Source organism: Sporosarcina sp. P3 (genome assembly GCF_002743415.1).
In the GTDB taxonomy this organism is placed as follows: Bacteria; Bacillota; Bacilli; order Bacillales_A; family Planococcaceae; genus Sporosarcina; species Sporosarcina ureae_A.
In genome coordinates this window covers 1-57,671 of record NZ_PDZE01000007.1, presented here as the reverse complement: position 1 = coordinate 57,671, position 57,671 = coordinate 1, and the positions used below count along the sequence as shown (strand labels likewise).

At 41.9% G+C, this 57,671-nt stretch carries 58 protein-coding genes (1 of these 58 running past the window's edge); 30 read left to right on the top strand and 28 right to left on the bottom strand.

What is annotated here, in order from left to right:
* The 3 genes from CSV61_RS10235 to CSV61_RS10225 form a co-directional block, all read right to left on the bottom strand.
* On the bottom strand, window positions 1-29 hold the 5' end (the start) of the coding sequence (locus CSV61_RS10235; RefSeq protein ID WP_009766462.1) for a cold-shock protein. Its footprint begins 172 nt before the window's first position; only the first 29 of its 201 coding nucleotides appear in the window; it begins with the start codon at window positions 27-29; its stop codon lies off the left edge, out of view.
* Between the two features lie 192 nt (window positions 30-221).
* Window positions 222-1,220 carry an inorganic phosphate transporter gene (locus CSV61_RS10230; protein WP_099639149.1) on the bottom strand — a complete coding sequence of 333 codons (999 nt, stop codon included), beginning with the start codon at window positions 1,218-1,220 and terminating at the stop codon, window positions 222-224.
* 13 nt (window positions 1,221-1,233) lie between these two features.
* Window positions 1,234-1,854 carry a DUF47 domain-containing protein gene (locus CSV61_RS10225; protein WP_083034696.1) on the bottom strand — a complete coding sequence of 207 codons (621 nt, stop codon included), beginning with the start codon at window positions 1,852-1,854 and terminating at the stop codon, window positions 1,234-1,236.
* Window positions 1,855-2,054: 200 nt separating this feature from the next.
* Between CSV61_RS10225 and chrA the strand changes: the two genes are divergently transcribed.
* The 7 genes from chrA to CSV61_RS10190 all read left to right on the top strand — a co-directional run bounded on the left by chrA (window position 2,055) and on the right by CSV61_RS10190 (window position 9,506).
* Window positions 2,055-3,245: a chromate efflux transporter gene (chrA, locus tag CSV61_RS10220; protein ID WP_099639148.1), complete on the top strand. Its 1,191-nt coding sequence runs from the start codon at window positions 2,055-2,057 to the stop codon at window positions 3,243-3,245.
* A gap of 71 nt (window positions 3,246-3,316) precedes the next feature.
* Window positions 3,317-4,534, top strand: coding sequence for a multidrug effflux MFS transporter (locus CSV61_RS10215; protein WP_099639147.1), 1,218 nt, complete (start codon window positions 3,317-3,319; stop codon window positions 4,532-4,534).
* Window positions 4,535-4,737: 203 nt separating this feature from the next.
* Complete coding sequence (fumC, locus tag CSV61_RS10210) at window positions 4,738-6,123, top strand: class II fumarate hydratase (protein WP_083034699.1); 1,386 nt, start codon at window positions 4,738-4,740, stop codon at window positions 6,121-6,123.
* A gap of 84 nt (window positions 6,124-6,207) precedes the next feature.
* The gene (locus tag CSV61_RS10205; protein WP_099639146.1) at window positions 6,208-6,732 is read left to right on the top strand and encodes a PCYCGC motif-containing (lipo)protein; all 525 of its coding nucleotides are present in this window, start codon (window positions 6,208-6,210) and stop codon (window positions 6,730-6,732) included.
* A gap of 611 nt (window positions 6,733-7,343) precedes the next feature.
* Window positions 7,344-8,336 (top strand): GNAT family N-acetyltransferase, encoded by a 993-nt coding sequence (locus tag CSV61_RS10200; RefSeq protein WP_233193575.1) that lies wholly within the window; start codon window positions 7,344-7,346, stop codon window positions 8,334-8,336.
* Entirely contained in the window at window positions 8,333-9,007 is a 675-nt protein-coding gene (locus CSV61_RS10195; protein ID WP_099639145.1) for a Dph6-related ATP pyrophosphatase, read from the top strand. The genes CSV61_RS10200 and CSV61_RS10195 overlap by 4 nt, the downstream gene beginning before the upstream one ends.
* A 61-nt stretch (window positions 9,008-9,068) precedes the next feature.
* A complete protein-coding gene (locus tag CSV61_RS10190; protein WP_099639144.1) occupies window positions 9,069-9,506 on the top strand; it encodes a GNAT family N-acetyltransferase in 438 nt (145 codons plus the stop codon).
* 116 nt (window positions 9,507-9,622) lie between these two features.
* Here the strand turns inward: CSV61_RS10190 and CSV61_RS10185 are convergent, their stop codons facing one another.
* The 9 genes from CSV61_RS10185 to CSV61_RS10145 form a co-directional block, all read right to left on the bottom strand.
* The gene (locus tag CSV61_RS10185) at window positions 9,623-10,153 is read right to left on the bottom strand and encodes a YceI family protein (RefSeq protein ID WP_099639143.1); all 531 of its coding nucleotides are present in this window, start codon (window positions 10,151-10,153) and stop codon (window positions 9,623-9,625) included.
* Between the two features lie 97 nt (window positions 10,154-10,250).
* A complete protein-coding gene (locus CSV61_RS10180) occupies window positions 10,251-10,841 on the bottom strand; it encodes an alpha/beta hydrolase (protein WP_099639142.1) in 591 nt (196 codons plus the stop codon).
* 19 nt (window positions 10,842-10,860) lie between these two features.
* Window positions 10,861-11,484 carry a flavin reductase family protein gene (locus CSV61_RS10175; protein WP_369824353.1) on the bottom strand — a complete coding sequence of 208 codons (624 nt, stop codon included), beginning with the start codon at window positions 11,482-11,484 and terminating at the stop codon, window positions 10,861-10,863.
* A gap of 3 nt (window positions 11,485-11,487) precedes the next feature.
* Window positions 11,488-12,381, bottom strand: coding sequence for a VOC family protein (locus CSV61_RS10170; protein WP_099639141.1), 894 nt, complete (start codon window positions 12,379-12,381; stop codon window positions 11,488-11,490).
* Between the two features lie 22 nt (window positions 12,382-12,403).
* Window positions 12,404-13,357 (bottom strand): ring-cleaving dioxygenase MhqE, encoded by a 954-nt coding sequence (gene mhqE / locus CSV61_RS10165; RefSeq protein ID WP_099639140.1) that lies wholly within the window; start codon window positions 13,355-13,357, stop codon window positions 12,404-12,406.
* 82 nt (window positions 13,358-13,439) lie between these two features.
* Entirely contained in the window at window positions 13,440-13,895 is a 456-nt protein-coding gene (locus CSV61_RS10160; RefSeq protein WP_083034707.1) for a MarR family winged helix-turn-helix transcriptional regulator, read from the bottom strand.
* 216 nt (window positions 13,896-14,111) lie between these two features.
* Complete coding sequence (locus tag CSV61_RS10155) at window positions 14,112-15,074, bottom strand: polysaccharide deacetylase family protein (RefSeq protein WP_335695486.1); 963 nt, start codon at window positions 15,072-15,074, stop codon at window positions 14,112-14,114.
* Window positions 15,075-15,200: 126 nt separating this feature from the next.
* The gene (rsiV, locus tag CSV61_RS10150; protein ID WP_099639139.1) at window positions 15,201-16,073 is read right to left on the bottom strand and encodes an anti-sigma-V factor RsiV; all 873 of its coding nucleotides are present in this window, start codon (window positions 16,071-16,073) and stop codon (window positions 15,201-15,203) included.
* Window positions 16,070-16,567 carry an RNA polymerase sigma factor SigV gene (locus CSV61_RS10145; RefSeq protein ID WP_167693415.1) on the bottom strand — a complete coding sequence of 166 codons (498 nt, stop codon included), beginning with the start codon at window positions 16,565-16,567 and terminating at the stop codon, window positions 16,070-16,072. The genes rsiV and CSV61_RS10145 overlap by 4 nt, the downstream gene beginning before the upstream one ends.
* Window positions 16,568-16,840: 273 nt before the next feature.
* On the opposite strand from CSV61_RS10145, the gene CSV61_RS10140 reads away from it, so the two are divergent.
* Window positions 16,841-18,094 (top strand): amidohydrolase family protein, encoded by a 1,254-nt coding sequence (locus CSV61_RS10140; protein ID WP_099639138.1) that lies wholly within the window; start codon window positions 16,841-16,843, stop codon window positions 18,092-18,094.
* A 591-nt stretch (window positions 18,095-18,685) separates the two neighbouring features.
* Here the strand turns inward: CSV61_RS10140 and CSV61_RS10130 are convergent.
* From CSV61_RS10130 to CSV61_RS16805, 5 genes are all read right to left on the bottom strand, one after another.
* Window positions 18,686-18,868, bottom strand: coding sequence for a hypothetical protein (locus CSV61_RS10130; protein ID WP_143561088.1), 183 nt, complete (start codon window positions 18,866-18,868; stop codon window positions 18,686-18,688).
* Between the two features lie 116 nt (window positions 18,869-18,984).
* Entirely contained in the window at window positions 18,985-19,137 is a 153-nt protein-coding gene (locus tag CSV61_RS16815) for a hypothetical protein (RefSeq protein ID WP_158233833.1), read from the bottom strand.
* A 6-nt stretch (window positions 19,138-19,143) separates the two neighbouring features.
* A complete protein-coding gene (locus tag CSV61_RS16810; protein WP_158233832.1) occupies window positions 19,144-19,302 on the bottom strand; it encodes a hypothetical protein in 159 nt (52 codons plus the stop codon).
* Window positions 19,303-19,387: 85 nt separating this feature from the next.
* Complete coding sequence (locus tag CSV61_RS10125; protein WP_099639135.1) at window positions 19,388-19,996, bottom strand: Type 1 glutamine amidotransferase-like domain-containing protein; 609 nt, start codon at window positions 19,994-19,996, stop codon at window positions 19,388-19,390.
* A gap of 520 nt (window positions 19,997-20,516) precedes the next feature.
* The gene (locus tag CSV61_RS16805; protein ID WP_158233831.1) at window positions 20,517-20,672 is read right to left on the bottom strand and encodes a hypothetical protein; all 156 of its coding nucleotides are present in this window, start codon (window positions 20,670-20,672) and stop codon (window positions 20,517-20,519) included.
* Window positions 20,673-21,486: 814 nt separating this feature from the next.
* On the opposite strand from CSV61_RS16805, the gene CSV61_RS10115 reads away from it, so the two are divergent.
* Window positions 21,487-22,251 carry a hypothetical protein gene (locus tag CSV61_RS10115; protein WP_099639133.1) on the top strand — a complete coding sequence of 255 codons (765 nt, stop codon included), beginning with the start codon at window positions 21,487-21,489 and terminating at the stop codon, window positions 22,249-22,251.
* A gap of 1,018 nt (window positions 22,252-23,269) precedes the next feature.
* Here CSV61_RS10115 and CSV61_RS10110 read toward each other — a convergent pair.
* Window positions 23,270-24,112 carry a tyrosine-type recombinase/integrase gene (locus CSV61_RS10110; protein ID WP_099639132.1) on the bottom strand — a complete coding sequence of 281 codons (843 nt, stop codon included), beginning with the start codon at window positions 24,110-24,112 and terminating at the stop codon, window positions 23,270-23,272.
* 228 nt (window positions 24,113-24,340) lie between these two features.
* Between CSV61_RS10110 and CSV61_RS10105 the strand changes: the two genes are divergently transcribed.
* Window positions 24,341-25,819, top strand: coding sequence for an S-layer homology domain-containing protein (locus tag CSV61_RS10105; protein WP_099639131.1), 1,479 nt, complete (start codon window positions 24,341-24,343; stop codon window positions 25,817-25,819).
* Between the two features lie 233 nt (window positions 25,820-26,052).
* A complete protein-coding gene (locus tag CSV61_RS10100) occupies window positions 26,053-26,739 on the top strand; it encodes an acetate uptake transporter (RefSeq protein ID WP_099639130.1) in 687 nt (228 codons plus the stop codon).
* 90 nt (window positions 26,740-26,829) lie between these two features.
* On the opposite strand, the gene CSV61_RS10095 is transcribed toward CSV61_RS10100, so the two are convergent.
* Window positions 26,830-27,309, bottom strand: a complete 480-nt coding sequence (locus CSV61_RS10095) for a GMC oxidoreductase (protein ID WP_099639129.1) — start codon at window positions 27,307-27,309, stop codon at window positions 26,830-26,832.
* A 627-nt stretch (window positions 27,310-27,936) separates the two neighbouring features.
* Between CSV61_RS10095 and CSV61_RS10090 the strand changes: the two genes are divergently transcribed.
* Together CSV61_RS10090 and CSV61_RS10085 are read left to right on the top strand one after the other, a co-directional pair.
* The gene (locus CSV61_RS10090) at window positions 27,937-29,175 is read left to right on the top strand and encodes an S-layer homology domain-containing protein (RefSeq protein WP_099639128.1); all 1,239 of its coding nucleotides are present in this window, start codon (window positions 27,937-27,939) and stop codon (window positions 29,173-29,175) included.
* A 201-nt stretch (window positions 29,176-29,376) separates the two neighbouring features.
* Window positions 29,377-30,615 carry an S-layer homology domain-containing protein gene (locus tag CSV61_RS10085; RefSeq protein WP_099639127.1) on the top strand — a complete coding sequence of 413 codons (1,239 nt, stop codon included), beginning with the start codon at window positions 29,377-29,379 and terminating at the stop codon, window positions 30,613-30,615.
* A gap of 643 nt (window positions 30,616-31,258) precedes the next feature.
* On the opposite strand, the gene CSV61_RS10080 is transcribed toward CSV61_RS10085, so the two are convergent.
* The 5 genes from CSV61_RS10080 to tatA form a co-directional block, all read right to left on the bottom strand.
* Window positions 31,259-32,509 (bottom strand): Nramp family divalent metal transporter, encoded by a 1,251-nt coding sequence (locus CSV61_RS10080; protein ID WP_099639126.1) that lies wholly within the window; start codon window positions 32,507-32,509, stop codon window positions 31,259-31,261.
* A gap of 51 nt (window positions 32,510-32,560) precedes the next feature.
* The gene (locus CSV61_RS10075; protein WP_099639125.1) at window positions 32,561-33,196 is read right to left on the bottom strand and encodes a helix-turn-helix transcriptional regulator; all 636 of its coding nucleotides are present in this window, start codon (window positions 33,194-33,196) and stop codon (window positions 32,561-32,563) included.
* Between the two features lie 107 nt (window positions 33,197-33,303).
* A complete protein-coding gene (locus tag CSV61_RS10070) occupies window positions 33,304-34,257 on the bottom strand; it encodes an agmatinase family protein (protein ID WP_099639124.1) in 954 nt (317 codons plus the stop codon).
* Between the two features lie 359 nt (window positions 34,258-34,616).
* Window positions 34,617-35,498 (bottom strand): twin-arginine translocase subunit TatC, encoded by an 882-nt coding sequence (tatC, locus tag CSV61_RS10065; RefSeq protein ID WP_099639123.1) that lies wholly within the window; start codon window positions 35,496-35,498, stop codon window positions 34,617-34,619.
* Between the two features lie 12 nt (window positions 35,499-35,510).
* Complete coding sequence (gene tatA, locus CSV61_RS10060; protein WP_199173613.1) at window positions 35,511-35,735, bottom strand: twin-arginine translocase TatA/TatE family subunit; 225 nt, start codon at window positions 35,733-35,735, stop codon at window positions 35,511-35,513.
* A gap of 573 nt (window positions 35,736-36,308) precedes the next feature.
* Between tatA and CSV61_RS10055 the strand changes: the two genes are divergently transcribed.
* The 7 genes from CSV61_RS10055 (at window position 36,309) to CSV61_RS10030 (ending at window position 44,001) form a co-directional block, all read left to right on the top strand.
* On the top strand, window positions 36,309-37,562 hold the full coding sequence (locus tag CSV61_RS10055; RefSeq protein ID WP_099639121.1) for an S-layer homology domain-containing protein: 1,254 nt from the start codon (window positions 36,309-36,311) through the stop codon (window positions 37,560-37,562).
* Window positions 37,563-37,934: 372 nt separating this feature from the next.
* Window positions 37,935-39,095, top strand: a complete 1,161-nt coding sequence (locus CSV61_RS10050) for a M20 family metallopeptidase (RefSeq protein WP_099639120.1) — start codon at window positions 37,935-37,937, stop codon at window positions 39,093-39,095.
* A gap of 69 nt (window positions 39,096-39,164) precedes the next feature.
* Window positions 39,165-40,664: a sodium-dependent transporter gene (locus CSV61_RS10045; protein WP_158233830.1), complete on the top strand. Its 1,500-nt coding sequence runs from the start codon at window positions 39,165-39,167 to the stop codon at window positions 40,662-40,664.
* Window positions 40,665-40,704: 40 nt separating this feature from the next.
* Window positions 40,705-40,830: a hypothetical protein gene (locus CSV61_RS17210; protein WP_255408187.1), complete on the top strand. Its 126-nt coding sequence runs from the start codon at window positions 40,705-40,707 to the stop codon at window positions 40,828-40,830.
* 25 nt (window positions 40,831-40,855) lie between these two features.
* Window positions 40,856-42,013, top strand: coding sequence for a M24 family metallopeptidase (locus CSV61_RS10040; protein WP_099639118.1), 1,158 nt, complete (start codon window positions 40,856-40,858; stop codon window positions 42,011-42,013).
* A gap of 70 nt (window positions 42,014-42,083) precedes the next feature.
* Window positions 42,084-43,298: a diaminopropionate ammonia-lyase gene (locus CSV61_RS10035; protein ID WP_099639117.1), complete on the top strand. Its 1,215-nt coding sequence runs from the start codon at window positions 42,084-42,086 to the stop codon at window positions 43,296-43,298.
* 43 nt (window positions 43,299-43,341) lie between these two features.
* Window positions 43,342-44,001, top strand: coding sequence for a GntR family transcriptional regulator (locus CSV61_RS10030; protein ID WP_083034726.1), 660 nt, complete (start codon window positions 43,342-43,344; stop codon window positions 43,999-44,001).
* A 377-nt stretch (window positions 44,002-44,378) separates the two neighbouring features.
* On the opposite strand, the gene rpoN is transcribed toward CSV61_RS10030, so the two are convergent.
* Both rpoN and CSV61_RS10020 read right to left on the bottom strand, forming a co-directional pair.
* Window positions 44,379-45,653, bottom strand: coding sequence for an RNA polymerase factor sigma-54 (rpoN, locus tag CSV61_RS10025; RefSeq protein WP_099639239.1), 1,275 nt, complete (start codon window positions 45,651-45,653; stop codon window positions 44,379-44,381).
* 117 nt (window positions 45,654-45,770) lie between these two features.
* On the bottom strand, window positions 45,771-46,196 hold the full coding sequence (locus tag CSV61_RS10020; RefSeq protein ID WP_099639116.1) for a DUF1284 domain-containing protein: 426 nt from the start codon (window positions 46,194-46,196) through the stop codon (window positions 45,771-45,773).
* A gap of 166 nt (window positions 46,197-46,362) precedes the next feature.
* Between CSV61_RS10020 and CSV61_RS10015 the strand changes: the two genes are divergently transcribed.
* From CSV61_RS10015 to CSV61_RS09990, 7 genes are all read left to right on the top strand, one after another.
* Window positions 46,363-47,289: a DMT family transporter gene (locus CSV61_RS10015; protein WP_099639115.1), complete on the top strand. Its 927-nt coding sequence runs from the start codon at window positions 46,363-46,365 to the stop codon at window positions 47,287-47,289.
* A gap of 207 nt (window positions 47,290-47,496) precedes the next feature.
* Window positions 47,497-48,303 carry a conserved phage C-terminal domain-containing protein gene (locus tag CSV61_RS10010; protein WP_158233829.1) on the top strand — a complete coding sequence of 269 codons (807 nt, stop codon included), beginning with the start codon at window positions 47,497-47,499 and terminating at the stop codon, window positions 48,301-48,303.
* Complete coding sequence (locus CSV61_RS10005; RefSeq protein ID WP_158233828.1) at window positions 48,284-49,564, top strand: replicative DNA helicase; 1,281 nt, start codon at window positions 48,284-48,286, stop codon at window positions 49,562-49,564. The genes CSV61_RS10010 and CSV61_RS10005 overlap by 20 nt, the downstream gene beginning before the upstream one ends.
* Window positions 49,561-50,031: a hypothetical protein gene (locus CSV61_RS10000; RefSeq protein WP_099639112.1), complete on the top strand. Its 471-nt coding sequence runs from the start codon at window positions 49,561-49,563 to the stop codon at window positions 50,029-50,031. Before CSV61_RS10005 ends, CSV61_RS10000 begins: the two co-directional genes overlap by 4 nt.
* Complete coding sequence (locus CSV61_RS17205; RefSeq protein ID WP_255408186.1) at window positions 50,028-50,159, top strand: hypothetical protein; 132 nt, start codon at window positions 50,028-50,030, stop codon at window positions 50,157-50,159. The genes CSV61_RS10000 and CSV61_RS17205 overlap by 4 nt, the downstream gene beginning before the upstream one ends.
* 175 nt (window positions 50,160-50,334) lie before the next feature.
* Window positions 50,335-51,804 (top strand): methyl-accepting chemotaxis protein, encoded by a 1,470-nt coding sequence (locus CSV61_RS09995; protein WP_099639111.1) that lies wholly within the window; start codon window positions 50,335-50,337, stop codon window positions 51,802-51,804.
* Window positions 51,805-52,021: 217 nt separating this feature from the next.
* Window positions 52,022-52,918, top strand: coding sequence for an AEC family transporter (locus CSV61_RS09990; protein ID WP_099639110.1), 897 nt, complete (start codon window positions 52,022-52,024; stop codon window positions 52,916-52,918).
* Window positions 52,919-53,010: 92 nt separating this feature from the next.
* Here CSV61_RS09990 and CSV61_RS09985 read toward each other — a convergent pair whose 3' ends face one another.
* A complete protein-coding gene (locus CSV61_RS09985) occupies window positions 53,011-54,315 on the bottom strand; it encodes an ATP-binding protein (protein WP_099639109.1) in 1,305 nt (434 codons plus the stop codon).
* Window positions 54,316-54,439: 124 nt separating this feature from the next.
* Here CSV61_RS09985 and CSV61_RS16605 point away from each other — a divergent pair, with 124 nt between their 5' ends.
* On the top strand, window positions 54,440-54,727 hold the full coding sequence (locus CSV61_RS16605; RefSeq protein WP_143561086.1) for a hypothetical protein: 288 nt from the start codon (window positions 54,440-54,442) through the stop codon (window positions 54,725-54,727).
* Here the strand turns inward: CSV61_RS16605 and CSV61_RS09980 are convergent.
* Window positions 54,702-56,006, bottom strand: a complete 1,305-nt coding sequence (locus tag CSV61_RS09980) for an ATP-binding protein (RefSeq protein ID WP_099639108.1) — start codon at window positions 56,004-56,006, stop codon at window positions 54,702-54,704. The two genes, CSV61_RS16605 and CSV61_RS09980, sit on opposite strands and share 26 nt — an antisense overlap.
* Before the next feature lie 347 nt (window positions 56,007-56,353).
* Here CSV61_RS09980 and sda point away from each other — a divergent pair, with 347 nt between their 5' ends.
* Together sda and CSV61_RS09970 are read left to right on the top strand one after the other, a co-directional pair.
* On the top strand, window positions 56,354-56,473 hold the full coding sequence (sda, locus tag CSV61_RS09975) for a sporulation histidine kinase inhibitor Sda (protein WP_099639107.1): 120 nt from the start codon (window positions 56,354-56,356) through the stop codon (window positions 56,471-56,473).
* A gap of 199 nt (window positions 56,474-56,672) precedes the next feature.
* The gene (locus tag CSV61_RS09970) at window positions 56,673-57,611 is read left to right on the top strand and encodes a magnesium transporter CorA family protein (RefSeq protein ID WP_099639106.1); all 939 of its coding nucleotides are present in this window, start codon (window positions 56,673-56,675) and stop codon (window positions 57,609-57,611) included.
* Window positions 57,612-57,671: the final 60 nt, after the last annotated feature.

Below are 57,671 nucleotides of genomic sequence, written 5' to 3'. Positions count from 1 at the left end.
TTAAACCATTTTACTTTACCTTGTTCCATGTTTGTTTCCTCCTCGTGCACACTCGTGTACACCTTGTATTACTATCCTTGCTCAATTTCTAATAAACGGTCGAGATAAAATCGTTGACCAACGTCGAACAAAAATAATTCTTCTTTATCATAACAAGAAAAGGCAGATATAGCAAGTGGAAAGATTAGTTCAATAGAAGTACGCCTTGGATTTTCCCGTTGTTATAGGAAAAGTGTGAATAGTTTATAGACGATTGCGGCCATTAAAGCAGAGATCGGCATCGTGATAATCCATGTCAACACAATCTTCTGTGCGACTCCCCATTTCACGCCTCTCAAGCGCTGCGCTGAACCGACTCCCATAATAGAAGAAGAGATTACGTGTGTCGTGCTGACAGGTAAATGAAGTAGGGTAGCGCCGAAAATAATGACTGCGGAGTTCAAATCTGATGCAATCCCGTGGATCGGTCGGATCTTCATAATCTTGCCGCCAACCGTTTTGATAATCTTATACCCACCGATCGACGTCCCAATTCCCATCGCAGTCGCTGCCGCAACCCGTACCCATAGCTGGATATCATCGGTTGTTTGTAATTCTGCTGCTATCAAAGCCATTGTAATAATCCCCATCGCTTTTTGCGCGTCATTCGTACCGTGCGTGAACGATTGAATCGCAGCCGTACCGATTTGCATATAGCGGATGCGACGGTTCGCTTTAAATAAATTTCGATTCTTTAATACTGTACGTAATAGGGTCATGACAATAAATCCGCCGACCAATGCAATGACAGGAGATAGCAACAGTGCCTGAATAATTTTAATGAAGCCACTGTAATTCAAAATACCAAATCCTGCCGCCGCAATAGCCGAGCCAGCAATGGAACCGATCAGTGCATGTGAAGAGCTGGATGGGATTCCGAAATACCATGTGACCAAGTTCCAAATGATCGCGGAAACGAGGGCTGCCAAAATTACGAGTGAACCATTTTCCAATAAGAACGGATCGACGATATCTTTCGTAATGGTTTTCGCTACACCTGTGAATGTTAACGCACCGACGAAATTCATCGTGGCGGCGAGCATAATCGCAGTCCGAGGCTTCAGTGCGCGTGTCGATACCGAAGTAGCAATTGCGTTGGCTGTATCGTGGAAACCATTGATGAAATCGAACGCCAAGGCAAATACCACAACGAGAATGGTTAGTATGAGAATCGTATCCATCAGTTAGGACTCCTTACGCGTTACGCATGATGATGGTTTCAATATTATTTGCCACGTCTTGACAAAAATCTGCAGTGTCTTCGAGCAGTTCATACAGGTCTTTCAATTGAATAATGCGGATCGGATCTTTTTCACGAATAAACATTTGCTTGATAGAAGTTCGTAGCACTTCGTCGCAAATTCGTTCGTACTCTTTAATTTGTACTGCATGCGTACGCATTTCAACTAACTTTTTCTTCGTCAGCAATTCCATTGCCAAAACGATTTCATCGGTACTTTTCGTAATGTTGATGATAAACTTCTGCATGTATTCATCAATTTCAATGAGAGAAAACATCTCGAGATTAGCGAGAAAATGCTCCATGCCATCCAGAATATCATCCATTGCAATCGCGATATTCAAAATATCTTCCCGTTCGATAGGTGTCATGAATGATGTATTCAGTTTCGTGATTAATTCATGAATTAACGTGTCACCAGCTGTTTCATATTCTTTCATTTGAATGCTGGCTTTTTTCAAATCTGAAACAGAATCGACTTTAAAATCATTCGCGTAATGCATAGATTCCTGCACATGCTTGGCGATGTCCAATAACGCTGTGAAAAATGGATCGGGTTTACGTGGTCCTAGCATCTTAATTCCTCCATCTATTGTTGACATCGATAGTGATTACATCATACAAAAACTGCGTTAAAAAAGATAGCGAACAATGTAGAATTTGATCGGAATTTCAATTGTTAAGTTATCGTTAAGTTCTAGTAAATCTATTGAAAATAAATTTTGGCATGAGATGATCGGCAGTAAAGTATTACATAAGCGGAAAGGAGATCAACATGAAGAATGACAAGGCTTTTTCTATAAAAAAGCTTGTGGAATTATTTATCGTATCTCTCAAACTAGGACTGACCTCATTTGGCGGCCCCACTGCCCATTTAGGTTACTTCCATGAAGAGTATGTACGAAAACGTAAGTGGATGGATGAAAAAGGGTATGCGGATTTAGTAGCGTTAGCACAATTCCTTCCAGGGCCGGCAAGCAGTCAGGTAGGGATGGGGATTGGCGTGGCGCGGGCTGGGGTAGTGGGTGGGCTCGTTTCCTTTCTAGGTTTCACGATGCCGTCCGTAGTGGCATTGATTTTGTTTGCCACGCTTCTAGTAGATTCAGATGTAAGTGAGGCAGGCTGGCTGCACGGGTTGAAGATCGTGGCGGTGGCGATTGTTGCACATGCGGTACTCGGAATGGCGAAGAATTTGACGCCGGATTTTAAGCGAAAAGCCATCGCCTTACTAGCGCTCGTCGTTACACTCTTATGGCAAACGGCTTTTACGCAAGTGGGTGTGATTATACTAGCGGGACTAGTGGGATTATGGTTATTTAACGTTCATGATTCGCCAGGTACTGATTCCTCGAGATTCCTCGTATCAAAGAAAGCTGGAATCGTTTGTTTAACAGTGTTTTTCACGTTGCTCGGTATGTTGCCGTTGCTTCGAGAACTGACAGGGTCTTACTGGGTTGCAGTATTTGATAGTTTTTATCGATCGGGCGCGCTCGTATTCGGTGGGGGCCACGTCGTTTTGCCTTTATTGGAACAGGAATTGGTACCAGTGGGGTGGATTGGAAGTGAGTCATTCTTAGCGGGTTACGGTGCGACGCAAGCAGTTCCAGGACCGTTGTTTACGTTCGCTGCCTATCTCGGTGCTGTGATGAACGGCTGGCAAGGTGGATTATTCGCGACCGTTGCGATTTTCTTGCCTGCTTTTCTGTTGATCATCGGTGCACTGCCTTTTTGGGACATCTTGCGCAATCATCCAAAAGTCAAAGGAGCAGTCATGGGTGTCAATGCCGCAGTCATCGGAATTTTACTTTCCGCGCTATACCATCCAATTTGGACAAGCTCAATTTTACGGGCAGAAGACTTCGCATTGGCAGCCATTTTATTCAGTATGCTAACCTTTTGGAAGCTGCCACCTTGGATCGTCGTGCTAGTCGGTGCGGTAGGCGGAACTTTATTGTCCATATGGTAGAAAGGTAACCCAATGCGGCTGCTTTTTTGCTATACTAAATGCATTCTATAGAAGAAAAGGGTTATGCATATATGGATACTTCATTACAAAAAAGAATTGCTATGCCAACTGTTTGGCTCGTCGTACTGCTCGGCTCGCTGTCAGCATTCGGACCGCTATCAATGGATATGTATTTGCCGGGATTGCCGATTGTGGCGGAGGACTTAAACGCTTCGACATCGCTTGTCCAATTAAGTCTGACGGCCTGTTTGATTGGCTTAGGCGCAGGCCAGCTTATTTTCGGGCCGTTAAGTGATATATACGGCAGGCGGAAACCGCTCGTCATTACGCTCAGCGTGTACGCTATTGCTTCTGTCTTATGTGCGTTTAGTCCGAACATCTGGATTTTCGTTGCATTACGTTTCGTACAAGGTATGACAGGCGCTGCGGGAATTGTCATCGCGAGAGCTTGTGCGCGTGATTTATATGTAGGAAATGAATTAACGAAATTCATGGCGATGCTGTCGATCGTCAGCGGATCAGCACCGATTCTCTCACCAATTGTAGGCGGTGTCGTGCTGAACTTTGCTTCGTGGCCAGCGGTGTTCTTATTACTCGGAGTCATCGGTTTGTTGATGTTCTTATCAACGGCATTTTTCTTGCCGGATACATTGCCGGTTGAGGCACGTTCGGAGAGTGGGATGCTCGCAGTCGTCAAGACATTCAGTGGTCTACTGAAGGATAAGTGGTTCATCGGCATCGCCTTAACGCAAGGCTTGATCATGTCGGGCATGTTCGCGTACATAGCTGGATCTCCATTCGTTTTACAGAATATTTATGGCATTACAGCGCAACAGTTTTCTTTGTTCTTTGCGATGAACGGTATCGGAATCATTACAGCAGCTCAAGTGACAGGTCGACTTTCGGGCAGAATTCATGAGTTGAAATTCCTGCGTGCAGGCGTGTTGCTTTCATTTACGGCAAGTATTTTACTTCTGTTGACAGTCTGGAATGAATGGCCGCTTGCTGTGATTGCGACGGCGTTATTCTTCATGGTATCAAGCGTTGGCTTGGTGTCGCCAGCAGCGTTTTCTCTGGCGATGCAAAGTCAGGGGAAGTCAGCAGGAAGCGCATCGGCGTTTCTTGGGCTGATGCCTTTCATTGGCGGTGCAATCGTCTCGCCACTAGTTGGACTAGCAGGAGACAGCTCGGCTTGGCCGCTTAGTATTATCGTATTGACTTGCAGTACGGCTGCATTGGTGATTTTCTTCACAGTGGTTCGGAAAGCGTTTCGTCTGCAAGGGGTTTGAGTAGAGAGGCTGTTGGGGTAGGGAGTGGTGCTTCGGAGGGGACGCTTTCCTAGAGGGCTCATGGGAAAGCGTCCGCCAGCTGGAGCTTCCGTCCCTTCGTACTCGCCAAGCAACTCCCAATCCTTTTTAATTCAAATTTGCGCGAAAATAAGGCATGATAGAGATAGAGAGTCTGATTATTACTTTGAGAGGTGGATGTAAAGATGGAATATCGTATTGAGCATGACACGTTCGGAGAAATACAAGTACCAGCAGATAAGTTGTGGGGAGCGCAGACACAGCGCAGTAAACAAAACTTTAAAATCGGCGGGGAACGTATTCCGCTTGGCGTAATCCAAGCCTTTGCTCATTTGAAAAAATCAGCAGCGATCGCAAGTCATTCATTCGGCAACCTATCCGAGGTGAAAATGAAAGCTATTACAGCAGCTGCAGATGAGGTCATTGAAGGCAAATGGGACGAGCACTTCCCGTTGGTCGTTTGGCAAACAGGAAGCGGTACGCAATCGAACATGAACATGAACGAAGTACTCGCTAACCGTGGTAATCAGTTGCTGGAGGAGTGGGGCGAGGAAGAGCGTCTGCACCCGAATGATGATGTGAATAAATCACAAAGCTCCAACGATACATTCCCAACAGCGCTACACGTAGCGGGAGTGATTGCGGTAGAACGCGAAGTATTGCCGGCAATCGATCAATTAGCAACAACACTTCAGAAAAAATCCGAAGACTTCACAGATATCATTAAAATTGGACGTACGCACTTGCAAGACGCGACGCCACTGACATTAGGCCAAGAAATCAGCGGTTGGCATAGAATGCTAGAGAAAACACGCAGCATGCTAGAAACTAGTGTCCAAACAATGAAAGAACTCGCAATCGGCGGAACAGCAGTTGGGACGGGACTTAACGCGCCGGCTGGATTCGGTGAAAAAGTTGCGGAAGAGATTTCAAAATCTGTCGGCATCGAATTTACATCTGCACAAAATAAATTCCACGCATTGACGAGCTATGATGAAGTCGTCTATACACACGGCGCACTGAAAGCATTGGCTGCGGACTTGATGAAAGTAGCGAATGACGTACGTTGGTTGGCAAGTGGTCCACGCTCTGGTATCGGTGAAATTACGATTCCAGAAAACGAACCAGGCAGTTCCATCATGCCAGGTAAAGTGAATCCGACGCAAAGTGAAGCGTTAACGATGGTTGTAGCACAAGTAATGGGTAACGACGCAACAATTGGTTTCTCTGCAAGCCAAGGGAACTTTGAATTAAACGTCTTCAAACCCGTTATTATCTACAACTTCCTACAATCAGCGAAATTACTGGCTGACGGGATGATTAGCTTTAACGACAACTGTGCGGTAGGAATTGAACCGAACCGTGAAGAAATCGACAATAAAGTAAAGAATTCATTGATGCTCGTCACAGCTTTGAATCCACATATTGGCTATGAAAATGCGGCAAAAATTGCAAAGAAAGCCCATAAGGAAGGTACAACGCTGAAAGAAGCAGCACTTTCTACTGGTTTATTGACAGAAGCGCAATTTGATGAATATGTAGATCCAAGCAAGATGACAGGCAACTCATAATTGTCATGAATTTGTACGCTTGCTTTTCCCGCAAATCTTGTATACTACTAGCATAACCTCTATATAAAGGAGTCAGGAATATACATGAAAAAGAAGTTACTTGCAGGACTGGCTGCGTTGACAGTAGCGCTTGGGGCATGCGGAAACGGTGCTACAGAGAAGCCTGCTGAAGTCGATCCGACAGATGCACGGGCCGAAGCAGGACATGATCACGCAGAACATTTGCCGAATGGTGACTTGCAGGAAGTGACCGCTTCAGCGGACATTTTGCCTTCATTCCTAGATGATAAGCCAGAAGATATGCGCATGGTCTATCAAGTGGCGGGCAACGCAACGGACATTTTGGAATACATGCCTTGCTATTGCGGCTGCGGAGATAGTGCCGGTCACAAGAGCAATATGAATTGCTTCTTGGATGAAGTACGCGAAGACGGCTCCGCTGTCTGGGACGATCACGGCACACGCTGCCTAGTTTGCCTGGAGATCGCAGTGAAATCCGTACAAATGAAGCAAGACGGCATGTCTATGAAAGATATTCGTGATGCGATTGATACAGAATACGGTAACGGAGACTATGCGAAACCTACAGATACTCCAATGCCGGTTTGATTGGTTGATTTTTTAGGCTGCAGATTCACTCTTTTAATGGGGTGGGTCTGCAGTTTTTTTGTGTTTGTGGTTTGGGGATGGGGGTTGAGTGCTTTTTGTGGTTGTGCGTGCGTATGCGCTCAATGTTGATGTGTTTTCGCTCATAGTTTGGGGTTAAGCGCTCTATGTGTGTGCGTATGCGCTCAATGCTGACGCGTGTCCGCTCATACTTCGTGGTTGAGCGCTCTATGTGGTTGCGTATGCGCTCAAAGCTGACGCGTACCCGCTCATAGTTCGATGTGGAGACGCTCTAAGTGGTTGTCCATCGGCCTCGCTCAATGCCGAATCGCTATCGCTCATAGTTTGGGGTTAAGCGCTCTATGTGTGTGCGTATGCGCTCAATGCCAACGCGTGTCCGCTCATACTTCGTGGTTAAACGCTCTATATGGTAACGTATCCGCTCAATACTAACGCACATCCGCTCATACCCCGACCCAAACCCCTAACCCCAACCGCTCAACACCTTCCCAACACCCCTCAATCCCCCTAAAATCACATCGCATCCATGCATTTCGTTGGCAACCCAACGGGATGTGGTATAATTTAGTTAAATTAGGCAGGAGGGGATTCTGATGATTCATTTTGTACAATTTGAAGAGCAGTATATACCGAAGATGGCCTCGTTATTGGCGGCGAGACATGTAGATGAACGACAGCGTTTTCCGTTTTTGCAGGAACGTTTTGAGGACATTGAACAAGCAGAGGATCGCTTGCGTGAAGAGTTGGAGAAGCCGTATACAGGGGGTCTCGTGACGTTGCGTGACGAAGAGGTCATCGGCTATTTATTATACGAATATCGTCAAGATGTTACGCGTGGGCGTACGGTGTATGTCGGGTATCCTTCGTTTGTCATTCATGAGGACGAGCATCCGAGATTGGCTCGGTTGATGTACACGGAAGTTGGCGCGGAATGGGTGCGGAATGGGTATTTTGAACATGTGATGGATATTCCGGTCGGTAATGATGAATTAATTTTGGAAATGCTGGAGCAATCGTTCCATTTTGAACAGCGTTTTGCGGCGTTGTCACTTGAACATTATCGTGCACAGCCTGGTGAGAATAGTCTCGTGAAGATGAAGGAACTAGTAGGGGACGAGCAAAGAGTTTTGCGCAAGATGGCACCGTGGAATAGTTTGCATCAGGCGAAAGCTCCAGCGTGGAAGCCGGTTACGCAAGAAGCGTTGGATGCGGAGCGCGATGTGTTTGCGGCGTATGAGGGTAAAGAAGGCACGCGCAGTTGGGTTGCCGAGCAAGATGGCGTTCCTGTAGCCTTTCATTTATTCACACCGGCGGACGCGCGTCATGCGATGACGACGCCGGATGAGTCGGCAGTGCTTGTGCAGGCCACGACGAATATTGAGATGCGGGGACAAGGGATCGGCAAGTCGATTGCGAACCATAGTTTCACTCAAATGAAAAATGCGGGCTATAAATATGTCATGACGGATTGGTTGACGGCGAATCATTTAGCGTCATATTTCTGGCCTAAACTCGGATTCCGTTCGTATATGATTCGCATGGCGCGTACGATAGATGCACGCATCTCTTGGGCGGACGGACGATGACGGGCGTGAAGTTCGTCACATCGTGGAGTGGCGGCAAGGATTCTGCGCTCGCGGCGTATCGCGCAATCCGAGAAGGAAATACGCCGGCGATGCTATGGACGATGTTTGATAAAGATGAGTCGCATTCCAAGTCACATGCATTACCACTAGAGATCATTCAAGCTCAGGCGAAGCAAATGGACGTTCCGCTGATGATCCGAAAAGCAGATTGGGCTGGCTATGAAGTTCAATTCATTGATGCGATGCGCGTTGCGAGAGCACATGGTATTCATAAAGCAGTATTTGGAGACATTGATTTAGAAGATCATTTGCTGTGGGTACAATCGATGTGCGCCAAAGTCGGTATGGAAACCTATCATCCACTCTGGGAAGAACCGCGACGTACGCTGCTCGAAGAATTCATTGCGGAAGGCTTTGAAGCGTATGTGATCGTGGTCAATACAAAGAGGATGCCTGCAGAATTTCTCGGGAGACGCTTTACGATTGAATTAATGGATGAACTCGAAGCACTCGGTATTGATAGTTGCGGGGAGTCAGGAGAATTTCATACGGTCGTCGTCGATGGACCGATTTTTAAGGAACGCATTCCTATGAAAATGAATGAAACGATCGAAAAAGATGGCTATGTATTTATGAAGTGCGAGATAGAACAGGAAACTTCCACAGACTGAGAGAATGTCTGCGGAAGTTTCTTGTTTACTGAATAAACGTAGAAAAAGGAGTCGGTGTTTGATGAACAGTAAGAGGATACGTACAGAAGCAGATCTTCAAAAGTCTTTTGACATACGAAAAGCGGTATTCGTCCACGAACAACAGGTGCCGGAAGAGGACGAGTTCGATGAATTTGATGGGTTGAACGGATTATGTGAACATATTTTAGTGGAACAAGAAGGGCAAGCAATCGCGTCAGGTAGATTGAGAGTGGTAGAGGGGGTAGGGAAGTTAGAACGTATTTGTGTATTGGCTTCTCATCGAGGTCTAGGCGTTGGAAAAATAATTGTTGAAGGCTTGGAGGATGTCGCAAAGGAAAAGGAAATCGCTTCGTTAACATTACATGGGCAGACACATGCGGAAGAGTTTTATCATAAACTTGGATACGAAACTACGTCTGATGTATTCATGGAAGATGGCATACCGCATATTGTGATGGAGAAAGAGCTGGCTCTATAGGTACAAACAGCACCTGTTTTATAAAGAAATGCCCCTGCAGGTAGAAGATGCAATATACCTGTAGGGGCATTTCTTTATGGCATTCGCTCTTTTAGAAAGTGTGAGTTTTATGCGGCTTACTTACGTAATTGAATTTCGATATTGATCTTGACTTCATCACTTACGACAACGCCGCCAGTTTCTAGTGCAGCGTTCCATGTTAAACCGAAGTCTCTACGGTTAATTTTCGTATTACCTGTAAATCCAGCAGCTTGGTCTCCGCTCATTGGATCTTTCGCCATGCCTTCATACGTAACGTTGAACGTGACAGGCTTCGTTGTATCTCTAATCGTGAAGTCGCCCGTTAAGTCGTACGTATCTTTGGATGTCTCCTCAATTTTTGTCGCTTTAAATGATAAATGCGGATATTTTTCTACATCGAAAAAGTCAGCTGAACGTAAATGGTTATCTCGGTCGGCCTTGCGTGTATCGATACTGTTGGCATCAATTGTAAAATCGATGGATGCACCTGTTAAATCTTCTGGGTCAGCTTCGATCGTTCCTTGGAATTCGTTAAATGTTCCTTTTACGTTTGAAATCATCATATGTCGTACTGAAAAACCTACTGTACTGTGTGCTGTGTCAACGTTCCATATTGCTTTTGTCATATACATCTCCTCCAATAATGGTTGTTATTTTACATGTAGTAACTTCTCTTTTACTAAAACAAAACGTGCTTATTGTTTTTTATTACATAGATCGTGTTTACTTCAACCAGTTTTTCGCTTGCATTGCGACTTCTTGTGTCAGGCTGTGTCCTTTCACCCATGCGGTTGTAACGTTTGCGCCTCTTTCTTCAAAAAGACGGATGACGCGCTTGCTTTCGGATTCAGGCACGATCGGATCCCCTTCGCCTAGTGATAGGAATACGTCCACATCGCTGAAGTCATGTTTTTCTTCTAGATCTGCAGGATATAAGGGTGCGAATAAAGCGGCTTTTTTAAGTGTTTCTGGGTGTTTGAGCATCATTTGAATCGCAATATTCGAACCGTTAGAGAATCCGACTAGCACCGTATCTTCCATTTTGAAATCATACTCTTTTGCTTTTTCTTCAATGAATGCATACAGTTCATTGCCGCGGAACTCAAGATCTTCCCAGTCGTACTGACCTTCACCGTGACGTTTGAAGAATCTATTCATGCCATTTTCCTGCACGTTTCCTCTAATGCCTAACACGTTGTATTCCGGATTGAGTAGTTCGGCAAGAGACACTAAGTCTGTTTCTGTACCACCTGTGCCGTGGAGCAATACGAATACGGGTGCACCTTTTTTGTTTTCATGGTAAATATATTTCATTACACGCCAACTCCTTTGATTAGTTAACAGGCCGTTCTACTGTGAATAGCTTACCTATTTCCGCGTAATCACTACCGGCAAGTCTGCTTACGGCTTTTAGTTTCAACGGGTCAATATAGCCGTTATGATAAATGGTTTCATCTATGTGATAATGTTTTACTTTCAGTAATAAAACATCTGTAGTGGCGATGTTTTCTTCATTGTAAACGACCAATGAATCGTACAACTCTGTTTCAAACCGTACCTTGGTTTCATTCAACCCTGGAACTTGAACCGCTTTTGAGTCTACTGTCGTAAAACTCGATACATCCAGCTCGCTTTCATCCGGTCCTAGTGGTGCGGACGTCGCATTTGCTGCTTCCACGTTATCCGTATCCACAACTTGGACTACGGCTTCTTTCGTCTCATAAATATTTCTGGCTGTATCTTTCGATTTCCCCTCTACGCGCTGCACGGCAATCGATAGCATAGGGGGATCATAGGTGACGATATTGAAATAGCTGAATGGCGCAATATTGATAAGACCCGAATCAGACATCGTAGAAACCAATGCGATCGGTCTAGGAATAACGGAACCAATCAGGAATTTCTTCTTTTCTTTTGCTGTTAATTCTCGTGGAGAGAAATTGAGCATGTTATACATCGACTAGACCTCCAATTTCGGCAGCTGGTTTTCGTATTCTTGTCTGTTGTGTTCGTATTGTTTCGGTAATTTCAGCATGGAACCGAGTGATTTTATATCTTCATCGACATCGAAACCTGGACCGTCCGTTGCGAACTCGAACACGACTCGTCCTTTTTCTTTAATGTAGATCGAGTTAAAGTAATTTCTGTCTTTCACTTCGGTGACTTTCAATTCCTCATCAGTCAGTGCAGACTGCCATTCTTGCAATGCCTCCTTATGCGGCACGGACCACGCAATGTGGTGGACCGTGCCAATACCGAATCTACCAGCAGGTTGCGCAGGGGTTGCCGTAATAATATGTTGCTTTTCCTTGCCTACTGTTTCAAAATGTAGGTTCTGATCCTCTATATCTAGTTCGTTTAATCCCATAAGGCCTGTAAGAAGTTCTTTTGTACCTTCGGGATTTCCGGACAATAAAACAGCACCGTGGAAATCAACAATGTCATAATGATCTGCAGCAATTTCGCCTTCGACTAGTGCGAGCTCAAGCCCATGAACATCGTCGAATTCGAGTGTATCTTTACCGAAAAGTTTTGTTATTTCAGTATGGATGTTTTGAGCCGTTAGATGCTCTTTCCAATAGTCCATGCTTCCTTTTGGTACTCTGAAAGCAATTCGTCCGACCTGGCCACTGCCTTTTCTGCCATGATTCTGATTGGTCCAAGGGAAGAATGTAATGACTGTACCAGGCGTCACATGTTGATCTCCGAAGTACAAATGGTAAACGCTTGGATCTTCAAAGTTTACGGTTTGCTTAATCAGACGAAGTCCCAAAACATCTCTGTAAAATTTCAGGTTTTCATTAGGGTCTCCTACAATAGCTGTAATATGGTGGATCTTTTTAATTGCTTCCATTTATAAAACTCCTTTCAAACGATTATGACCGTGTGGTATCGAACGGGCGAATTTGTGATTCAATATATTCGCGCTTCGGCTCAAGGAACGGTGGAAGTGATAAGTTTTCGCCCAATGTTTCGTATGGTTCATCCGTCATGAAACCTGGACCGTCTGTGGATAGCTCGATTAGAATATGACCGACACGTGTATAAAGTGCTTCAAAGTAGAAGCGGTCTACATGGCCGGAATGTTGCATGCCCAATTCATCGTATTTTGCTTCCCAGTTCTTGATTGCCTCATGGTCCTTTACCCTGAACGACACATGGTGAACCTGTCCATATCCTTGACGACTTTGTGTTGTATGGTCGTTTCGTAAGATGACTTGTCCTCCGTTGCCGCCTTCACCTACATCAAACAGTGTCACATTTTCTTCTTCAAGAATCGGTTTCATACCATACACATCCGTAAGCATTTTCTTAAAATCTTCGAAATAGCTCACTGTGATTTCAATTGGACCTAAACCGTAAATCGCGTGTTCTTCAGGTACGGGTCCGTTTTTCCAAGGTGTACCGGGTGCTACGCCTTCATTATTTTCATCGGAGAACAGTTGGTATTTCTGTCCGTCCGCTTCTTGGAAAGGGAGTACCTTTTTGCCGAACAACTCTTGAATGCCGTCGTTTTCTACATCAAACTCATTGAAGCGTTCTAGGTAATATTCAAGTGCTGCATCGTTAGGTACTCGTAGTCCGATTCTAGAAATCGAGTTCGTCCCCGCCGTTCCTTTCGGGTTGTTCGGGAAGTCGAAGAACGTCATGTCCGTCCCTGGTGAGCCGATATCATCCGCGAAAAATGTGTGATACGTGTGAATATCATCTTGGTTTACGGTTTTCTTAACTAACCGCATGCCGAGTACGTTCGTGAAAAATTCATAGTTTCTCATTGCGTGATCTGTCATTGCGGTAACGTGGTGGATGCCTAGTAATTCGTTTGTCATGTAATAAAACCCCTTTGTATTTTGTATTTAATTGGTATATTACCATTTCGAGATAATAGTTGTAAAAAAACTAGATTTACCATTACATATTCTGTGCATGTAAACCTAATTTTTTCAACTGTGTAATTAATTGTTCTTTTTCTTGTATATCTAGTCCACTAAAAATTTCTTTAATCGCCTTTTTGTGAGGAGGGAAGATCTCATTCATCAATTCCGTTCCATCCGTTGTAATGGACGCATGCGTTACACGTCGATCTTTTGGACAAGGCTTTCTTTTGATTAAGTTTTTCTTTTCTAGTTTATCTACAACGTAAGTGATACTACTACTGGCGATCAATACTTGCTCACCGATTTTTTGTATCGGTTGATCACCTTTACTATAGACTAATTCTAAAACGGCAAACTCTGTTGGATTTAAACCTGAGCGTTTGATATCTTCTTCCACACGTACTTTAATGGATTGTAATGCTCGAGTTAAAACAATAAATGCCTTTAGAGACAAATCTTCTTCATACATTTCATTATTTTGATTGTCCATGACGTTCTCCTTTTATCTCGAATTCAAGGTAATCATATAATATTCACTATGCCATGTCAAACCGTATGTTTGTAAAAACATCTACAATTCTTGGATTATTTGCGTGGAGAGTAGTTCAACCAGTGGAAAAGGTGAAACGAAAGGGGGGAGGCTACCCTGCTAGATCAGTAGCCTCCGCACATTAGAATCTGGTAGTAGACTTCAATGCATAGTAGTTTATAGCGCTGCATCGTTCTGGAAGTTCATGACAAAATGACTCGCATCATGGTAAACTCCGAAAACGTATCCTTGATCTTTGAAAAAGTTCAAAATTTCAGGGAGTGCTTCTAAAGTTTGCGGTTTTTCGTGCATCAATACAATTTCTTTATCCGAAGTAGTGTTTTGTTTAATGTTTTGTACGATTTGAGCTGGGTTACCTGGAAGATCCCAATCTCGTGAATCGATCGTCCAATCCCAAATTTTAATATGGGCGTCTGCCAGTTGTTTCCGTATGTACTCACCGTTCAATCCAGGTGCCGATCCATAAGGAGGGCGCACTAAACGAGGAGTGGTTCCTGTTATTTCATGGATGAGATCCAGTGATTCAAGCATCTCGGGTACAAACTGTTGATCAGCGTAAAGTGCTTGATAATTGTGCGTCATGCTATGGCCGCCAATATAGTGACCTTCTTGCGCTGCACGTTTTACACTTGCTTGGAGATGTTCTTTCTTTAAATTATTTCCTTGCATGAAAAATGTAGCTTTCGCGTCATGTGCATCCAATATATCTAAAAACTGCTCAGTCCATTTGCTCGGACCATCATCAAAAGTTACATACACTACTTTTTCAGGTTCATTCTCTTCTGGAGACTGTTCTGTACTTGTATCAGTAGGCATTTCTGTTTGCCCTTCAGTAGACGTTTCCGTTTCCTCCGGTTCTATTGTAGGGAATACTTCAGGTTCAGTACTAGGTTCTTCTGGTGGTGTACTAGGTTCTGGCTGATCGTTTGATGTCGGCGTTTCGATTGGTTCAGGTTTGGTTACAGGTTGATTCGATGTACTAGGTTGTTCGCGGAAAGAATATGACGTTCCAACAAAAAGAACAGTACCCGATAGAACAAGAAGAATAAGTAGAAGCAGGAAATATCTTTTCTTTAACTTTCGTCTTTTCTGTCCGACTTGTTGAGGTAGCGTACTCATAAAATATATAGCCTCCTATCAGTTTATGTTGAATAGACCGATTTTCATCGTATGTATGTATACAAACTCCCTTACTTCATAAGGACAACAGCAGACGAAAGCAATCATCTGCTGTTGTAACATCATTTACTGAATATATGTGTCACTAACTAGGGCATCCTGTAAAATATCTGAAGGAATCTCAAATGTGACGACGCCCATATAACCTGGTGCAACTTCGTACTGATCAAAAGAAATGACGAGTGTATGATCCGCAGTAATATAGAAGTCTTGATTTGCTTGAATGGAGTCGAATTCGATGTCCGCTCCTTCGATAGCTAAGTACGCAGTGTTTTCATCTTCTTCCATTTGTCGCGTCATCTCTTTTTTTATATAGGCAGTGATGATTTCCACATAGGAATCGTCTTTAAAGAGACTCGGTAAGGTAAGGAGAATGTGATGTTGTTTATCAATCGTATCGTATTGCATTTCAGTGGAAGAAGATCCAGCCGTAGTGGTTTCATAACGCGCAATGGACAAAATTTGTTCTGTATCGGTTTTTACTTCATAACCTGAATCCACGCCTAAATGACCGCTACCTGCCTCTTCCAGTCTGGCGATTTCCTCTTCAAATTTCGTAAAGAGCGCTTTGTTTTCTTCGATATACTTTTCATTTAAAGCAGTTTGCAATCCTTCGTTTTCTAAACCATCGATTGCTGGCGTTTCCATGTTTGCCTGATACGTTTCCTTTTCCAATGTTAAGGTCTCGATCGTGAAAACTTGCACGATGGAACCGAGAACAGGAATATTCACTAGCGAATTGGCGAAAGTCGGGCTAGCATTAATGCTACCTACGAATAAAGTAGCCGCAGCAGCAACTCCGATCGACCAGTTTCTCATAGGGGAGCGCTTCTTTTTCGTGTTTTTTGCACGTTGAATAGAATCTTTCACTACATGATCCAGCTCGGGAGGAATTTCAATATCGTCATAGTCTTTCTTCAACTTGTTCATCCGTTTCATTCCAAATCCCCCTTTTCAATTTCTATACGCAGTTTCTTTAAAGTCCGGTAAAGCCTGGTTTTTACGGTATTACTGTTTTCGTCTAAGATGGCTGCTACTTCGTCAATCTTCAAGTCCTCAAAGAAGCGTAAAATAATTAACGATTTTTCATCCGGAGAAAGTGTATCTAGGGCATCTAGTAAATCTATATCCGTTGGTTCATCTTCTGTTTGTGGTAAATAGCCATCTAGAACTTCATCATCCATCACCATCATTCGTTGATGCTTGCGAATAAAATCGATGGACGTATTCACGAGTATCCGATAAAACCACGTCTTTAAATACTTGGTTTCTTCTAGGCGATGAATGGATTTTAACGCTTTGAAAATCGAGTCTTGCACAATATCCAACGCGTTTTCTTTGTTTTTCACATAGCTATAGGCGAGCCGATAATGAGCATTTTGGTTTTCAATTAAAAATTGCTCCACCTGCTCTATTTTTTTATTTTTTGTCATGACAAAAGGGTCACCTTCTTCAATTTTAAACATGTCGCGATCACGTCTTACTCTTTTGACGGACAGCTTCCGCAAAAAGTTTGGATTTTATATAAAAAAGGAAACATGATGACAAGGATCCCGTTTAGAGAGAAGCGTTTCAATTTACTAGGGATGCGATACGACTTAGAATGGGTTAGCTGCTCACGTTGTATTGAGAGCAAGAATTATTTTTCTTGTATCGTAACTGCTATACTCATGACTATAACAACGGATAAAGGAGTAATGTATTTTATGAAGAAATTTACGAATGCGAATATATATGGGGATCCCAATTCCCATGAGTTTTTAGTGGAAAATGGTCAGTTTACAGCTATAGGGAATGACGTAGGCGACGCAGATGAAGTAATTGATCTGCAAGGTCGTTTAGTTTTGCCGCCTTATGTGGACCCTCATTTACACTTGGATTATATCTTTTCGGGGCTAGGCGAAGGAAATGCGAATGTCTCCGGGACGTTATTTGAAGGCATCCAGCGGTGGAGTGATAATAAGAAATCACTGACTGAAGAAATGGTGCGTGAACGTGCGATAAAAGGAATTCAAAAAGAAGTGAGTAAAGGAGTTCAATTCATTCGTACACACGTCGACATTACGGATCCGAATTTAACGGGGATGAAGGCGTTAGTCACACTGCGCGAAGAGTTGAAAGATCTCGTTACATTACAACTCGTTGCCTTTCCTCAAGAAGGGTTCTTTAGATATGAAGGGGCAGAGCGTTTAATGGAAGAAGCACTGGAAATGGGTGCGGACGTAGTAGGGGGGATTCCTCACTTTGAAATTTCCTATGAGCATGGCGTGGAGTCATTGCGACGTATTGTCGACATGGCCATAAAACACAATGTAATGATTGATATTCATTGTGATGAAAACGATGATCCCAATAGTCGGTTCTTAGAAGTGTTAAACGCGCTCGTTATGGAAAAAGACTATGGTAAATATACAACGGCCAGTCATACATGCAGCTTTGGTTCAGTGGATAATAGCTATGCCAATAAAATGTTAGGTTTATTTAAAGAATCACAAATCAACTTTATTTCTTGCCCAACTGAAAACGCCCATCTCCAAGGACGTGGCGACAGCTATCCAAAGCGTCGTGGCTTAACACGCGTCAAAGAGTTGTTAAATAACGGAAACAATGTGGCATTTGCACAAGATTCCATAGCGGATTACTGGTATCCTTTAGGCAACGGAAATATGATGAACATCTTAGACAATGGGATTCACTTAGCGCATTACACACATATTGACGAGATCAATAAGGCGTTGGATTTAATCACGTATTACGGTGCAAACATTATGAGAGTAAATGACGCGTATGGTTTGGAAGTGGGGAAACCGGCGAACTTTATCGTGTTGGATGCACAAGATCCTTATGAGGCTATTCGTGAGCGGGCAGAAGTGCTGATGTCCGTAAGAAACGGTGGCTATCTCTTTAAGCGTGAACCGCGGAAAAATGAAGTGGAAGTGGATTTTTTGAAGCAATCGTGAGAGTTCTTGACTATACTAAAATTCCTCCTCAATGAGGTGCACCCCGAAAGTTAGAGTAAAAATCTAACTTTCGGGGTGTTTTCTTATAGCTAAATATAGCGCTGAATTTAAAATGGTGATACTCAGAGTGTGCTTGAACAGAATCAACCAATGAGGGGGGAGTGGTTGGAACCCGTTGATCTGCGCTGCAGCCGGACGCGTGTCCTATGGGCGGGCGGTGAACCACACCTCTTCGCTTTGCTCGCTGGGTGTTTCACCTGTCAAAGCAAAGATATGCTCCTTCTCGCTGCGCTTCACTCGCAAAAGCCGTTCTTCGTTACGGCTCTCGCTGATCCTCCGGGAGTCGCCGGCTGTAGCGAAGATCAACTAACCGATTTCAGAGAAGCTTCCTCAATAAACGCGCCCGAATAAACGCAAAGTAGTCTAAAACCGTTGATCTGCGTTCCAGGCGGACGCGTTCCGCAGGGCGGGCGGTGAACCACACTGCTCGCTTCGCTCACTTAGGTGTTTCACCTGTCCCGCTGGTCCTGCAGGAATCGCCGCCTTCCACTCCGATCAACTAAGAGTGTAGTACTTCACAATCGCGCCCGTTTATGGATTTTCATTTCTGTCTTTATCCTTTATTGCCTTTATAATCTCAGGGATACCGACAAAGACTATTATTCCACCTATCATTGTTAAAAAGGTGTCTAGGCTTATTACTTTCGTTAAAAAAAGCAAAAGCATAACGGCAAGTACGAATATTCGCCAGTAAAAGAGAGATTTCTTTTTCATCAAAACACCCCCATTTCTCTGCAAAATGGCCCTTATCAGGAAAAGATCATCTTCCACAACTGCGCCCGTTTGAAGAATATTAATCAACGTAACTTTTCTTCGCTAGATAATTCAACTTATTTTTCTAAATTTAAAATTTCAACTTCGTAATTATTAATACCATTGCTGGCAAGTTCTTTTTCAAAATACAATTTCGCTTTTTCTTTATTACTTAAGCTATCTCCGTCCACTTGTACTGATAAGATCTTTTCACTCTTACTGACTCCCATACCAGTTTAGCCAAACTTCATTTCAGCATTATCATATAATTCCGTTTCAAAAAGATTATCGATTTTCTCATCTTCATTTGACGAAGCGAATGAAATATAATCATTTCCAAAATAAAATAATGAACAAGACATTACAGCAACTATGGCAATATATTTCTTTTTCATAACCAATCATTCTCCTTTTCTCTGGCCCGTTTGATGCACTGTCCTTATCACGCAAACGCGCCCGATTATGGTAGATTAAAATATACTAAACAATAATTTCCGCAATTAACTTTTCATCTCGAAAATGTAAATTTTCATTGTCGTTTAAAGTATATAACTTAATATCTCTTTGAGCAGTTGACCAATTATCAAAGGCTATACGACGTTCTTCGTCATTGTAATGAGGGCATAAACTACCTTTTAGTAATCCTAAACCCTTAAACTCTTCGTACTCTTCTTCGTTTTTTTCACTGTAACAAATTTCAAACCAACACATTGCGCCTGCACTTATTCCAGCTAAGATGACGCCATTTTGATATGCATTTTTTAACACAACATCGAAACGTGTTCTCTTCCAAATTTCTAGCATATTTTGAGTATTGCCTCCGCCTACATATACAATATCTAATGAATTTACGTTTTCTTGGATGTTTTGTGATTCAAGGTCTTTGATAGTGAGATGGCTTGTTTGTTCCGTTTTGAAAGCTTCATAAAATTTATCTATATAACCTTGCGCGTCATTACTTGCGGTTGGAATAAACGCAATCTTTAATGGTCCCTGTCTTTTTGAAATTTTTATTAGGTACTCATCAATATAGGCTTTATCTTCTGTAGAAAAACCTCCGCCGGAAATTGCAAGGATATTTCTTCCCATTTATTCATTCCCCCATTACACTTTTGTTTCGCTAAATGGCCCGATTGAGGCACTAACCTTCTGCCGTTAATGCCCCCGATTCTAGAACACTTTTCATAGCTGAAGCTACTCATATTTCTTTTTGAAAAGAACAGCTGGTCCATAGAAAAAGACTGCACAACACGCAACTGTTATAGCTACGTTTAAGATTGATGATGGATATTTAACAGTAGCTATGGTGAGGGCTATCAAGGGGTACGGACAACAAAACGGAAGTATTGTACGTTAAGAATTGAAACCTTTATATAAAAGGGATGTTCCACTACCGATCGTTTATGGTACTACCGTATTGAAACCGAATTCAGACTGATTGACCAGTGCGACAAAGTATTTTTTGAGTGGTCGATCCACGAAAAAAACAGGTAAAAACCAGCGAAGACTTGTCTTCGCTGGCATACTATCATTACAGGGAAGGAACACAATTTTGGGTAATGGAAACAATGTTCTTTTTCACCTCAATATAGTATTGTTGCTTTATCATTTAGATAGTGCCAGAGCGTGTTGCTTCGGTGCCGAGACCCTCTATCTCTTTTAACATCTCGATTTCTAGTGTTTTTCCGCAAGTTTTCATCATTCCAATGAATTGACCTTCTGTGTAAGATTTAGGAGGTGTTATAGTGCTTTCCTTTAACTTCATGACCGCTGACACCTTTTCTTCCGCTTCAAGTAGTGGAAGTGATTTTGAGCCCTCACTTTTTCTATCAACAACAATTTTCTCTATTTGTTTGAAAAGATATTTCCGACATTTGTTAATTTAGGTATTTCCAGTCGTTTCAAGTTCCAAACCGTTTACATCTTATATTACTTTTATTTCCTTGTATACATAATCTGAATGGAACGTGGCTAGAGTGGTATTCAATATCCAAAATAGATATTTCGTTCTTGTTCAAATAATCCGTCCAGTGTAGATTTAGATGGAATGTTTTTGGTCATTACAATTGCATGACGTTCAGCAACTCGAGAATTATCGACATATGTCTTTTGGGGTTGCAGTGAATCAACCTCGAATGAAGTTAATGCTATCTCTTGATAAGCCTTGACTTCATCCGACAGGAAAGAAAATTCATTGTCACCATCATAAAATTGTTGTGGCTTAATATTTTTTTATAAAAAATAAATAATAGGCTACACTTAATGGGATACTAATTAAAGCATATGGATTTATAAAAAATAGTGCTGATAAAATACCAGTAATTAATATCGAAATTAATGAGACAATATGATTCTCCCACTTCATATGTATTAAGGAAACAATACTACAACTAATAAAAGTTGTTAGTATTACGTTAGTTAAGATCATTATTAAGCCCTCCTTCGTAAACTATTATATATCAAGAAATGAAAGTACATACAAGTAACTTATTTTGTCGTGAGAAATTTAATTTGTCAATAAATGGTATGAATATACATGTTTACGTGTTATTGTATTTATTAACAAATGAAAGTGATTGATGAAATTGATGAAAAAACTTATTATTTTATGCTTCACTACTCTTTTAGTGTTCAGTTTTAATATAACTGATATTGCTAAAGCCAGTGAAGTAAGTGAGACCAGTTTATCTTTAAAAGATAAACTAGAAGTTACAAATAGAATGCATGATGAGGGTAGTTCAGATTGGGATATTCAGAATGTCCTTCGGAAAATTGAAAAGGGAGAAGTTCTCGAATCAGAGAAAGCTATGGCTGATGAGCAAGTATTTTTCTTTTCATTTGAAGAACTAGAAGAACTGGAATATTTCCAAAATAATAAGTTAGAGAAGAAAGTGGAATTTAAGGATGGCTCTTATCTAAAGAGTGAAATAATTCTAGAAGCTGAGGATATTAGTAATTTAAAGAATAGAAATATAGCACTTGCTGCAAATGGTGCATTCAAAACATTTACAGTAAAAGGTGTGGGAACTCATGCTGATGCAAGCTATAAAGTAAGTATATTTATAGATACTCATTTAGGTAATAGTTATATAAATAAAGTATATCCTCATCCTAATATAGCAGCACATCTAGGAACTCACTCTGACACAAAACAAGGTACAACTAGAAAATATGAGAATCGCGCTAAAAAAATTCCAGCCCAGGCTTATCTGTATTTCAAGTATACTAACTTTGCTAATTTATCGTCCCAAGACATGTATTTAAAAGTATTTGTTGGAGATCATTATCAGAATCAATACGGTATCAAGGTAACATACACTAATGGAAAAGGATACATTAAGTAACAAGAAAATTAATAAGAGTTTCTACTTGAGGTCATTTCAAAGTGATGATCATGTAGAAGCTTTTTTATATCCCTCGTAGTATTATAGGTTATAAACTCCCTTTAAGTGTAGAAAAATTAAACTCTTTACCAAAACGAATTATTAGCGAAGTACCTGAAATATACTAATCTGTTTCTTCCAATACAACTCTCCTTTTGTCAATTAAGGGCACAGACAGCAAAACGGAAATATTGTACGCTAAGGCTGAAAACGTTGATACAAAAAGAATGATCCAATAACGTTCATTTATGCTGCTTATTTGAATACTGTCTTAACACTGCTATCACTTTAGGAGTTAATTTGCACCTATTTTAAGTGTTATTTTGCACAGGTCAAAATAACAAAAGAGATGGCAATCGCGCCCCCGTTTATGGTGCAGTATTGAACTTGTTATAATTTTACTCTTCAACCAATCAACGAATATAAAATAAGCCAATATGAAATTCCTGCACAAATAGAAGCAATAAAAGTGTAAATCTTGAAATTATGCTTATGTTTTTCATCTGAAATGGCACGTATTGCATATATGGTGCAGAAAATCGTGAGAAATCCAAGTAACGATAATAAGAAAAGCATCTCCTAGCCCCCTTCAAAACTAACTTCAATTACATATCCTCTTCCGCTAAATGGCCCGTTTGTTGAATAGTCTTTTTATACTTAGTATGTTCTGTTGCTTGGAGTGCAGGCGCCGACTCCCGAACGCAAAGCAACGGCTTGCACAATGCGAACTTTGGTCCGTTTATGGAATACTGACAAAGCAAAGATAATCGATTAAAATCTAGACCATACCAATATATTCTCGTAACACTCTAAACAGCATTGAAATTACAATAGCTGTATAGTTAGGGACATTATAACATAATTTTGAATAATCTATTGGTCAATTTCTATATTAATAGTGTATTTAAGATAGGTAGGATTTGCTATAAAGACACAAAATAAAAACACTACCAAGTATATTCGGTAGTGTTCATCTAAATTAAAAATACTTACTATACAAATCATGTCGTAGTTTCCCGCTCAAGTGCGCGTAAATTCGTGTAGTTTCGCTTTTCTCGTGTCCGAGTAAACTTTGAATTACTTCTAGCGGAGCACCGTTGTTAATCAGATGCGTAGCATAACTATGCCGTAACTGATGAGGGTGTATGGATTTATGAATGCCTGAGCGTTTTGATACACGCTTGAGAGTGTAGCGCAGTGTATCGATGCTCATGCGTTTCTTCGGATTCCGCTCCGTGACGAATAGGCAGGGATCTTCATCATCGCGTTCTTCCAAATATCTCTTCAACCAAATAGCGCACCGTACATTGAAATACACTTCGCGTTCCTTATCACCTTTACCGAGGACGATCACCGAGTTGCCGATGAAGTCGATATCTTGCCGGTTGAGTGTAGCTACTTCACCAATACGGCAACCCGTTGAATAGAAAAACTCGAACAAGGCTTTTTCCATCGCGGTGTCACAGGCTTCGCGTACATGTTCTATTTCATTTTTGGAGAGGAACTTGGGAATTCGTTGACCCATTTTAGGCTCTTTTAATTTAGATGCTGGATTTTTTGTCATAAATCCTTCTTCATGTGTCCATTTGAATAACGATCGAATAAATCGAACGCGGTGCCCAAGACTCGAAGGTTTTAAGTGACTGCCGCATTCGATCAGATAGGTTTTTAGTTCATCGGTTGTGATATCTTCCATGGATACATCACCGACAAATCGTTTCAACATGGCACATTGATAACTGTACATTTTCAATGTCAAAGGAGAATACCCTTCAATGCGTTTATCCGCCTCATATTTCGTCCAAGCCTCGCAAATCAACATCCTGTTCACACTCCTATATTGGTAATCTATTGTTAGCAAGTGTGTCCGATTGGAAGAAATTTATTCATTGAAAGAAAGGTAGAGTGTGGATGTCTACATAGTTTAGCGACCTAATCATACATACTCTTCATTCACATAGAGGGGAATTAATTTGAAAGATTTTGAAACTATTTCTCAAATTCTTCGTCTGTACGGCACAAGACTAAACTATGGAGAGGATGAAGTCGAATGAAGAATAAAGTGATAGCGATGCTTGGGGTGATTTTGCTGATCTTCAGTATTCCCTTATCAAGCGTAGCGGCAGACAAAGCAAGATTTCCCGACGTTCCTGCTACGAAGCATTTTGCGGAAGCGGTCAATGAATTGGCGTCACGCCATATCATCGGAGGCTATCCAGACGGAACTTTCCGTCCGAGCGAATCCATTACGAGAGGGCAGGCGGCTGCTATTATCGTGAAACTAACGAAACTGGAGACGACGAAGGTAAAAGATCCGAAATTCAAAGACGTTTCGACTGCAAATGGTTACTATCAAGCGATTGCGGCATTAGCGCAAAAAGGCGTCATCAATGGGTATGGTGACGGACGATTCGGACCGAATGATCCCATCACACGAGCGCAAATGGCTTCTATTATTATCAAAGCATTCGAATTACCGCTGTATCGCGATCCGGATTATGGATTTAAAGACGTAGTGCATAAAAACGGCCACAGAGATGGAATCTATAGTTTGTATCAACTCGGGCTGACGACAGGTACGTCACCTACGACATTCAGTCCGAATGCTTCCATTACGAGAGGTCAAGCAGCAAAGTTACTGAAAGCAGCGGAAGATGTGAAGCCGGGGATTCTGACGATGCATGCGAAAGATTTTAAATGGAAGAGATTCAACGACATTAGTAAAACGAACTCGGATATATTTGATATTGTGGGAGACAGTGAAGTACCCAGTCAAGTGAATTTGAAAACGAAGATTCATATTGTGCCGAAGAAAGAAGGAACGGCGACACTGACATTTTCAGGAGCAACATCATCCGATACAGAGGATCAAAACTACAGAAAATATTATGTGCATGTCAAAAAGATCGATGGTGCATGGGATATTTCATTGCAAGAGACAACCGATATCTATTCGACGCCAGCACAACTATGGAAGCATTACGAAAGAAGAGAAAACAACGAAGCGTTCATAGATGCGGAGTCGATTTCTTTATCTACGGAGGATGGGGAACTGGTTGAGGAACGTGTGAAATTTGAGCGATGTGAAAATGACGCGCTTCAATATTGCCATGTAATTTATTTTGATCAGCCGGGGAAATTCATTGCGACGGTCAAGTATGTGGACGGCAAGGAAATGCGCTATTACGTTACGTCTACTGAGCGCAAAGATCAATTTTATTATTACACGCATATCACTCCGATCAAGCCGAATGAAGTGTTGCAAATTTGGGATGGCGCTATTCTCGGTAAGCATGTGCTGCCTAAAGGAAGTGAGGAGATTGCGACCGTCACGCGAGATCCCGGAACGAATGTGTTCCGTATTACGCCGAAGAAAACAGGGGAATTCTTTGTGAACTTCCCGGATCGTAAGGTAGTCCCGGGTAGTCATAGGATTTATTACGGTATTACAGTGCGAGTGAGTAAACTAGGGGACTATCTACACGTAGATGCGGCTGTTAGTGAAGAAGATGATATGGTGTTTGATTAATTGGATAGGTATACGAAAAGCAGGCATTCATCGTGTGTCTGCTTTTTTTGGTGCGAATAAAATGTCTCGGGCAGGATGGTGATATGCGACACAAAATGGACGGCGTTTTGCTTGTTTTCGGTTTTCATCGCTATCACATTCAATAGATATAAAGAAAATGTGAAAAAAGGTTTCCTGAAATAATAATTAGTGCTAGTATGAGTGAGGTTTGGTTGGATTAACAGGAGGTTGTCATGAATATAAATCAAGAAACCAAAATAGTGAACGCAGACCCTTCTGCGATAGGTCTATTTGGGTTGGCGATGGTAACACTCGTTGCGTCGTCACAAAAACTGGGCATCACGACAGACGTTTCATTTATTATCCCTTGGGCGATACTGCTCGGTGGTTTCGCTCAATTATTTGCTTGCGTGATCGATACGAAGCGCAATAATACATTTGGTGCTACGGCATTCGGTGCATACGGATTTTTCTGGCTTGCGGTTGCTGCTTCGTGGATGATGCAACGAGGGATCTTCGGAGAGACACTAGCAGCAGGGGTGGATCTGCATCAATTAGGCTTCGCATTCGTCGGCTACTTAATTCTTACCGTATTTTTAACGATTGGTGCGATGGAAACACATAAGGTCTTATTCTCTATATTTTTCTTCATCAACTTTTTGTTTATCGGCTTGGCGCTCGATAGTTTCGGCTTATTCGGTGCGTTCCCTCAGCAATTAGCGGCCTACTCAGAAATGATTATTTCCTTGCTATCGTTCTACGGAGCGGGGGCAGCCGTTCTGAACGAACATTTCGGCAGAGAATTCATCCCGGTAGGCAAGCCATTTGGTATCTTTAAGAAATCGGATGAAGCGATGGCACCATCTGCACGTCCTGTAAAAACAGGTAAGGACTTAAAAGTAAAAAACACGTTTAGCTAAATAATATCCAACCAAACACCAGCACATGATAGATAATCGATACAAAAAAGCATCTACGTTACCGCAGATGCTTTTTGTGGATTTTCTATATCAAACTGTTTCTTTACTTGTCTTACGTTCAACTAGTAAACCGCCATCGCCTTTCAGGTAGTTAATCATACCTTCTGCAGCGCGGTAAGCAAACGCACCAATGGTTTCAGTTGGGTTGGAGTTGCCGAAGTGCGGGAAAGAAGAACCGCCGACAACAAATACGTTTTCCATATCCCATACTTGTGAATAGGTGTTAACAGCTGACGTCTCTGGATCTTCCCCCATGATCACACCGCCTGCTGCGTGTGTATTGACGCTTGAAGATGTCATTTCTACATCGTCAGATACAGGTGGAGTGTTGACAATATCTGCTCCCATTGCTTCTGCAATTTCTGCACATTTTTCCGCAATCATTTTTGCCATGTTGCGTTCTTGATCCGTAAACTTCGCTGTTATTCTTAGAAGAGGATCACCGTATATATCTTTATATGTCGGATCCAAGTCCATATAATTATGTGTATGTGGCAAGGTGCCTTGCATACCACCAATATTTAAATACCGGTGCGCATAATGAACGGATTTTTCTTTAAACTCTTTACCCCAATACGGCGTGCCTTGTGGGACACGGTTATTCGCAATGGCTGCGGCTCCATCCTGGAAAATACTGATGTTAAATCCATGAAGGAAATCTGTATCTGTATTATCGATGTGGTCCCCATTGAAATCATCAATTACAGCACCTAGCGCGCCGGCTCCTGCAATTTATCTGACAGTCATGCTAGGATTATTCATAAATTGGCGACTGCTTTAGGTGCTTGTCCAGCATTGGATTCGCCTAGTTTCATACCTTTTTCATCGCCCTAATTGTAAAGCGAATAGCTAGCAATTTATCAATGATGCTAGGTCATCAAGAACGGGAAAAAGGAACTGTCCAGTGATCTAGGATTGCTAAAATAATGGCTCAAGTCAGTCAATGAGGAACGGAAGTCTTGTTGACGTTTTCAAATGACGTAAGTATACATAGGCATCAAAAGTTTGGGAAATGTATAGACTAGATTTGGTGCTTTGACTTAATTCGATAGGAGTGTCTATGTTTTCAGGTAATTTATTGGTAATATGATAGTAGATAGCTTTTTAGTCTATTAATTACTGAAGGAGTGAAAGTGTATGAAGCATACGTTACGAGTTCTACTATGGACAGCATTCACGCTGGCTCTATCACTAGTTTTTGCGGATTTCAACGAAGCATCAGCAAAAGAGTTCAAGGATGTCTCGAAGAAGCATCCGAACTACACCGCGGTTCAAGAAATGCAGAAAGCGGGGTATATTAATGGCTATCCTGACGGAACATTCCGTCCAAGTGAACCGGTCAGTCGTAAGCACGTAGCGTCGTTGCTCGACCAGGTGCTAAAGTTCCCGCAGCCACCTACTGATAAATTGGTATTCGCTGATGTCCCGAAACATCATATGTATTATAAGCCAATTATGAAGTTATATAATAAAGGAATTGTCAGTGGAGGACTGGATAAGAAATTTAATCCGAATGCATCCATTACGAGAATCCAGATGGCGAAAATGCTGGATTTGGCGTTTGAGTTCAATATGAAGGAACCTGCGCGATTTGAAGACCTGAGCTTCTTGCACTGGGGATACGTCCATGCGAGTGCGTTGTATTCTCATGGCGTAACGAAAGGGGATCACGGAAAGTTTTTACCGAATCAATCTGTTACACGTGCGCATTATGCAGAGTTTTTATATCGCGCGATGAAAGTAGGGAAAACTCCTTCCGGCAGTGTGGTCAGCAAAGAGAAAGCGGTCGATCTGACTATGCGTCTTCCTATTGTGATTGAAGGAATCCGTGTGCAAGGAAAAATAGATAATCAAACATACAGTCAACTCCGTCCAAAGCAACTGCCTTATGCTACAGCAGCATTTGCGGACGGATTGCTGAAAAAAGATTACCCGAGTGTCTGTACACATTGTGATTCATTTTTATTTCCAGACTTACTAATCGAGCCTTCCATGCGTTTCGAATACACGCAACCGGATGCCAATACACTTCACGTCCATACTGTTTCATTCCGAAATATGTTAACAGCCGGTAGTTATGTTCACTATGTGTTCAAGAAAGAATCAGGCATATGGAAGATGGACGATTATGTTGGTGAAGATGTGGGAAAAAAGAATTTTGAATTGACGAAAGAAGAAGCAGAGCGTGTGGTGAAAATGAATTACCGCTATTATTCAAAGGTTAAGATCACGTATGTCTCACAAGAAAAAAAGACAGGTGAAGATTTCGCAACGAAAGAACACTATCCATATACAGCGTATAAATTTACTGTAGAAACGGAAGATGGCCGTGAAACTGTGATCGTGAATTCAGACGATGGATTTGTTTATCCGTGAAGAGAAATCAAATTTCATATAAGTATTGAAGAGACACTTCCACACTTGTTCAATCAGGTATGGAAGTGTTTTTTATTTGAAAGCTAGGATTCATTTGGAAATATATCAGAATTTTCTAAATAGCTATATGAATCTAGTAGGTTACTTGTTAGTATGGTAGTAGGTGACTGTCGTTGAAAAAATGGTAAAGGGAGTGAAAGCATGAAGAAGAGGTTCAAGTTGATGCTCTGGACGTTGTTGCTTGCCTTGTTGGTAGTTCATGTTGGATCCAATGAAGTATCGGCGAAAGAATTTACGGATGTACCGAAGAAGCATCCGAACTACGCTGCGATTCAAGAGATGCAAAAGGCAGGTTTCATTAGTGGCTACCCTGACGGAAGTTTTCGTCCGTACGAACCGGTTAGCCGTAAACATGTTGCTGTTTTACTGGATAGGGCGTTGAAATTCCCACAGCCTGCCACAGCGGAAGTAGTTTTCAAGGACGTACCGAAAAGTCATGCATATTATACACCCATTATGAAGCTATACAATGAAGGGATTGTCAGCGGTTCAAACGGTAAATTTAATCCCGAATCTTCTGTTACCCGAATCCAAATGGCAAAAATGCTCGATTTGGCATTTGAATTCAATATGACCGAGCATGCGGGATTTTATGATCTCCTCGTCACGCACTGGGGATACGTCCATGCCAATGCATTGTTTTCACATGGCGTAACAAAAGGAGATCATGGACACTTTAAACCGAATGACAAAGTCACGCGCGCGCATTATGCAGAATTTCTCAACCGAGCTATTCACGCACATGCCGCGCAACCAGAGGGCGATCAAATGAATAAAGATCGTGCGCTAGATAAAGTCCATCGATTAACTTCATCGATTGAACGGATCTTCCTGCTAAGTCAAGAAAACCATCAAACATTCGACCAAGTACGTCCCGAGTTGCTACAGTACGCTACTGCAGGATACGTGGACGGTATGATCGCCAAAGTGTATAGAGGAGAATATGATGATCTTCAATATGTACATCATGCGTTGCACGCAGAAGTTCAGTTGCGCTTTGATTTCTCTCAACCCGATCCAAATACACTCCACGTGGAGACTATCCAATTTCGTAATATAAACGACGATACAGGTGGGTTTGTCCATGCCGAATTTACAAAAGAGTCCGGCCAGTGGAAAATCGCGGACTACACCGTGGATTTCCCAGGCACAAAAAACTTCCAACTAACAGTAGACGAAGCAAAATTTGCGATAGAAGATGAATACAGACGTCACGGTTTTCAAAATGTACGCGTGCGATTCGTCTCGAAGACTCCAGTCACAGGCTCAGATTACTCCACTCATGAGACCTATACGTTTGATCAATACAATTTTATTGTAGATAGCAACATAGGCCGTGATCAATTGAAGTTCAACTCTGATAGTGGGCTCATTCACTGATCGTAAAAAGTAGAAAGTAGACCTAGCTGTTCATGAAGCGACGGTCAGAATATTCACGACACTAGCGTTCTGCCGTTTTGGCAGGGCGTTTTTTATGAGCGGTTGGGGGAGTGGATAGAGCGTTGGAGTGACTTGATAGAGCGGCTGAACGGGTGTATAGAGCGTTGGAGTGACTTGATAGAGCGGCTGAACGGGTGTATAGAGCGTTGGAGTGACTTGATAGAGCGGATGAACGGATGTATAGAGCGTTGGAGTGTCTTGATAGAGCGGCTGAACGGGTGTATAGAGCGTTAGTGTGACTTGATAGAGCGGATAAACGGATGGATAGAGCGTTAAAGTGTCTTGATAGAGCGGGCGAACGGATATATAGAGCGTTCGTGCTTGATAGAGCGGATAAACAGGTGTATAGAGCGTTAGAGTGACTTGATAGAGCGGATGAACGGATGTATAGAGCGTTAGAGTGACTTGATAGAGCGGATGAACGGATGTATAGAGCGTTAGAGTGACTTGATAGAGCGGATAAACAAATACATAGAGCGCTTCACAATATGTAATGAGCGAATAACAAAATAAACCCTCTCAGATACACATGAAAAAAGCGACCCACTATAAAAGTGAATCGCTTTTCCTTATGCATTCATGCTTACAAGTATACTTGAACTGCGTCAACCACACTATACCCACCGAGGAAAATCGCAATCAAGATGACGATTGCTCCTATGACATTGAGTAAAGTGGAATTGCGTTCATCACCGAGTAATTGTTTATTATTCATAATCACAAATAAGTATACCGCAATAATTGGGAGTAGAATTCCGTTCAACGCCTGTGCTGCAAGCAATACGTCAAGTGGACTAAAGCCAATTGCGGATGTGATGATACCGATGATAATAACGACGGAGAATACCATTTTAAACTTTTTATTCTTCATTCCGCCTTCCCATTTTAACACACTGCTAATTGCGACTGCTGCGCCAAGGGGGCTTGCGATAGCGGATGAGAAACCTGCGGCAAAGATACCGATTGCGATAAACACTTTCGCCCATGAACCGAACAAAGGCTCTAATTGGATAGAAAGATCGGCTATACTTGTTACTTCCATGCCCATCATTGTAGATGCAGCGGTGATTAAAACTGCAGCAGTTATTAACCCACCGATACAAATTGAGATGATCGTATCCCATCTTGCTTCCTTCAAGTCACTTACCTGTGTCCAACGTTCCTGCACCATAGAAGAGTGGATGAAGAAGTTATATGGAACAACTGTTGTTCCAATCAATGCAATAATCATAATGATCGAACCGCTCGGCATGCTTGGGATAAAAGCTCCTGCAAACACCGCGCCAATATCAGGTTTTACGACAATCATTGTCGTAATGAACGTCACACTCATAACGACTACGAGGAAAATCATTAGTTTTTCGATTAATTTATAACTACCCGACAATCCTAAGAATAGAATCGCCACACCAATGAAAGGGCTTACAATATGAGCTGGAATATTCGTCAACGTAGAGATACCAAGGGACGTTCCCATTAAATCACCTGAAATATATGCTGCACAGCCGACGCCAATAGATATAATGACGAGCCATATAGAAGCGAATTTCAGTAAAGGCTGTTTGAATTGGTCGTGTATCGCTTCGCCCAACCCCTTTTTCGAAACCACACCAAGTCGTGCCGACATTTCTTGAAGAACAATTGTTGCGATAATAGAGAAGATGATTGCCCATAGAATGGCATAACCAAATCCAGCACCCGCACGAGTAGCGGTAGTGACAGTACCCGGACCTATGAATGAAGCGGTAATAATGGCTCCCGGACCCATCGATTTTATCTTTGAAAGTACCCCTTTTTTCTTAACTGGCTGTGTAGTGGATACGTTAGCGAGCATCTTCTATTCCTCCCCTAATTTCCCTCACCTAATAAGTGAGGAAAAGAAAGGTTACTTTTCCTCGAGTGAGTTATAAATTGTTTGTTTGGATACACCTAATAAATCTGCAATTCGATCAGCTGATCCTTGAATCAGAAAGATCCCTTTACTTTCTAGCTGCCGCACAAAGGTAATCCGGTCTTTACGTTTCAAATTTTCAACATCGATCCCGAGTTCCACAATCGTGCTTTTCGTGATGTTGTCGAACACTTCATCAATATGTGTAGCATACGTCTCATTAACATGCTGCCCATCATAGTGTGTATCAGGTCGGATCATTTCCTCTAGTACTTGGTGCAAACGATTGATTTCCGTTATATCTAAATTGATACCAAGGAAACCAATCACTTTGCCGTCCATGTCTCTAATGAAAACAATAGAAGTTTTAATAATCTTTCCGCGCATCGTATTCGTGATGACACCATTGAGATCTTGAATATCCTCATGTTTCTTCTTCAATTCTTTCAAAATAACTTCCGTAGTAGGGGCACCAATAGTTCGGCCCGTAACATCTCCCTTTAAATAAATTAAAGAGGACTCTACTTTCGTCACATCGTGAATTACCACTTCACAATTCACATTGAACACACTATATATAGCATCAGCCATTCGTATATAGGAATCGAAAATCATTTTATTTTGATTCATAACTTTTAACACTCCTCAGATTAAATATTCTTCCTTATTTTCCTATACAAAGAAGGAAAAATCGACTATTTTCGGTCGAAAGGTTCTGTAGTCTGAGAAGTAGTAGTTTACTTTTCTTCTTTTTGTTGATTGTGAAGGATGTTTCCTGCTATTGCATAAAGGATCAATGTAGAAGCAAAATGAGCAGAAAATTGATTAGGATCCTGTTGCGGATAAATTTCCACGAAGTCCATACCGATTACGCCGAGTTTACAAATCTCATGTACTAATGTCAGTAACTCATAAGAAGTTAAGCCGTTTCCATCTACTGGACCGCCTGGATTGAATGCGAAATCCAAAACATCACTACAAATCGTCAAGTAGACGCAATCTACGTCTTTTGAAGCTTGTGCATAGATTTCCTTAGCCATCTCTTTCAAATCTTTATGAGCACGGATTTCATTGATCGTAATTGTTACTGCGCCAGCAGCTTTCGCATTGCGACCGCTTTCGGGTTTGTTGCGAGGGCCATGGATACCCGTATGGATAATGCTTTCGTTGCGCACGCCTTCTTGTTCATACAAACGAGCAAATGGGCTGCAGCGGGCGAATTGGTCACCGTTGTGAGATGGGAGGTTGTCATAGTGAGCATCCAAATGAATGATCCCCACCTTTTTATCTTGCTCTGCAATCGCTTTCACGACAGGGTATGTAATACCATGATCGCCGCCAAGACCGATGACGAACTTGCCTGATTTCCATAGTTCCGAGGTGAAGTCGGTGATGCGCTTCATCGTTTCGTCTACATCAGCAGGTACGATGTCGATATCTCCCATGTCGCCTAGTGTAACGTGCTCGAAAATATCCATATCATTGATTTCAGGCAGGTAACCCGAGTAGCGTGAAGAACATAAGCGCATTACTTTCGGACCGAGTTCGCAGCCTGTATAATCGCCCCACGTAACCGCACCTTCCCAAGGAATTCCGTATACGATCACGTCTACATCCGAATAATCTTTTGTCGCTGATATATTTTTAGCTCCCAACATACATGGAGTATTGCCGTAGATCATCTCTGTCATATTGATTACCACCTTTAATTTATTTAAAGAACTTTTACTAATAATAAAACAAGCTTTACTAATTGTCAAATAGTTTTAAATAAATTAAATTAGATGAGGAGAGTTTAGTATGTATGATTTTGAGAATGAAGAGGAATGAGTGGATAGCGAGGTGTATTGAGCGGTTACAGGTCGTCATAGAGCGAATAACTAGACGGATAGAGCGGTTAGGAATGAGCATAGAGCGAATAACGAGATGTATAGAGCGATCAGCGATCAACATAGAGCGGATGCTTGATTTTTAAGAGACCGCGTCATTAAGTATATTTCAACACAAAAAAAGCGACCCACTATAAAAGTGGATCGCTTTTCCTTATGCATTATGAAGCTTCAGCATCTGGTGCCAGCCGTTTTTCCGTTTTCATGACAATGAAGATACTTGCTTCATATAAAGCAATCATGGGAATGAGAATGATTAACTGACTTAAGAAGTCAGGAGGCGTAATCAATGCAGACACTACACCGAGTGTTACGTACGACCACTTTCTCACTTTTTTCATTGTTTCGGACGTCAGAATACCTATAGCGGACAGGAATAGAGCGACGATCGGAAGCTCGAACAGCAAGCCGATCGGCATCGTCGTCATGAGTAAGAAACGTGCGTATTCCTTTGCTGTAATCATCACATCGAAATTCATTTTACCGAGTTTCACTAGGAAGTTATAGCTCAGTGGATTGACTACGTAATAACCGAACGCGAGTCCGCCGACGAACAAGATCAGGATGGCGGGGGAGTATAGGCTTAAGAAACGTCCTTCTTTCTGTGTAAGACCTGGCTTGACGAACTGCCAGAGGAAATGACAGACGAATGGGACAGATAAACCAAATGCCATCGCTGCAGAAATCGTCGTATAGAATGAAATGACTTCAAGCGGACTGAGGACAATCAGTGTATAGCCCCGTGTGACGTATGGGAACCACAGGTTGATTGTACTGAATACAGCAATGAAGAAAATCAAGAACACGACGACGCTTTTGATCAGTTGTTTCCGAAGGTCCGTGAGATGGTCGATGAGCGCAGGATCTACGTCTTCTTTTTCATCTTTTGGTTCTTCCGGTTCGGGTTTCGGTTTTTTAGGTACAGCTTGTTGTTCAGTGGAAGAAGTCTCCGCAGAGTGATCGGGTAGCGCAGCTTCTTCATCTTTTGCCTTTTTGTCTAACGGGCTTGAATCTTTCTTGTTTTGATCACTATACGGATCCATCTTGTCACCTACTTATTTTATGTCTTTTTTATCAGTTTCAATGGCCTTGGAAGGAGTAACAGTTGTCTTTTCTTTCTCCTCATCATCGCCCATGATATCTTTTGTCGCCTTTTTGAACTCTGCCAAAGTTTTACCGACTGCTGAACCGACTTCAGGCAATTTACGAGGTCCGAAAAGAATCAAGATAATCACAAGGATAATAATGAGTCCAGGTACACCGATTGCTGCTATATTCATCACACATCCATCCTTTCCTACTTGATTTAGACGAGTAATCTACCTCGCTTACAGTAATTCTGAATGCTTTCCGTAGTACGGTAAGCACGTGCACTGACTGTTGCAGTAGGGTTGTATTCACTATTATGAGCGAAATTGCCCGCACTCACAACAAATAAGTTTTGCACAATACATGAAGTTTAGACCACTATAGTCGAAATTATCCTTGTTGAAATCATTAATTATTATACCGAGGAACTGGACGTACATGATGTATTCATTGTCATACGATAAAAGCTCCGACACTTCATTACATATAATCGAAAACTGTTGAAAGGGTAATAATCTTTTCATGCTATCAAACTTCCTACGATAGGTCAAATAGCACTTCCATAAAAAGTATATTTACGAACAGGATGAATGCGAAGCCTTTTTCGCGACTGGTAAATTCCATAAGTCAGCTCACTTTAAAAGTAATAATATTATATTTTGAATAGTTAGAAAATAATTATATACGTATCATTTGAAACTTGGTAAAATATTAATAACAAGTAACCAACAGCCGACAAAATAACTCACTGAGGAGGAAAGATTATGAACAAGATTAGTCGGATTTTCGTTTGGACTGTATTGCTCGTTATGCTTTCATTTGTATCATTTGGTTCCGCGCAAGCCGCAACACAAGAATTTCAGGACGTGTCGAAGAATCACTCGAACTATGAAGCGATCCACTATTTACAAGATCGAGGCTTTATAGGGGGCTATCCAGACGGCACCTTCCGACCGCAAGATATGATTTCACGCAAACACGTGGCGAAATTACTAGATCAAGCGCTGAAGTTACCCCAAGCAACAACTACCGTGACGTATGATGATGTACCGAAAAATCATCCATACTATAGCTCTATCATGAAATTGACTGCAGCTGGCATTTTCAGTGGCGGTATGGATGGCTATTTCAATCCAGAAGCACCGATCACACGCATTCAGATGGCGAAAGTATTGGATATCGCATTTGACTTGTATATGACGAAACAAAATGCGTTTTATGATGTGTATGTTGAACATTGGGGCTACACTCATGCAAATGCGCTAAAAGCAAGTGGTGTGGCGAGCGGTTATTCTGACGGTGAATTTAGGCCGAATGAACCCGTTACGCGCGCGCACTACGCACAGTTCTTATACGCAGCCATTAAGGTGAAAGAAGCTCGTCCCGCTACGGATCAAGTAACAAAAGGGAAAGCATGGGATCTCGTCAACCGCAGAACGTTTGAACTGGAAAAGGCCATGCGTGATGCGCGGATGTATCAGTGGAGATATTCGGATATCGAATCGACTCTACGGATGAGTGCGACAAAAGCGTTTGTAGACGGCGATCTAAAAGGGTACTTCAATCCCAAGTGCGAAGACTGCTACGCTAACGTCTTGCCTTATATTACTAATGAGCCATTGGTACGGTTCGAGTTTGCACAACCCGATTCCAATACGCTGAATGTAAACACAGTGGAATTCCAAAATGGCTATTCCGTTGGTGGATATGTCGCCTATCAATTTAAAAAACAAGACAACAAGTGGAAGATGAATTCGTTACAGTATACGAAGGTGGGTACGAAAAACTTCCAGTTGACGATCAATGAAGCCAAAAAAGTATTGGAAGCCGAGTATATTTCCTATGGACATAAAAATTTGGTAGCCAAACATGTAACCACTACTCAGCAAATTGAATTGGATCCGGTAACAGATGCGAAATACACATTTGACCAATATACATTCAATTTAGATTCGGATTATGGACGTTTCAAAGTGAAATTCAACTCTTCAGATGGCTTCACATCGTTTGTGAATTAAATAAAGAGACGTGCGTTCAAGATTTTGGAGCGGACACCACAGAAATAAGTAGAGACATAGCAAAAAAACAGCATGCCCCTAGTCTGGTTTTGACTGGTGGTATGCTGTTTTTAATTGGGGATTACTACATAAGAAGGCCGTAACGTTTTTCGAGAAGTGTCATGATCGTTGAAGGAAAGTGGATCTGCAACATACATACATACATATAATTACTTAAGCAAGTGTCAAGTGAAAAAAACATTAAACTAGTCCAAAAATATTTAATTATCAAATAACTATTCCCCAAATCAGTGAAGTGTGATATATTACTAGTGAAGTGTGGTATATTACACTTCACTAAACGTTGATTTCTATTGAAGGGGAGTAGTATATATGAGAGCGCTTACAGGTACAGAGTCATTAGAGTTATTACGTGATTTAATCAGAATCCCTTCGGTTAACCCGATTCTCGCCCCACATGAAGGCCACAATGAGGTTAAAATAGCGGAATTCGCAGTAGAGTGGCTTCGAAAACATCATATTCACGCAGAAATAGAATTTGTGGAACCGGGACGACCTAATGTATATGCAGAACTGGGTGATGGGGACGGACCTACTCTATGTTTCTGTGCGCACCTAGATACTGTAGGAACAGAGGGAATGACCATTGAGCCGTTTGAACCGACAGTAGAAGGAAATCGTGTGTATGGCCGTGGGAGTTGTGATATGAAAGCGGGAGTTGCTTCCATAATGAGTGCAGCTGCCATACTTACAGCAGAAGGCACAATTAAAGGCAAAGTGATTTTGGCATTAATATGTGATGAGGAGTATGCAAGTATTGGTGCTGATCATTACGTATTGCATCACAAAGCAGACGCTTGTATCTTAACAGAACCTAGTGACTTGAAAATGGTGGTAGCTCACAGAGGATTTTTATGGGCGAAAATCACAACGACTGGACGCAGTGCACATGGAGCAAGGTGGGATTTAGGAGAGAGCGCAATCACTAAAATGGGCACCATTTTAGTAGAGTTGGATCAATTTGATAAAAAAGTTCTTAGGGAGAGAAAAGACCCCTTAGTTGGACCGGCTTCCATGCATGTCAGCTTGGCAAATGGCGGGGTTGGAGTCTCGACATATGCGCCGGAATGCCAAATTCATATAGAGAGAAGAACACTTCCAAATGAAGATACTGATGCGGTAAAAGCTGAAATTGAACAAGTTGTAAACGAGGCTGTTGAAGGAACGGAAGTTGAATGGTACTTCAAAAGAGATCCTTTACTATGTGATGAAAATGCAGAAATAATTCAACATGCTACTAAAGCCTATGAAAAAGTAATGGGCCATGAAGTTGAAAGGATCGGTTGGGAAGTATGGACAGATGCGGCTGTTTTCCATCAAGCAGGAATTCCTACAATAAATATAGGAGCCACTGGTTTTGGACTCCATGAGCCTGTCGAATGGGTTGACTTTGAATCCGTTATGAAAAACACGGATATACTCGTGGAATCCGCCAAGTCATTTTTAAAAACTGGCAGTAGTATCTCTAATTAATAGATAAAGTAAGTGAAATCATAGGTGATAAATATTACAAGAACAATAGGATCCGGGGAGGGTACATATTTGAAAAAGTCCACAGCAGGTTATTCAACACAATTAGGTTTAGTTGTTACACTCATCGCTGGCTCAGTGGGACTTGGTAACATCTGGAGGTTTCCGAGAATTGCAGCAGAGAATGGCGGTGGTACATTTATCGTAGCATGGGCTATTATGATGATCCTTGTTTGTCTACCTATTATGTTAGGTGAACACTCTATGGGACGAGCAACAAGACATGGGCTTCCTGGCGCATTTAAAGACTTCATCGGAAAAAAGTATACGTGGATGGGTGTAGTCGTTGTGATCACCATGTTTGCTTTAAATGCTTATTATGGCGTACTAACAGGTTGGGTGTTTTATTATTTAGGCTTGTCAATCACTAATAGCTATGCCGGTGCGGATAAAGTAGAGCTTTTTGATAATATCTCTAATGGGAATTTCACTATGGTGATTATTTATGTCTCGTTAATAACTATAGCTTGTTATATAGCATACAAGGGAATCAAGGGTGTCGAGAAAGTGTCAAAAATTTTCCTGCCTATACTCTTTATCAGTTTAGCAATCGTCTCTATTTACTCCATCACATTGCCGGGTGCAGGAGCAGGATTAAATTACTTATTTAGTTTCGATCCTTCACTCTTATTAGGTTCAAAAATTTGGTTGGAAGCTTTAACGCAAGCAGTATGGTCTGCAGGCGCAGGGTGGGGATTGGTGATTACGCTTGCTGTGTTTACTCGATCAAGATCTGATTTGTCCCTTACAACCAGCATTCAGGTAGCAGGTGACGGGGTAGTGGCACTTATAGCTGGTATGGCTGTAGTACCTGCTGTTTTCGCAATAACCCCATCTATAGAGGCTGCCCAAAATATACTTACACAAGATAATTTCGGATTGACATTTATATCATTAACAAATCTATTTGAACAAATGCCCGGTGGCTATATTATAGGTATTCTATTTTTCTTGAGTCTTGGATTGGCTGCTTTTTCTTCTGTCATCGCAAGTGTAATGATCGTAGTACTGCCAATGGCTGATTCAGGAATACCAAAGAAAAAAGCAGTTACCTGGACATATTTGATTTTGATCGTATGGGGACTCCCGTCAGTATGGAATCCTAGTTTCTTAGCTAACCAGGATTGGGTAGTCGGTCAAATGATGGTATTCGGCGCATTTTTGTCTTGTTTCGCGTTATACAAATTTGGTGTCTCTAAAGTGAGAAAAGAATTTATTAATAATCCATACACTGGCATGTCTATAGGTACCTGGTGGGAGTATTCCATTAAATTCATAGCGCCGATCATCATCTTGATCATGTTTGTTTGGTGGTCAATCCAGTCTATCGGTTGGAATGAACAATGGTGGAATCCATTTGCCCCGCTTAGCTTGGGTACGCTAATCATGCAAGGTGGTTTAATGTTGTTGATCAGTATTATTTTTAATAATCGAATAAGTGATTCTATTAAAGAAAAGCATTATACAGGAGAAGGTTTCCCTGGAATTCCTAATAACGATTACTCTGACTAATAATGAAAGCAATATGTAAAAAATAAAGGGAGGCGCTTACATGACGCTTAATGCGATTATCATGATGATTATTTTATTGGGTATCTTTATTGGTGGTTTCGTCGTAATGCTTGCACGATTGTTGAAGCAGTCCAAAGTACAAGAAGTGGAACAAGAAATGGAGTAATAGATTTTTTGGGGGAGGCTGTCACATGTCATACATTACTTTTACTGAAGAAGATATAAATACAAGAGTGGTGGATTGTCAAAGAAAAATGGGAGAACAAGGCTTTGACGCACTTCTTGTTTCCGCGGAAAGCAACCTAACTTATTACTGTAACTTCCATACACATGCACCTTGGACTACATTTACTAGATCGTCGTTTTTGTTTATTCCACGTACAGGTAAGCCGTTGTTATATGTCCATGTGTTTCAGGTTCCTGATGCGCAGCAAATAACCATAGGTTGTGATGTTAGAGGTTATGAGAGTTTAACGGGACCTACAGCCTCACAGCTAAAAGGATTAATGGAAGAGTTAAATATAGCGAATGGAACGATCGGAATGGAAAAAGGCAACGAACAAGTAATCGGATTCCAGTTGAATTTATATGAAGAACTGAAGAGCGAGCTACCGAACGTGCAATTTACAGATGCCTCTTCCTTAATTTGGAGTCAAAGAATGATTAAGTCGTCCAAGGAGATTGCCTGTATTCGAAAAGCGTGTGTAGCGACGAGTTATGCTCATGATAAAGTGTTTGCGAATATTAAAGAAGGAATGACGGAGCGCGAAATCTCCAGACTCGTGCAAATGTACATGCTAGAAGGTGGAGCTGACTCACCGGGGTTTGTTATCTTGACGTCAGGTATAGAAAATTACGATAGAATCAGTAAGACAGCTACTGATCGAATACTGGTCGATGGTGATTATATATTTTTAGACGTGGGTGCGAGATACAATGGCTATTGGTCAGACTTTTGCCGCACAGGTGTAATTGGAGCCGCAAGTGAGGAAAGGAAAGCCTACCAACAAAAAATACATGAAGTGACATTACGTGCATCAGAAGTAATGCGACCAGGAGTACCGGTAGCGGAAGTGGCAAGAGCATGTGCTAGAGAGATGGAACGTGTGGGAATTGACGCGAACTTCGAGTGCGGCAGATTTGGACATGGCATGGGATTGATGAGTACGGAACCTCCGTCCATTACAATCTATGATGATACGGTATTGGAAGAAGGAATGATTATCAATCTTGAGCCGGGACTAGTTAATGAATTAGGAGTCTTCAATTTAGAGGAAAACTTCGTGATTACAAAAGACGGTTCCGATATTCTTTCAGGAGGAAGCAGAGAGCTTCATTCCACTATATAAACTAAATATCACATCAATAGGCTACTATATTATGCAATTTCACTAACTATCTATAAGGGAGATTAGGACAATGAATATTATTGAACTTAAAGAGTGTAAGATGATTAATGGAACAGGCGACGGCACCAATCAAAATGATTTTCTGACGGTGCAAACTGCGGAAGAAGTCAGCAGATTTTTCCGTACAGTGGAAGAATATCTACCTTCTTCTTTAGTATCACTGGATAATTTGGCAGAACGTCTTGGAATCAAAAAAGTATATGTTAAAGACGAGTCGAATCGAATGGGACTGAACGCGTTTAAAGTGATTGGTGGATTATATGGCATCTCAAAGATTCTATGCGATGAATTAAAAGTTGATCTCAATGAAATAGACTTTGACTATCTGCTATCAAGTGATGTACATGAAAAAATTAAAGACTTTGTTTTTATTTCGGCTACAGATGGTAATCACGGAAAAGGTATTGCATGGATGGCGAAGAAATTAGGGTGCAAATGCGTAATCTATATGCCGAAAAATACAGTAGCGTCACGTGTAGAAGCTATTGAATCACTCGGTGGAACTGTTCACGTTACAGACGTGAATTACGATGATACTTTACGGCAAGTGGAGAAAATATCCAATGAGAATAATTGGTATCACGTGCAAGACCAAGCGTGGGATGACTACATCGAAATTCCAAATTGGATCTCAGAAGGATACATGCTAATTGCACATGAAGCAAGAGAGCAGATGCTTGAAGACGGTACTACCGCTCCGACGCACATCATGACACAAGCAGGAGCGGGGTCCTTCGCCTTTGGTATTGCAGGCTACTTCACCGATGCGTATAAAGAAAACAAGCCACATATGACGATCTTAGAGCCTGAAAATGCGGCATGTTATTTTGAATCTGTACGTAAAGGCAGTTATACTACAGTAAGCGGGGATCTCGAAACCATTATGGCGGGATTATCAGTAGGAGAGCCGAATACAGAGGCGTGGAAAACGTTGCAATCTGTTACAGATGCTTACATCACGTTACCGGATTATGTATCGGCTAGAGGGATGCGCGTACTATCAAGTCCACTTGGTGATGATCAAAGAATTATATCTGGAGAGTCAGGTGCAGCCAATGCTGTCGGATTATTGTCCCTGTTGAATTGTGCGGATGGTAAAAAGATGAGAGACGCACTGCAGTTGAATGAAGAATCTGTTGTCCTAGTTTTTAATACGGAAGGGAACACGGATCCAGAAGGTTTTGAAAATATCATCTGGGGTGGTCATTACCCTACACCTAGCTGACCATAAGGGTATAATGGATCCTAGCAGGGAGGAATGACACGATATGGATAGTAATGTAAGGATAAAACGAATATTCATGAGGGATGAGGCGTATGAGATTCTTCAGAATTGGATTATTATAGGCAAACTTGCTCCTGGAGCTATATTGAGGGATCAAGAGTTGTCCGACTTACTGGGGATTAGTCGGACGCCTATACGCGAGGCACTTCTAAGATTGGAACGAGACGGGCTAGTCGTGACGAAGGCCAACCGATCCACTTCGGTTTCGCAAGTGGATTACCAAGAGGCTGCGAATGTTTATCCAATCGTTGCTACATTGGAACGCCTTGCGGCTGAACAAGCATTTCAACAAATTTCAAGTGAAGTCATTCAGGAAATGGAAGAACTGAATAACCACTTTATAGACAAGTTGCAGTCAGATGATAAAGTAGCGGCATTCCAAATTGATAATGAATTCCATCAGAAACTTGTCAGCATGTCCAATAATCCAGAGTTAATCAACTTATTAATCAACTTGAAAATCAAAGTGCAACGTTTAGAAGTTCACTATTTTGGCCAGGTATCTAATGGCGAGAAATCTATTGATGAACATAAAGCAATAATCGAAGCACTAAAAAACAAAGATCTAAAGAAAATCCTAGATGCAATCGAAGCTAACTGGAAAAATAGCCTAGCAAGAATCATTGAAGTTAACACAGTTTAACGATTTAAATCTGTTTTAAAGTAGCTGAAACTTATTAACGCATAGTTTAAACAGAGAAGCCGCCTAACTAGCCTATAAAGGACTAGTCGGGCGGCTTTTTACTGACAGCAAACCCTGAAAAACACAGGCGGATTTACGATAAACAACATATAACCTATCAAATAAATATTGAGAATTTCATATGAATACACATAGCACGAACAAGGCGCTCCATATTATAGGGATAGAAGAAGGTGCGTTGAAATGGAACGCGGAAAGATCCCTTCATTGGCGTATCCCAAAAACGTTGCGAGAGAAGCTGATCCTAAAATGGGATAGGATCCTTGCACGTAATAAAGCAGATGCCTAGGAAATAACATGCACATAGAATGCACAGTCTACAAAATCGACCTCCGTTTACTAGACGACAGAATGTGAAGTTCATCCCGATACTTACTGACCGTCCTACGCGAGATAGTGATCCCTTGTTCTTTCAAAAGCAAATCCACAATCTTTTGGTCGGATAAGGGCTTTCGTTTATCCTCTTTCGCAATCAGTGACTGGATCGAGGTTTTCACAGCGGATTGGGACACGCTGTCGCCATCTTGTGCAGCTAGCTTAGATGTGAATAAAGAGCGCATGTCGAACGTGCCAGCAGGAGTTTGGATCACTTTATTGGAAACGGTACGGCTAATGGTCGACTCGTGCATTTCGATGCGATCAGCCACTTCTTTCATCGTCATGGGCTGCAAAGCTTTCTTTCCTTGGCGAAAAAATGCATCCTGCTGTTCGAGAAGGTCCGTTACAATGCGAATAATTGTGTTACGTCGCTGTTCAATACTCGTTAGTAACCATTGCGCTTGTTTATGATAGTCGCGCAAATAGGAAGACAGTTCGGATGTCCCTTTGAGAGAAGATGTATACTCTTCGCGCAGTCCAACTTTCGGAAGATCCCGGTCGTTCAAATGAAACGATAACTTCCCGTGCTTTTCCTCTACAATGACGTCAGGCATCATGAATTCCGTTTCACTGTCACCGAGCTCTGGACAAGGTCTAGGGTGCAGCGTCAACAGGAATTCATGCAGTTCGTTTACGTGTGCCAGCGTAATATTCATTCCTTTCGCAATCTGTTGCCATTTACGTTCGGCCACGTAAGGCAAATACTCCGATATGAACGTTTCCATTAATTCGGGGCATTCTCCGCAACTTCTCACTTGTAGCAGCAAGCACTCCTGCAAAGTCCGAGAACCTATGCCCGGCGGACCGATTTGCTGCAATAATTCAATACCTGCGTCTACATTGTCTACAGATTGCATTTCGGCACATAAATAGCCGTTATCATCCAAACTATGAATCAACGTCTTCAGTAATTGCTTCGTCTTAGGGTCCTTGAAATCGATTTCGACTTGTCGAAGCATTTGGTCACGCGTACTGATTTCTTGCTGCTTCACCCATTCCGCTGAATTCGTGTCCTGACTTGAGTAGTTTTTAGACTGCCGTTCTTGGAATGAATCCGTTCTTTCCGCTTCCTGTATCTCAATCACAGGATTCTCTAACTCTTGTTCTCGTATATATAGCTCTAAGTCACACGTCGATAATTGAAGTAGCTCAATCGCTTGACGGAGTTCAGTCGTCATGCGTAAACTGAGTTCCTGTTTTTGCTGGAGAGACATATTCACCGGAGACTCCTCCTTCACATAAAGTACATGATGAAAGTGTATGAATGCGCTTTCATTTATATGTACTTATCATACCACGCTCTTTCGACTCGAACTACGGTTCGGAGGAGTTTATTTTTCCTGAAGAACTTCCCGCAATCCTCTCGACTCCACCACGTCGTCGACCCCTTCCTGGCAAAACCCATACGATCGCCACGAGCATGTCTCGCACACTACAACAATATCATCCGGCACGACATGTAGTCGAATCCTTCTCTCGACCTCACGCCAAGGGAGTACATCACTGACTTTCAATCCGAGCTTACGTAAAATGACCATATCACGTACGTAAATCCCGTCATCCTGACAATGATACGGTTGGCCTTCGGGAAACTTTGCGCATAAATAATCGGGTCCGTTCATGATCTGAATCAACGTATCCGGCCGCTCTCGTAACACATCATGGATTTTCGTCATATTTTCCGTGTACTCTTCTGAATAGCCCATCCCCCGGTACCCTAGCAAACAAAAGATATGGTGCCCGCGTAGTTTGATCATAGAAACCCACCTTTTCTACAGAATAGATTAGTTAACCAATTTTATTAATTAGTATACACATAACAGGGGGCGAGAGGGAAGTGCGAATGGCGTGTCATTGACTTTATGGGTATACCTTCTATAATTAGCCAATACGGAAATATTCTGAAATGAGGGCTAATGAACTATGAAAGATCTAAAAGTAATTATCACATTGGTACTCGTCATGTTCACATGGGGAATTAACGTTTCTGCCCTCAAATATCTCGTGACGTATTTCGATCCCATTACGATGACGTCGATGCGCATTATGTCCGCTGCTATTTTAGTGTTTGTAATCTTATTTTTTTTGAAGAAAATCCGTTTGCCTAGAAATAGGGAGTGGATATATATCGTCGGGGGCGCCGCGACCAATGTCGTGATGCATCATTATTTTCTGGCGGAAGGACTATCGAGAACGAGTGCTGCTAACGGAGGGCTCATTTTAGGACTTGGACCATTATTGACTGCCACGTTAGCTGTGTTCATTTTAAAAGAAAAAATCACAGGCGTACGTGCTTTGGGCTTTCTGTTCGGGGGGATAGGGGTCAGTATCGTCGTGCTTGGCGGCAGTGGAACATTAGGCAAAACTTCATTCGGAGATGTAGAAATCTTCTTGTCGATCTTGTCGCAAGCCATTAGTTTTATGCTGATCAAAAAAGCTTCTAAAACAATGGATGCGCGGTTACTGACAGGCTATATGATGTTGGTCGGTTCCGTCATTTTAGTCATCGTCGCACTGATAAAGGAACCAGGCGGCTTTGCGGAATTCAGTAAAGGGACATCTACTGTCTGGGGCGTATTTATATTTTCGGCCTTGATTGCGACTGCTGTGGGTCACATGGCCTATAACTCGGCTATTCAAACAATCGGTGCCGCACGCGCTTCGATCTTTTTGAACTTTAATACATTTTTTGCACTCATAGGCGCGAGTATATTTTTAGGGGAATCCATTTATCCTGCTCATTTTATCGGTTTGATATTTATTGTGGCCGGCGTCATCTTAGGTTCGGGGTCTTTGGAGATGTTGATCAGGAGTCGGAATAAACCAGTACCGCCTGTTGGGCAAGAATGAACATATATACTGTCTTTGGTCAGTAGACAATAAGCGGAATAACTAAAGAAGTTACAGCTCAAAATACGAGCCGTAACTTCTTTTTTTGTACGCTAATTTAAACAAATAAAAAATAAATTTTAAAAAATAGTATCCTTTTTGAATAATTCTTCTATATGACTAATGAAAGAACAAATCATCAACCAACTAAACAGGAGGCGCAAAATAATGAAACAAAATAACCAACAGATCAAAATCCCATTTTCACCACAGTTTGCTGCCATAGTAGGTACAAACGAAGCGCTGTTTCTACAGCAATTGCATTACCGATTGCAAATATCTAAAAACATCAAAGGAGGCCATCGATGGGTGTATAACACGTACGAAGAGTGGACGCGTGAATTCCCGTGTTGGAAGATGCATGGAGTGAAGAGGCTAGTGAAGAAACTGGAAACAGACCAACTGATCATTACGTCCGCATACAATAAAATGCCAATGGATCGCACGAAATGGTATCGGATTGATTATGAAAAGCTGTCACAGACGTGCGGCGAATTTGTACCTTTCGAGCAGACGGAAACGGTCGATACAGTCGAACAAAAACGTCTGTCTGAGGAGAACATAATGCTACCAGCAATAACCAAAGAACTTAAACAGACTACAAAGAAAAAAAGATATAGCGAGAAAGATCTCGCCATTATTTCTTCTGTCATTGAGTATTTAAACCAAAAAGCGTCCAAGCGATTCAAGCATAACGCGAACACGACGATGGACCTTCTCCATGAACGGATCGAAGAAGGGTACACATTGAACGATTTCAAACTAGTAATCGATACGAAAGCGGCACAATGGCTCCATCACCCACAATTTCGTCACTACTTACAACCATCGACATTGTTTAAAGCAGAGAAATTCGAAAACTATTTGAATGAAGCCCCAGCTGACATATCCCGATCCACGGTATTGAAAGCCTATGGATCACCCACATTAGATTTTGAAAAAGGAGAGAATGCATATGAGTTACGAACTTGCTGAACAAAGTTTACTAGGTGCGATGTTTGAAGAAAATTATTTGATTCTCGATAGCCACATGCAAGCACCATTTTTCCAAGGCCGTGTCCATCAAACGATTTACACGGTCATGCGGGAATTGGCGCAAGAAGGGAAGCCGGTAGACTATATTACCGTGCTGACGAGGAGAGAACCGAGTGAACTAGGCGGGGCCAATTACGTCTACGGGCTCAAACGATTTGCGAATGTCGTACGTTTTGATGAATACGAAGAGATGATCATCGATCGATGGAAAAAGCAAGAAACGGCACGGGTATTGCAGCAAGCAATCGAGCATGATTGGAGCACGGAAGACATCGTGCATGCCTTAGAAGAATTGGAGGATCTAAATAGCGGTAGAGAGGCGACTTTACTAAATGACTATCTACTCACGCAATATGAAAGACCGTTCAGGCCGGATCTAACAGAGCCTGGCATCTCGACAGGACTTAGCGATTTGGACAAACTTCTGAACGGTTTCCAAGACAGTGAGTACATCGTCGTCGCGGCTCGGCCATCCATGGGAAAGACGGACGTGCTCAATCACTTCGCACTGCAAGCTAGCAAGGATGGACATATACCGATCGTTTTCTCGCTTGAAATGAATCGTAAAACGATGATCGACCGGATGATCGCTTCGACAGGCGAATACAATCGCTTACGAATGCGCGATCCGTATGAGTATTTCACCGAACCACAAAAAGAACGGTGGACACCCACACTGAACTATTTGGACAACGGAGGCATTCACATTCACGACCATTGCAGTCTATCCGTCAGAGAAATTAAAGCAAAAGCTCGATATATTATCAAAACGAATCCGACAAAACGACCGATCCTATTCATCGACTATTTACAAATCATCCGTCCTGAAGGCAAAATCATCAATCAAACCGTAGCCATCGGACAAATCAGCAATGAATTAAAAGCGATGGCAAAAGAATTCGACTGCCCCATCGTCGTCTTATCGCAGCTATCCAGAGCGTCTGAAACACGGTACGACAAACATCCCGTCATGAGCGACTTGCGCGACTCAGGAAATATAGAACAAGACGCCGATGTCATCGCGCTTCTCCATCGTGAAGATTATTACGACAGAGAGAATGAACCGACGAATATAATGGAAATCGAAATTGCCAAACACCGCAATGGACCGACCGGCACGGTCACGACCATCTACAGCAAAGAAACCGGTAAGATCTATGATTTCGATAAAGACTTCTACAAAAGGGGAGAAAACACATGATCACTGTTCAAGACATGTTCGACTACGCGTTAGAAATGGACTTATCACACTTGGCCCACAGCATTCATTGGGCCTTACTGAAAGACCACGTTACATTCGATGACGACAGTAAAAAACTACAAACCATCGAATTCGATGAAGCGGAAGTTAAGCGAATGATGGAGAATAACGACTTGAATATCGGCAAAGTAAAATTATTTGTTATGGACGAGCCCGATCATTGGTACGCCTTTTATCTGGCAGAGCATTCACTCGATGCCTATCGACTACATGAAAAATTATTCCGAGGACCTCAACGCAACATCACACGAGCCGATCGACTGATGATCCACTACATGACGTTTGCGGAAACCGGTGCTGAAGAATGCCTGTATGAGCATAAGAAAGAGATCATTGCCTACCCAGCGTATGTGGGCCACGCAAAAGCAGGTGAGCGTGTGTTGTATCGGGCGGAGGTGGGGGCATGACAGAGGAACAACGCGGCGTGCTGATCTTGGTCATTTGCTTGCGCTCGAATTATTCGATGCATTATGTAGAGAAAATGGGGGACGACGAGTTGGAAGCAACGTACGAAAGATGTATAGGTGTATGGTGAATGAAATCCACTACACTTTGGGAACGATTAAATTCCTACTAACTCCTCTACTAAAATACTATATAAATATAATTGAATAAAATTACCTATATATTTAGAAAATTCAGCATGATACCTTATACATAAGGGTATTCCATAACCCTCCTAGGCCATTGCCACCAAAGGAGAATGAAAGATGAAAATAGAAGAACTAAAACACACCGATTGGATGAACAAAAACAAAATTATGGCGCTCAGTTTTGGGCTGGTTGCGGGACTTGGGCTCCTGGCTCAAATCATTCTTCAGTCATCCGCCGTTATTATTACTTCCGTCGCTATTCCGTTCGTCGCGGCCATCTTAGTTTACTTATTTATGAATGCGTCTACTTTCATCGCGAAACAACTTCCGTACATTTTAGTCTTTTTAACGTTCAGCATTTCGATGAGTCTAATTCTGTTCTCGAGTGCTAACTTAGGGACGATTGGCGTGATCTATCTGGTCTTAGTGTTAGGTGCGGTTCATGGGAAAATGCGTATCATTGGATTTGCTTACGCACTGAGTTTATTTGCACTGCTTGTGAACAATACATATTTCGTATCGCCGGAGGTCGTAAGTGGAAGCGGTTCCAATTTACTGCTTCTTCACTTTCTTACAGCCCTATGTTTGTTTTTATTGGTCAGACAGAATGATCGGGTCTTTCAACATGTAGAAGAGCTTCTGGCCCTGACGTCGCAAAAAGCCGAAGAAGAGCAAGTGCTGTTTGAGGAGTTGGATGTGGCCGTGACGAAAATCACGTCTAACCTAGCGTTTATTCAGACAAATGCAGCTAGGTCTACTACTTCTCAGCGTGAAATGCTAGAGGCGGTCAATGAAGTGAGTTCAGGCAGCCAACACCAGGCCGATCATATTGCGGAGATTGCAGAAAATGCAGAACAGACACATGAAGCAATTCAAGAGATTGCGGCAGGGCTTGGTGAATTAGGGGACAGAACAAACGATGCGGGGAGTAAGGCGGAGACAGGCACTGCACAAATGACTCGATTGAAGGAGAGTCTCGATACATTCGCCGAATTCTTTACCGATTTGAATGATACATTCGGTGTTCTGTCTAGTAAAATTAACGAGACGAATGCATTTGCTAGTTCGATTAAACAAATTACGGAGCAAACGAATTTATTGGCGTTAAATGCGTCGATTGAAGCCGCGCGTGCAGGCGAACACGGTAAAGGCTTTGCGGTCGTGGCGGATGAAATTCGTAAACTGGCTAGATTGACGGATGAGACACTTCAGAAAATCGACACGAATTTAGTGGAGTTAAATAGTACGAATACGGTTGCGGTTGGAAAATTAGAAGAAGGCTTGAAGCAGTTGACGATGCAAAATCATGTGGCGGATGAATCCAGCGCATCCTTTGGCATGTTGCATGAAGTCATGTCTGCATTGCAACATGAGTTAGCTACATTTATCCGTGAATTTGAGATCATGACAGGACGCACACTGACAATTCGCGAACGCACAGTAGAATTTGCCGCCGTAGTGCAGCAGAGTACAGCGGCAGTAGAAGAATTAAATGCCACGCTGACGGAATTGGCAGGGGAGCAAGAAGGAATGGCGAAATATATTAGTGAAACACATGATGAAGCCATTGCTATTCGTAGAACGTAATATATTTGGTAGTCTGCCAGTTGCACATCAACCCAAAACGCAAAAGAAGTTACCCCGACAAAACGGTAACTTCTTTTGCGTTTTGTATAGGTAGTACAAGTAATATCTCATATATAGAGACAATCTACACAATTACGATTAGTATGGAATCTATAGGGGGCTTTGCAGTGCAGCAAAGCCACGTACTGAAAATGATTGAATGGGTAGAGGTGTATAAATGGGATTATTTTTCACGGTTATTTTACCGATTATTTCCGTATTCATAGTAGGATTCATATTACAACGAGCCAAAGGTCTACACATAAAATCCATTTCGTCGCTATCAATTTACATACTCACGCCGGCTCTTGTCTTTACGTCTTTATATACAGCAGACTTTGATGCCAGCTATATGACTATCCTGATTTATATGTTCGCTCTTTTTTACGCCATGGTGTTACTGAACAAAGTGATCGCGAAAATCTTTAAATGGGATAAAAAAATAGAAAGTGCCTCCATACTAGCCACAGGTTTCATGAACTCGGGAAACTACGGTTTGCCGGTCGTGTTATTTAGTTTAGGAGAAAAAGCGCTACCTTATGCCATCTTCATCATGGTCATACAATCTCTGCAAAACAACTTCTTCGGTGTCTACTATGCGTCACGCAGTACGAGTGGCATCGGTCGATCCATAAAAATGGTCTTTAAAATGCCGACGACCTACGCGGCAATTTTCGCGTTCGCTTTCCAGTATTTTCACATCACAGTACCGGAATCGATCATGTCGACGACGTCCATGGTTGGGGATGCCGCGATCCCTGTCATGATGATCATGCTAGGGATGCAACTAGGATCCGTCATTCGGAAGAAACCCAATTGGCAAGTAGTCATCTCAGGCGTAGTGCTGAAAATGGTCATAGCCCCTATATTGGCGTTTGTTTTCGTGCTATTCGTAGGAATGGATCCTCTAGTAGGGACTGTCCTCATCATCATTTCAGCAATGCCTACAGCGGCCACGACGACTATGTATGCGATTGAATTTGATACCGAGCCAGAGCTCGTGTCGATGATTACGTTGATTTCTACGCTACTAAGTGTGATTTCGTTAAGTGTTTTATTGAATGTCCTTATTTGAATGAATTAGCTGTAGACAGATTCAGAAAATCACAAAATAAAAAGAAGTTGGAGCCCAAAATGGCTTCAGCTTCTTTTTCGTTGCGATCCTCGTTAGGATTTTGGCAAACTAACTGTAAAGGTCGTCCCTTTACCAATCTCAGTGTGTAATCCGAAGTTTCCATTATGATCTCGAATGATTTTTTCACAGATCAATAGCCCTAACCCTGTTCCATCTACTTTTGATGAAATGAAGGGATCGCCTATTTGACGTAAAATTTCATCAGGGATCCCTGGACCCGTATCGGACACATCAATAGTAATGTGATCATAATCGTCTTTCACATGAAGCGTGATGGTACCGGTTTCCATCGCTTCGATTGCATTTTTGATTAAATTATTGAATACATGCCTGATTTTCAGTTCATCACCGAACATCGTCATCTCGTGGTTATCGGAGTGAACATGGATCTCAATGGCATTCGTGTCCATACCGGCTTCCATCTGAACCTTAACCATTTCGATTAACTCCGAAATATGGATCACCTTTTGATTGACTACATGTGTTTCGGCTAAGGATAAAAACTTAGATGCCGTTTGTTCTATTTCATTTAATCCGGATTGAATCCCGTCAAGTTGTGTTTGACTTGTTTCACTACGATTGCAATTCGTTAAATCCAATAATTGTAATCGACCTTGTACAACAGTAAGAGAGTTACGAAGTTCGTGCGCAATGATAGTCGCCAATTTTCCCGTGATGTCTAATTTATCTCTACGTGAATCATGGTTTCGTAGTTCACTTTCAAACTGCAGTTGTTTGGATATCCCTGTAAAATGAATGGGTTCTTTTTTATATAAATGTGAAGGCGAGAAATCCGTATCCGTCATATGGTATTCATGGGTTTGTAGAAGTTCGATTAAAAGCGAACCGGATAAAGATACACTATCATAAGCGCATACGTTGATATAATTACTCGTGATACTCGCGACTTTAGAGAAAAAGTCGTCAAAATTTTGTTCATGTATGGCTATAGAAGGAATGATTGTTTTTTTACTTTGAGGCCTCCACGTCACCAACCCCCATCCACGAATCATATTACCTTCTTTCACATGAGGAGCAAAGAAGTCATTTGCATCCTGTAAAATAGCTGCGGGATCAAAACTTTCGTGCGTTCTATATGCTATGTCGGTATCAACGAAGTAAATATTATCCAATTGCTCTTCCGTATAACCCGCATTTTTAAGGTTTTCTTTAACGGAGACAAAATTCTGCGGCTGATCTACATATAAAATAGTGTGACTTTTATCCAGCCCTCCCGCTACATAGGAGGTAGCATGTTCTATATACTGGTTACTATCTGTGTAAGTATATAGAACATGGCCGACGAGTAATGATTCTAAGCCCTTAGTAAGTCCCATTTTCAACGCCCCCCCTCTGAATAAAAAGAATAGTAATTTATATCATATCATTTTATTTGTTATAAGGAAGCCTGAATGTTGTGACTTTTGATGCATTTATTGTGTCTTTTTAGACCGCTTGTAAATGGAATATTCTAATGATGCGAAAAATCATCAGAAACAACGAATTGCGATCACACGTATCCAAGAAATGATTGCCAATAAGAGGAAAGATTACTTACACAAACTATCAAACAGAGTCATCGGGATGGAGAACTTGCACGGAATCAACCTGTTGAAAGACCACAAATTGGCTAAGGTTGTCAGCGATATGAGCTGGTCACCATTTCGTATAATTCCTACAAGTAGTGAAAGCGGAAGTAGTTCAACGTTACGAACAAATGCAGTTATAGTTTTGGCAAACTTACTGTAAAGGTCGTCCCTTTACCAATCAACGTATGGAGTAATAAGCTTCCGTTATGCTCTTTAACGATTTTTTCACTGATTAACAATCCTAACCCAGTACCATCTTCTTTTGAAGACATAAAAGGATCGCCTATTTGACGTAAGATGTTATCAGGTATGCCCGGACCGTTGTCGGAAACTTCAATGATCACGTGATCCTGTTCGTCTTTCACTACAAGTGTGATCGTTCCGGTTTCCATAGCTTCAATAGCATTCTTGACTATGTTAATAAATACTTGCTTTATTTTCAGTTCATCGCCGAAAATCATCATCTCGTGGTGATCCGAATGTACATGTATATCAATACCTGCCATGTCTATAGTTGCTTTCATCTGCATGGTAACCTGTTCAACTAACTCTGAGATATTGAGTGCTTTTTGATTTTCTACATGTGATTCCGCTAGAGACAAAAACTGAGAGGCGGTTTGTTCTATTTCTTGTAATCCTTTTTGGAGGCCGTCGAGATGTGCTTGACTTGCCTCGCTATAGCCACCACTAGTGAGATCAAACAATTGTAAACGGCCTTGCACGACAGTAAGAGAGCTACGAAGTTCGTGCGCAATAATCGATGCCAATTTGCCGGTCATATCTAGCTTGTCTCTACGCGTATCATGGCTGCGTAATTCTTTTTCAAACTGTAGCTGTTCAGATAATCCTGTAAAACGCACGGGCTCTTTTTTATATACATGTGAAGGCGAGAAATTCGTATCTGTCATATGGTATTCATGGGTTCGCAGGAGTTCAATTAGAAGTGAACCCGTCAAAGATACACTATCATAAGCGCATACTTGAATGTAATTCGCTGTGATATTCGCTATTTTAGAGAAAAGGTCATCAAAATTTTTTTCATGTATAACGATAGAAGGAGTTAACGTTTTAATATTTTGAGGTCGCCAGGTCATCAAGCCCCATCCGCGGATTGTACTCCCTTCCTTGGCATGGAAATTAATTGTTTCACTTGCAACCTTTACAATAGTCTCGGCATTGAAATCTTCATGTGTGTTATAGGCTACGTTGGTATCGATAAAATGAATACGATCTATTTGATTTTTCGAAAAGCCCATATTTCTAAGATTTTCTTTAATGATAGTAAAATTTTCTAGTCGATCCACATACAGCACGACATGATTTTCATCCAGTCCTTCAGCTACATAGGAAGTGGCGTGTTCTATATATTTGTCGATGTCGGTGTATGTATACACCACATGGCCGACGGGTGAAGATTCAATACCCTTCGTAAGCCTCATTTTCAAAACTCCTCCGAATTGTAAGAATAATAAATTATATCATAGCATTTTATATGCTGTAAAGGAGACAGAACGTTACCACCTTTAGTACATTTACTGCATTTCACAAAAACACCTATAGCAGACACAGTTCGTGGAATAGGTTGATTTGTCTTCCAGCCGAAAGCGTTCTGTGTGAAGCACCCCAAACTGAAAAGATCCACTCTGCATGCCAGTTGTCCATTGCATACCATGCAGTAAAAAAATATGCATACTTTTTTAAAAAAATGTTTTAAATGCTTTACTAAAGGGTAGAGTTAGCAAATAACCATACAAATACAATCCAACTAGAAGAAAGCGGGTGCTCTATGAGAAACTTAACCAACACAGCATTGCTCGAAGTGTATGAACGCACAGAAGAAATAGAATTAGATCAAGCATTTATTGAACTACTTGAAGAAGAAATTAGGCGCCGTGGCATTTTATAGATGCTAGGGCGTTTTTTGTTCTCTATTATATACAGCTTACTGAACGGGGAATTCTATAGATAAAAAAGGGGAAGTGCATTCTTGCTAGAACATGCCCCTCGTTACTTTGATTACATAATGAAAAGAGCTACGACATCCGTTCTCAAATGTTTAATTTGTTTCTCGATAAGGAAAGTTAGAGAGAAAAGGGGGGAGTCTGATGATGGATCCCGTAGTTGCGTATGAGAATTGGTCATGGGTCCGTATCGACGCAACCACTCAACAGAAAATGAACGTGTTCCCGGATATTCCATTAGCCGGCAAACGCTGGGCCATGTCGTTAGCTGAACATAAAAGCAGTAATCTGGAAATGGATGCGAGTGAAGAAGGGAAAGAATCGATGTGGGGCAGCGTTGTCTACTCCCAAAATGTCGAAGTGCGCAGTGAAAAGACCATTCTTCATTATTTCCTTACAAAAGATCTTCTTCTGACATCCGGCATGGATACATCATTTTTTACAGGAACTTCCGAACAGCAAGTGCTGAAATACATGGACCAAGCAGAAAATGCCATCGAAGGATTCATGGCGCTGATCGGAGAAATCACGAGCGTATTCCTACGAAAAATTGAAGGCTTCGAGGACCGGATGCATGACTTACTGTGGAGCGTCAAAGCAGAGAATGATGAACCAGTCTTTGAACAAATCATGGATAATCGGTATGAAGTGCTAGTGTGGAAAAACCTCATCATACCGTTCGTGGAAATCCAGGAAGCGATAGTGGAAGCATTCGGGGACGACGTATTGGAAGGGTATTTCTACAAGCGGACCTGTCGGCGTATCCGACGATGCCACCAGACGATCCGCGAATACAACGAAGAAATAGGACAGCTAATCGATCTCGAATCCATCATCTCCTCCCATCGAGGCAACGAAATCGTCAAAACGCTGACTGTCATCACCATGCTCTTCACGCCAGTAGCCGCTTGGGGTGCCTTATGGGGAATGAACTTCAAATTCATGCCCGAACTCGATTGGAAATACGGCTATTTGGGAGCCATCCTCGTCATCGCTCTTTCTACGTGGAGTTTATATTACTACTTAAAAAAGAAAAACTGGATCGGTAGCGTATTGAAAAGCTCGAAAGATAAGAATTTCTAGTGTGGCGGATCGCCGGGTACCTCTTCCAAGTAACCAAGTGGAAGTCAGCCAATCCCAAAA

Coding starts and splice junctions, on each gene's coding strand:
- CSV61_RS10005 (WP_158233828.1), top strand. CDS start 48,284: ATGAGTTACGAACTTGCTGAACAAAGTTTACTAGGTGCGATGTTTGAA.
- tatC (WP_099639123.1), bottom strand. CDS start 35,498: ATGGATCCGTATAGTGATCAAAACAAGAAAGATTCAAGCCCGTTAGAC.
- CSV61_RS10175 (WP_369824353.1), bottom strand. CDS start 11,484: ATGTATAACATGCTCAATTTCTCTCCACGAGAATTAACAGCAAAAGAA.
- CSV61_RS10035 (WP_099639117.1), top strand. CDS start 42,084: ATGAATATTATTGAACTTAAAGAGTGTAAGATGATTAATGGAACAGGC.
- CSV61_RS10110 (WP_099639132.1), bottom strand. CDS start 24,112: ATGTTGATTTGCGAGGCTTGGACGAAATATGAGGCGGATAAACGCATT.
- CSV61_RS10090 (WP_099639128.1), top strand. CDS start 27,937: ATGAAGCATACGTTACGAGTTCTACTATGGACAGCATTCACGCTGGCT.
- CSV61_RS10055 (WP_099639121.1), top strand. CDS start 36,309: ATGAACAAGATTAGTCGGATTTTCGTTTGGACTGTATTGCTCGTTATG.
- CSV61_RS10105 (WP_099639131.1), top strand. CDS start 24,341: ATGAAGAATAAAGTGATAGCGATGCTTGGGGTGATTTTGCTGATCTTC.
- chrA (WP_099639148.1), top strand. CDS start 2,055: ATGAAGAATGACAAGGCTTTTTCTATAAAAAAGCTTGTGGAATTATTT.
- CSV61_RS10000 (WP_099639112.1), top strand. CDS start 49,561: ATGATCACTGTTCAAGACATGTTCGACTACGCGTTAGAAATGGACTTA.
- CSV61_RS10230 (WP_099639149.1), bottom strand. CDS start 1,220: ATGGATACGATTCTCATACTAACCATTCTCGTTGTGGTATTTGCCTTG.
- CSV61_RS10015 (WP_099639115.1), top strand. CDS start 46,363: ATGAAAGATCTAAAAGTAATTATCACATTGGTACTCGTCATGTTCACA.
- CSV61_RS10085 (WP_099639127.1), top strand. CDS start 29,377: ATGAAGAAGAGGTTCAAGTTGATGCTCTGGACGTTGTTGCTTGCCTTG.
- CSV61_RS10095 (WP_099639129.1), bottom strand. CDS start 27,309: ATGCAAGGCACCTTGCCACATACACATAATTATATGGACTTGGATCCG.
- CSV61_RS10140 (WP_099639138.1), top strand. CDS start 16,841: ATGAAGAAATTTACGAATGCGAATATATATGGGGATCCCAATTCCCAT.
- CSV61_RS16810 (WP_158233832.1), bottom strand. CDS start 19,302: ATGAAAAAGAAATATATTGCCATAGTTGCTGTAATGTCTTGTTCATTA.
- CSV61_RS10145 (WP_167693415.1), bottom strand. CDS start 16,567: ATGACAAAAAATAAAAAAATAGAGCAGGTGGAGCAATTTTTAATTGAA.
- CSV61_RS16805 (WP_158233831.1), bottom strand. CDS start 20,672: ATGAAGTTAAAGGAAAGCACTATAACACCTCCTAAATCTTACACAGAA.
- CSV61_RS09995 (WP_099639111.1), top strand. CDS start 50,335: ATGAAAATAGAAGAACTAAAACACACCGATTGGATGAACAAAAACAAA.
- CSV61_RS10190 (WP_099639144.1), top strand. CDS start 9,069: ATGAACAGTAAGAGGATACGTACAGAAGCAGATCTTCAAAAGTCTTTT.
- CSV61_RS10155 (WP_335695486.1), bottom strand. CDS start 15,074: ATGAGTACGCTACCTCAACAAGTCGGACAGAAAAGACGAAAGTTAAAG.
- rpoN (WP_099639239.1), bottom strand. CDS start 45,653: ATGTCTCTCCAGCAAAAACAGGAACTCAGTTTACGCATGACGACTGAA.
- CSV61_RS10170 (WP_099639141.1), bottom strand. CDS start 12,381: ATGGAAGCAATTAAAAAGATCCACCATATTACAGCTATTGTAGGAGAC.
- CSV61_RS10115 (WP_099639133.1), top strand. CDS start 21,487: ATGAAATTGATGAAAAAACTTATTATTTTATGCTTCACTACTCTTTTA.
- sda (WP_099639107.1), top strand. CDS start 56,354: ATGAGAAACTTAACCAACACAGCATTGCTCGAAGTGTATGAACGCACA.
- CSV61_RS10205 (WP_099639146.1), top strand. CDS start 6,208: ATGAAAAAGAAGTTACTTGCAGGACTGGCTGCGTTGACAGTAGCGCTT.
- CSV61_RS09980 (WP_099639108.1), bottom strand. CDS start 56,006: ATGAGGCTTACGAAGGGTATTGAATCTTCACCCGTCGGCCATGTGGTG.
- tatA (WP_199173613.1), bottom strand. CDS start 35,735: ATGAATATAGCAGCAATCGGTGTACCTGGACTCATTATTATCCTTGTG.
- CSV61_RS10100 (WP_099639130.1), top strand. CDS start 26,053: ATGAATATAAATCAAGAAACCAAAATAGTGAACGCAGACCCTTCTGCG.
- CSV61_RS10215 (WP_099639147.1), top strand. CDS start 3,317: ATGGATACTTCATTACAAAAAAGAATTGCTATGCCAACTGTTTGGCTC.
- CSV61_RS10050 (WP_099639120.1), top strand. CDS start 37,935: ATGAGAGCGCTTACAGGTACAGAGTCATTAGAGTTATTACGTGATTTA.
- CSV61_RS09970 (WP_099639106.1), top strand. CDS start 56,673: ATGATGGATCCCGTAGTTGCGTATGAGAATTGGTCATGGGTCCGTATC.
- CSV61_RS10130 (WP_143561088.1), bottom strand. CDS start 18,868: ATGAAAAAGAAATCTCTCTTTTACTGGCGAATATTCGTACTTGCCGTT.
- CSV61_RS10010 (WP_158233829.1), top strand. CDS start 47,497: ATGAAACAAAATAACCAACAGATCAAAATCCCATTTTCACCACAGTTT.
- CSV61_RS16815 (WP_158233833.1), bottom strand. CDS start 19,137: ATGGGAGTCAGTAAGAGTGAAAAGATCTTATCAGTACAAGTGGACGGA.
- CSV61_RS10225 (WP_083034696.1), bottom strand. CDS start 1,854: ATGCTAGGACCACGTAAACCCGATCCATTTTTCACAGCGTTATTGGAC.
- CSV61_RS10185 (WP_099639143.1), bottom strand. CDS start 10,153: ATGACAAAAGCAATATGGAACGTTGACACAGCACACAGTACAGTAGGT.
- CSV61_RS09990 (WP_099639110.1), top strand. CDS start 52,022: ATGGGATTATTTTTCACGGTTATTTTACCGATTATTTCCGTATTCATA.
- CSV61_RS10020 (WP_099639116.1), bottom strand. CDS start 46,196: ATGATCAAACTACGCGGGCACCATATCTTTTGTTTGCTAGGGTACCGG.
- fumC (WP_083034699.1), top strand. CDS start 4,738: ATGGAATATCGTATTGAGCATGACACGTTCGGAGAAATACAAGTACCA.
- CSV61_RS10125 (WP_099639135.1), bottom strand. CDS start 19,996: ATGGGAAGAAATATCCTTGCAATTTCCGGCGGAGGTTTTTCTACAGAA.
- CSV61_RS17205 (WP_255408186.1), top strand. CDS start 50,028: ATGACAGAGGAACAACGCGGCGTGCTGATCTTGGTCATTTGCTTGCGC.
- CSV61_RS10200 (WP_233193575.1), top strand. CDS start 7,344: ATGATTCATTTTGTACAATTTGAAGAGCAGTATATACCGAAGATGGCC.
- CSV61_RS09985 (WP_099639109.1), bottom strand. CDS start 54,315: ATGGGACTTACTAAGGGCTTAGAATCATTACTCGTCGGCCATGTTCTA.
- CSV61_RS16605 (WP_143561086.1), top strand. CDS start 54,440: ATGGAATATTCTAATGATGCGAAAAATCATCAGAAACAACGAATTGCG.
- CSV61_RS10080 (WP_099639126.1), bottom strand. CDS start 32,509: ATGCTCGCTAACGTATCCACTACACAGCCAGTTAAGAAAAAAGGGGTA.
- CSV61_RS10070 (WP_099639124.1), bottom strand. CDS start 34,257: ATGACAGAGATGATCTACGGCAATACTCCATGTATGTTGGGAGCTAAA.
- CSV61_RS10195 (WP_099639145.1), top strand. CDS start 8,333: ATGACGGGCGTGAAGTTCGTCACATCGTGGAGTGGCGGCAAGGATTCT.
- CSV61_RS10180 (WP_099639142.1), bottom strand. CDS start 10,841: ATGAAATATATTTACCATGAAAACAAAAAAGGTGCACCCGTATTCGTA.
- CSV61_RS10030 (WP_083034726.1), top strand. CDS start 43,342: ATGGATAGTAATGTAAGGATAAAACGAATATTCATGAGGGATGAGGCG.
- CSV61_RS10160 (WP_083034707.1), bottom strand. CDS start 13,895: ATGGACAATCAAAATAATGAAATGTATGAAGAAGATTTGTCTCTAAAG.
- CSV61_RS10075 (WP_099639125.1), bottom strand. CDS start 33,196: ATGAATCAAAATAAAATGATTTTCGATTCCTATATACGAATGGCTGAT.
- mhqE (WP_099639140.1), bottom strand. CDS start 13,357: ATGACAAACGAATTACTAGGCATCCACCACGTTACCGCAATGACAGAT.
- CSV61_RS17210 (WP_255408187.1), top strand. CDS start 40,705: ATGACGCTTAATGCGATTATCATGATGATTATTTTATTGGGTATCTTT.
- CSV61_RS10040 (WP_099639118.1), top strand. CDS start 40,856: ATGTCATACATTACTTTTACTGAAGAAGATATAAATACAAGAGTGGTG.
- rsiV (WP_099639139.1), bottom strand. CDS start 16,073: ATGAAACGGATGAACAAGTTGAAGAAAGACTATGACGATATTGAAATT.